Origin of the sequence: Corynebacterium sp. HMSC11D10, assembly GCF_001806995.1 — a bacterium.
Taxonomy (GTDB): domain Bacteria; phylum Actinomycetota; class Actinomycetes; order Mycobacteriales; family Mycobacteriaceae; genus Corynebacterium; species Corynebacterium coyleae.
The window spans coordinates 57672-102762 of sequence record NZ_KV787088.1; the positions used below are offsets into that span (position 1 = coordinate 57672).

Annotated in this window: 44 protein-coding genes (1 of these 44 running past the window's edge); 23 read left to right on the forward strand and 21 right to left on the reverse strand. The window is 63.9% G+C overall.

The features are described from left to right. Positions 1–83 carry the start of a UDP-galactopyranose mutase gene (gene glf / locus HMPREF3120_RS10740; RefSeq protein ID WP_070453312.1) on the reverse strand. 1108 nt of this gene lie to the left of the window's left edge, so 83 of the gene's 1191 nt are visible here — the first part of the coding sequence; its start codon is at positions 81–83; the stop codon falls past the left edge of the window. A gap of 150 nt (positions 84–233) precedes the next feature. On the opposite strand from glf, the gene HMPREF3120_RS10745 reads away from it, so the two are divergent. Beyond that, complete coding sequence (locus tag HMPREF3120_RS10745) at positions 234–2147, forward strand: N-acetylmuramoyl-L-alanine amidase (protein ID WP_246815479.1); 1914 nt, start codon at positions 234–236, stop codon at positions 2145–2147. A gap of 18 nt (positions 2148–2165) precedes the next feature. Here the strand turns inward: HMPREF3120_RS10745 and glpK are convergent, their stop codons facing one another. After that, positions 2166–3626: a glycerol kinase GlpK gene (glpK, locus tag HMPREF3120_RS10750; RefSeq protein ID WP_070453315.1), complete on the reverse strand. Its 1461-nt coding sequence runs from the start codon at positions 3624–3626 to the stop codon at positions 2166–2168. A 627-nt stretch (positions 3627–4253) separates the two neighbouring features. On the opposite strand from glpK, the gene HMPREF3120_RS12040 reads away from it, so the two are divergent. After that, on the forward strand, positions 4254–4862 hold the full coding sequence (locus tag HMPREF3120_RS12040) for a hypothetical protein (RefSeq protein ID WP_141739436.1): 609 nt from the start codon (positions 4254–4256) through the stop codon (positions 4860–4862). A gap of 74 nt (positions 4863–4936) precedes the next feature. After that, the gene (locus HMPREF3120_RS10760) at positions 4937–5398 is read left to right on the forward strand and encodes a hypothetical protein (protein WP_070453321.1); all 462 of its coding nucleotides are present in this window, start codon (positions 4937–4939) and stop codon (positions 5396–5398) included. On the opposite strand, the gene HMPREF3120_RS10765 is transcribed toward HMPREF3120_RS10760, so the two are convergent. Genes HMPREF3120_RS10765 through serS form a run of 3 tightly spaced genes read right to left on the reverse strand, consistent with a single transcriptional unit; the run spans position 5395 to position 8314 of the window. Next, entirely contained in the window at positions 5395–6234 is an 840-nt protein-coding gene (locus HMPREF3120_RS10765; protein ID WP_070453324.1) for a Cof-type HAD-IIB family hydrolase, read from the reverse strand. The two genes, HMPREF3120_RS10760 and HMPREF3120_RS10765, sit on opposite strands and share 4 nt — an antisense overlap. Next, positions 6231–7061, reverse strand: coding sequence for a lysophospholipid acyltransferase family protein (locus HMPREF3120_RS10770; RefSeq protein ID WP_070453326.1), 831 nt, complete (start codon positions 7059–7061; stop codon positions 6231–6233). The genes HMPREF3120_RS10765 and HMPREF3120_RS10770 overlap by 4 nt, the downstream gene beginning before the upstream one ends. Next, the gene (gene serS, locus HMPREF3120_RS10775; RefSeq protein ID WP_070422639.1) at positions 7061–8314 is read right to left on the reverse strand and encodes a serine--tRNA ligase; all 1254 of its coding nucleotides are present in this window, start codon (positions 8312–8314) and stop codon (positions 7061–7063) included. Before serS ends, HMPREF3120_RS10770 begins: the two co-directional genes overlap by 1 nt. Before the next feature lie 80 nt (positions 8315–8394). Here serS and HMPREF3120_RS10780 point away from each other — a divergent pair, with 80 nt between their 5' ends. The 3 genes from HMPREF3120_RS10780 to HMPREF3120_RS10790 are packed head-to-tail and all read left to right on the forward strand — an operon-like array spanning position 8395 to position 10553. Next, a complete protein-coding gene (locus HMPREF3120_RS10780; RefSeq protein ID WP_070453329.1) occupies positions 8395–9123 on the forward strand; it encodes a GntR family transcriptional regulator in 729 nt (242 codons plus the stop codon). 9 nt (positions 9124–9132) lie between these two features. Beyond that, positions 9133–10203 (forward strand): septum formation family protein, encoded by a 1071-nt coding sequence (locus HMPREF3120_RS10785; RefSeq protein WP_070453332.1) that lies wholly within the window; start codon positions 9133–9135, stop codon positions 10201–10203. A gap of 2 nt (positions 10204–10205) precedes the next feature. Then, positions 10206–10553 (forward strand): metallopeptidase family protein, encoded by a 348-nt coding sequence (locus HMPREF3120_RS10790; protein WP_070422663.1) that lies wholly within the window; start codon positions 10206–10208, stop codon positions 10551–10553. On the opposite strand, the gene pheA is transcribed toward HMPREF3120_RS10790, so the two are convergent. Then, positions 10550–11374: a prephenate dehydratase gene (pheA, locus tag HMPREF3120_RS10795; protein WP_070453335.1), complete on the reverse strand. Its 825-nt coding sequence runs from the start codon at positions 11372–11374 to the stop codon at positions 10550–10552. The genes HMPREF3120_RS10790 and pheA overlap by 4 nt on opposite strands. After that, positions 11375–12298 carry a DUF2891 family protein gene (locus HMPREF3120_RS10800; RefSeq protein WP_070453337.1) on the reverse strand — a complete coding sequence of 308 codons (924 nt, stop codon included), beginning with the start codon at positions 12296–12298 and terminating at the stop codon, positions 11375–11377. A 17-nt stretch (positions 12299–12315) separates the two neighbouring features. Here HMPREF3120_RS10800 and HMPREF3120_RS10805 point away from each other — a divergent pair, with 17 nt between their 5' ends. Together HMPREF3120_RS10805 and HMPREF3120_RS10810 are read left to right on the forward strand one after the other, a co-directional pair. Next, positions 12316–13023: a CPBP family intramembrane glutamic endopeptidase gene (locus HMPREF3120_RS10805; RefSeq protein ID WP_070453340.1), complete on the forward strand. Its 708-nt coding sequence runs from the start codon at positions 12316–12318 to the stop codon at positions 13021–13023. Between the two features lie 31 nt (positions 13024–13054). Continuing rightward, positions 13055–14383, forward strand: coding sequence for an LCP family protein (locus HMPREF3120_RS10810; RefSeq protein ID WP_083284894.1), 1329 nt, complete (start codon positions 13055–13057; stop codon positions 14381–14383). A gap of 331 nt (positions 14384–14714) precedes the next feature. Here the strand turns inward: HMPREF3120_RS10810 and HMPREF3120_RS10815 are convergent, their stop codons facing one another. Further along, positions 14715–16301: an alanine/glycine:cation symporter family protein gene (locus HMPREF3120_RS10815; RefSeq protein WP_070453343.1), complete on the reverse strand. Its 1587-nt coding sequence runs from the start codon at positions 16299–16301 to the stop codon at positions 14715–14717. A 187-nt stretch (positions 16302–16488) separates the two neighbouring features. Between HMPREF3120_RS10815 and HMPREF3120_RS10820 the strand changes: the two genes are divergently transcribed. Beyond that, positions 16489–17931 carry a YjiH family protein gene (locus HMPREF3120_RS10820; RefSeq protein ID WP_246815480.1) on the forward strand — a complete coding sequence of 481 codons (1443 nt, stop codon included), beginning with the start codon at positions 16489–16491 and terminating at the stop codon, positions 17929–17931. A gap of 11 nt (positions 17932–17942) precedes the next feature. Here the strand turns inward: HMPREF3120_RS10820 and hutG are convergent, their stop codons facing one another. Next, positions 17943–18896 carry a formimidoylglutamase gene (hutG, locus tag HMPREF3120_RS10825; RefSeq protein ID WP_070453346.1) on the reverse strand — a complete coding sequence of 318 codons (954 nt, stop codon included), beginning with the start codon at positions 18894–18896 and terminating at the stop codon, positions 17943–17945. A gap of 37 nt (positions 18897–18933) precedes the next feature. Here hutG and HMPREF3120_RS10830 point away from each other — a divergent pair, with 37 nt between their 5' ends. The 7 genes from HMPREF3120_RS10830 to hutI all read left to right on the forward strand — a co-directional run bounded on the left by HMPREF3120_RS10830 (position 18934) and on the right by hutI (position 28306). Then, positions 18934–19668: an IclR family transcriptional regulator gene (locus tag HMPREF3120_RS10830; RefSeq protein ID WP_070453349.1), complete on the forward strand. Its 735-nt coding sequence runs from the start codon at positions 18934–18936 to the stop codon at positions 19666–19668. Positions 19669–19700: 32 nt separating this feature from the next. After that, positions 19701–21248 (forward strand): histidine ammonia-lyase, encoded by a 1548-nt coding sequence (gene hutH, locus HMPREF3120_RS10835; protein ID WP_070453352.1) that lies wholly within the window; start codon positions 19701–19703, stop codon positions 21246–21248. A 178-nt stretch (positions 21249–21426) separates the two neighbouring features. Continuing rightward, a complete protein-coding gene (locus HMPREF3120_RS10840; protein WP_070453355.1) occupies positions 21427–22593 on the forward strand; it encodes an acyl-CoA dehydrogenase family protein in 1167 nt (388 codons plus the stop codon). Positions 22594–22613: 20 nt separating this feature from the next. Continuing rightward, entirely contained in the window at positions 22614–23750 is a 1137-nt protein-coding gene (locus HMPREF3120_RS10845) for a CaiB/BaiF CoA transferase family protein (protein WP_070453358.1), read from the forward strand. A 21-nt stretch (positions 23751–23771) separates the two neighbouring features. Then, positions 23772–25169, forward strand: a complete 1398-nt coding sequence (locus HMPREF3120_RS10850) for a YjiH family protein (protein WP_141739437.1) — start codon at positions 23772–23774, stop codon at positions 25167–25169. 158 nt (positions 25170–25327) lie between these two features. After that, positions 25328–27019: a urocanate hydratase gene (hutU, locus tag HMPREF3120_RS10855; protein WP_083284895.1), complete on the forward strand. Its 1692-nt coding sequence runs from the start codon at positions 25328–25330 to the stop codon at positions 27017–27019. 93 nt (positions 27020–27112) lie between these two features. Continuing rightward, entirely contained in the window at positions 27113–28306 is a 1194-nt protein-coding gene (gene hutI, locus HMPREF3120_RS10860) for an imidazolonepropionase (RefSeq protein ID WP_070453361.1), read from the forward strand. Here hutI and HMPREF3120_RS10865 read toward each other — a convergent pair whose 3' ends face one another. Both HMPREF3120_RS10865 and HMPREF3120_RS10870 read right to left on the reverse strand, forming a co-directional pair. Further along, the gene (locus HMPREF3120_RS10865) at positions 28307–29230 is read right to left on the reverse strand and encodes a DUF5926 family protein (RefSeq protein WP_070453414.1); all 924 of its coding nucleotides are present in this window, start codon (positions 29228–29230) and stop codon (positions 28307–28309) included. A gap of 43 nt (positions 29231–29273) precedes the next feature. Then, positions 29274–30029, reverse strand: coding sequence for a glycerophosphodiester phosphodiesterase family protein (locus tag HMPREF3120_RS10870; RefSeq protein WP_070453364.1), 756 nt, complete (start codon positions 30027–30029; stop codon positions 29274–29276). A gap of 64 nt (positions 30030–30093) precedes the next feature. Between HMPREF3120_RS10870 and HMPREF3120_RS10875 the strand changes: the two genes are divergently transcribed. Continuing rightward, complete coding sequence (locus HMPREF3120_RS10875) at positions 30094–32007, forward strand: alpha/beta-hydrolase family protein (RefSeq protein ID WP_246815481.1); 1914 nt, start codon at positions 30094–30096, stop codon at positions 32005–32007. Here the strand turns inward: HMPREF3120_RS10875 and msrA are convergent. Next, on the reverse strand, positions 32004–32645 hold the full coding sequence (msrA, locus tag HMPREF3120_RS10880; RefSeq protein WP_070453367.1) for a peptide-methionine (S)-S-oxide reductase MsrA: 642 nt from the start codon (positions 32643–32645) through the stop codon (positions 32004–32006). The genes HMPREF3120_RS10875 and msrA overlap by 4 nt on opposite strands. Positions 32646–32734: 89 nt before the next feature. On the opposite strand from msrA, the gene HMPREF3120_RS10885 reads away from it, so the two are divergent. Together HMPREF3120_RS10885 and HMPREF3120_RS10890 are read left to right on the forward strand one after the other, a co-directional pair. Continuing rightward, positions 32735–33337, forward strand: a complete 603-nt coding sequence (locus HMPREF3120_RS10885) for a superoxide dismutase (RefSeq protein ID WP_070453370.1) — start codon at positions 32735–32737, stop codon at positions 33335–33337. A 238-nt stretch (positions 33338–33575) separates the two neighbouring features. Beyond that, complete coding sequence (locus HMPREF3120_RS10890; RefSeq protein WP_083284897.1) at positions 33576–34709, forward strand: MFS transporter; 1134 nt, start codon at positions 33576–33578, stop codon at positions 34707–34709. 6 nt (positions 34710–34715) lie between these two features. Here HMPREF3120_RS10890 and HMPREF3120_RS10895 read toward each other — a convergent pair whose 3' ends face one another. Continuing rightward, positions 34716–36230, reverse strand: coding sequence for a TM0106 family RecB-like putative nuclease (locus HMPREF3120_RS10895; protein WP_246815482.1), 1515 nt, complete (start codon positions 36228–36230; stop codon positions 34716–34718). A 91-nt stretch (positions 36231–36321) separates the two neighbouring features. Here HMPREF3120_RS10895 and HMPREF3120_RS10900 point away from each other — a divergent pair, with 91 nt between their 5' ends. Continuing rightward, a complete protein-coding gene (locus tag HMPREF3120_RS10900) occupies positions 36322–36957 on the forward strand; it encodes a DUF6474 family protein (RefSeq protein ID WP_070453376.1) in 636 nt (211 codons plus the stop codon). On the opposite strand, the gene HMPREF3120_RS10905 is transcribed toward HMPREF3120_RS10900, so the two are convergent. Next, positions 36958–37596, reverse strand: coding sequence for a LuxR C-terminal-related transcriptional regulator (locus HMPREF3120_RS10905; protein ID WP_070422656.1), 639 nt, complete (start codon positions 37594–37596; stop codon positions 36958–36960). Positions 37597–37611: 15 nt separating this feature from the next. Next, positions 37612–38832, reverse strand: coding sequence for a sensor histidine kinase (locus HMPREF3120_RS10910; protein ID WP_070453379.1), 1221 nt, complete (start codon positions 38830–38832; stop codon positions 37612–37614). Between HMPREF3120_RS10910 and HMPREF3120_RS10915 the strand changes: the two genes are divergently transcribed. Both HMPREF3120_RS10915 and HMPREF3120_RS11865 read left to right on the forward strand, forming a co-directional pair. Next, positions 38831–39382 (forward strand): DUF2020 domain-containing protein, encoded by a 552-nt coding sequence (locus tag HMPREF3120_RS10915; protein ID WP_070453382.1) that lies wholly within the window; start codon positions 38831–38833, stop codon positions 39380–39382. The two genes, HMPREF3120_RS10910 and HMPREF3120_RS10915, sit on opposite strands and share 2 nt — an antisense overlap. Beyond that, a complete protein-coding gene (locus HMPREF3120_RS11865) occupies positions 39382–40329 on the forward strand; it encodes a TIGR00730 family Rossman fold protein (protein WP_083284899.1) in 948 nt (315 codons plus the stop codon). Before HMPREF3120_RS10915 ends, HMPREF3120_RS11865 begins: the two co-directional genes overlap by 1 nt. Positions 40330–40332: 3 nt before the next feature. Here the strand turns inward: HMPREF3120_RS11865 and HMPREF3120_RS12225 are convergent, their stop codons facing one another. From HMPREF3120_RS12225 to HMPREF3120_RS12230, 6 genes are all read right to left on the reverse strand, one after another. Beyond that, the gene (locus HMPREF3120_RS12225; RefSeq protein WP_168156436.1) at positions 40333–40485 is read right to left on the reverse strand and encodes a hypothetical protein; all 153 of its coding nucleotides are present in this window, start codon (positions 40483–40485) and stop codon (positions 40333–40335) included. A gap of 3 nt (positions 40486–40488) precedes the next feature. Further along, a complete protein-coding gene (locus HMPREF3120_RS10925) occupies positions 40489–41268 on the reverse strand; it encodes a class E sortase (RefSeq protein ID WP_070453385.1) in 780 nt (259 codons plus the stop codon). Positions 41269–41270: 2 nt separating this feature from the next. Next, complete coding sequence (locus HMPREF3120_RS10930; RefSeq protein ID WP_070422659.1) at positions 41271–41900, reverse strand: TetR/AcrR family transcriptional regulator; 630 nt, start codon at positions 41898–41900, stop codon at positions 41271–41273. Between the two features lie 115 nt (positions 41901–42015). Further along, entirely contained in the window at positions 42016–42285 is a 270-nt protein-coding gene (locus HMPREF3120_RS10935) for a GlsB/YeaQ/YmgE family stress response membrane protein (RefSeq protein ID WP_070422660.1), read from the reverse strand. An 84-nt stretch (positions 42286–42369) separates the two neighbouring features. After that, on the reverse strand, positions 42370–43275 hold the full coding sequence (locus HMPREF3120_RS10940) for a universal stress protein (protein ID WP_070422661.1): 906 nt from the start codon (positions 43273–43275) through the stop codon (positions 42370–42372). Positions 43276–43337: 62 nt separating this feature from the next. Further along, positions 43338–43484: a hypothetical protein gene (locus tag HMPREF3120_RS12230; RefSeq protein ID WP_167594476.1), complete on the reverse strand. Its 147-nt coding sequence runs from the start codon at positions 43482–43484 to the stop codon at positions 43338–43340. On the opposite strand from HMPREF3120_RS12230, the gene HMPREF3120_RS10945 reads away from it, so the two are divergent. Continuing rightward, on the forward strand, positions 43420–44469 hold the full coding sequence (locus HMPREF3120_RS10945) for a pseudouridine synthase (RefSeq protein ID WP_141739438.1): 1050 nt from the start codon (positions 43420–43422) through the stop codon (positions 44467–44469). The genes HMPREF3120_RS12230 and HMPREF3120_RS10945 overlap by 65 nt on opposite strands. The last annotated feature ends 622 nt before the right edge of the window (positions 44470–45091 follow it).

A 45091-nucleotide genomic window follows, 5' to 3' on the forward strand; every position in this document is an offset into this window, starting at 1 on the left:
CGTTTGCCCAGCTCGCTCGCCGCTTGCTCGGCCACGGTAAGGCCGAAGAACCCTGATCCAACAACAATGAGGTCGTATGCCATGCGGTCTATTTTCGCACAGTTGCTTATCGACGACACCACGCCGCGACACGCCACAAAAGCCTCAAGTCTTTCTTGAGACTTTAAATTGCACTACACTGCGTTCCAGTCACAATTGCCACTATTTTCACAAGAAGTGTCAGGAGTTTTACCGTGCAACAACGCCGTAGTCTTCAGGGCGGTGCGGTCCGACCACGCCGGGCCGTAGTCCTGCCTGCCGTGGTGTCCGTTCTCCTCGTGGTGGCTCTCGTCGCTACGCAAGTGTTCAGCGGCAACCGCATCCTCCACGTCCAATCCCTCGGCGCCGGCGCACCCGAGGTGTACACGGCGTCCGAGTCCTTCGCGTCGGGTGCGAACATCACTGTCGACGACGCCGCCATCCGCACCCAAGGCGGCGAAGAAGGCGAAGTACGCCGCGTGGTCAAGGAGTTCACCAACGACCGCGAGTTCTCTCTCGTCGGCTTGACCTGGACCGGCGACCGCGACATCGCCGCCTTCGTCCGCTCCCAGCAGGCCGACGGCACCTGGTCAGAATGGTTCGAAATGGACCCGATCGACCCGCCGAAGGGCAGCGACAAGTTCGGCACCGAACCGATCTTCGTGGGCAAAACCAAGCGCGTCCAGGTCTCCACCGGCGGCGTTGATCTTCTCGACGGCGGCCGCACCGACTCCGGCGCACCCACCACCGCCAAGGACCTCAACGCTGTCTTCCTCGACGGCGGCGAAGGCCAAACCCAAGGCGGCATCAACCCGGTCGCGGACTCCTACACCTGGGGCATGCCCAAGGTGATCACCCGCGCACAGTGGGGTGCAGGCTCCAGCCAGGCCCCGTACTACTCCGAACCAACCACCGCAGCGACCGTGCACCACACCGCAGGCTCCAACAACTACACCGAGGCCCAGGCACCCGGCATCGTCCGCGGCATCTGGAACTACCACGCCCGCACCCTGGGCTGGGGTGACATTGGCTACCACGCGCTCGTGGATAAGTACGGCAACATCTACGAAGGCCGCGCAGGCGGCATGGACCGCGGACCGCAAGGCGCACACGTCGGCGGATTCAACCAAAACACCTGGGGCGTATCCATGCTTGGCGATTACCAAAGCGCCCAGCCCACCACCGCAGCACTGCGCGCCATGGGCGAAATCATCGGCTGGAAGGCAGCCGTCGCCGACTTCAACCCAATGGGCTACAGCTACCACCAGGCAGAATTCAGCTTCAAGGGCTCCAAGTACTCGGCTGGCCAGGGTGCATCGTTTAGCAACATCAACGCTCACCGTGACTTCCACTACAGCACCTGCCCAGGCGACAACCTGTACTCCAAACTGCCCATGATCCGCGCCACCGCCGCAGCGAAGTACCGCACGCTCAAGGCCGGCAACCGCGCAGGCCTGGGCAACCGCGGCACCGAGTCGACCGCTGTCACCACCACGGCGCAGTCCCCGGCATTGCCAGGCGACACGGTGAACCCCACGGATCCGACCGGCAACACCGGCAATCAGGGCAGCACCGGCAACAACGCCACAGGCGTTCTCACCGGCCTGACCTCCGGCGACCCGATCGCCATCGCCACCGCGGCCGGCACCGTCATCGGCGCAATCCTGCTGTTCCTGGCTGCACGCGACATGCTCCCCGGCGTCAGCGAACGCCAGGGGGTGGAGGTCTTCCAGGGCCTCAACCTCGCACAGGTCTCGGAGTTGGCCCAAAAGATTGGCCCGGCCGTCGGCCCAGCGCTCAACGCCTTCGGTGCCACCGAGGCCGCCGCCGTCTGGACCGCGCTCGAGCCCACCCTGGGCAAACTCATCGCAGGCGTTGGCGGACCGACCGGCCCGGCGATCACCTTCTACTCCAACGGCATCGCCGCGCGTAATGACCAGGGCGAGATCATCGCGCTCGTCGGCAAGATTGCGGAGGCCTGGCTGCAGCAAGGCCTCGACGCAGGCCCACTCGGCATGCCGATCACCCGCGAGTACTACCCGACCAGCGACGTCGTCCGCGTCGACTTCGAAGGCGGCTCCATCACCTACAACCCGGTCACCAACGCGGTGGACATCTCCACCCGCTAGGCCCTCGCAGGCTCAGGCCTAGACAAGATCCAAACTGCGCTCCACCGCGTCTTCCCACGCGGTAACCAGCCGGTCCCGTTCGGGGCCGGCCATTTCGCTTTCCCAGGTGGTGGAGGTGCCGAGGGATAAGGGTTCGTCGATAAGCGAAATGCCCATCGCCGCCGCCGACGCCGCCCCCATCACCGTCGTCTCCGTATTCGCGGGTCGCTCCACCGTCACGCCCAGGATGTCGGCCTGCATCTGCATCAACAGGTTGTTCTCCGTCATGCCGCCATCGACCTTCAGCGTCGTCGGGTCGCCGCCCATCGCACACACCACCTCGCGCGCCTGCAGGCACGTCGCCTCCAGCGCAGCCCGAGCAATGTGCCGCTTATCGACGAACCGCGTCAACCCCACAATCACACCCCGCGCATCCGGACGCCACCGGGGTGCGAACAGACCGGAGAACGCGGGCACGATCACCACTCCCCCACTGTCTTCGACCTGCTCCGCGAGGGTTTCCGATTCTGCGGCGGTGCTCAGGATGCCGAGCTGGTCGCGCAGCCACTGAATCAACGACCCGCCCACGGCCACCGAGCCCTCCTGCGCGTACACCGGCGGCTGGCCCTGCACCTGGTAGGCGACGGTGGTCAGCAGGCCACGGTCGCTGAACTTCGGCTCGGCACCCGTGTTGAGCAGCATGAACAGGCCGGTGCCGTACGTCATCTTCGCGTCGTTCTCATGCAGGCCGCCTTGGCCGAACAGCGCGGCCTGCTGGTCGCCGAGCACGCCCGTGATCGGCACACCCGCCAGCGGACCCCGCGGACGGATCTTGCCAAAGTTTCCGACGGACGGCCGGATCTCGGGAAGGATTCGGGGTGGGATGCGGAGGTCGTCGCAAAGTTGCTTGTCCCAGTCGAGGGTCTCCAAATCCATGAGCAGCGTGCGCGACGCGTTGGTCACATCCGTCAGATGCAACGCCTTGTCCTTGTCCTTCGCCCCGCCCGTGAGGTTCCAGATCAGCCACGTATCCATCGTGCCCGCCAGGAGTTCGCCCTTTTCGGCGCGCTCGCGAGCGCCTTCGACATTGTCCAGAATCCACGCCCACTTCGGCGCCGCAGGATACGAATTGTGCAAAAGCCCGGTCTTACTCAGGTACTTCGTGGCGTCCCCGTTGTGGTTCGTGCGGGTGTCCTGCCACACGATCGCGTTGTAGATCGGCTTGCCGGTTGCTTTGTCCCAAATCACGGCAGTCTCGCGCTGGTTGGTCAGCCCGAGAGCGTAAATGTCCTGCTCAGCGATGTCCTTGTCAGCAAGTGCTTCGCTGAGCGCCCGGCGTGTGTTACGCCAGATCTCCATCGGGTCGTGCTCCACCCACCCCTTGCGCGGCATGATCTGCTCGTGCTCAAACTGCGCCTGGGTGATGACCTTCCCGTCCGTGCGCGTGATGCACACACGTGTCGACGTCGTACCCTGGTCAATCGCCGCAATCAAAGCCATGCGCGTGATTCTACGGTGGGCGGTGGTGCCCGTTGGGTTGTTGTGGCGCTTTCTGGCTCGTTTCCGGTGCTTTCCTGGCGCTTTCTGGCTCGTTTCCGGTGCTTATCGTCTAGTTTCCGCTGATCGTCTAGCTGCATTTTTGTCGAACCAGACGATCAGCTAATTACTGAAAACCGTGTTCATCATCACCTGGGGAAATACCTGGTCCTCCCCGAGGCCGTCTAGCTGGATTCGAGGTGGAGCTAGACGATGAGCCGAACTAGACGATCAGCGCGCCCCGGTTCCCTCAAAATGCACAATATATTGCGCAAAGACCCCCTTTACAGCGCAGCAGTCGGGTGCAATATTGCCTACATGGGGGATTTACAGAAGAAACGCGAAGCAGAACTCGAACTCATTCAAGACGTCGCAGCAAAGTCCAGATCTGCAGTAATCACAGGTCCAGCCGCGGCCAGGTGGCTAGGACTCTCGACATACAACTGGGTCACCACAGTCGACCTCGCACTACCAGGAGAAACGAGGCCGTGGAAGCGCGGCGATGCCCATCGCATTTACAGAAGTGGAATCCTCGCTGAACAGGAGTACCTCGTACACAAGGGGGTTCGCACGGCGACGGCGATCAGGGCGATGTTCGACTCGTTCAGGTACCACGGGCGCACTGAAGCGCTGGTGCAGATCGAGTCGGCGAGGTGGAAGCACCGCCACCTGACCACGGAATACCTGCTGGATAAAACGGAAACGCTGCCGAAAGCACGCGGAATCGCGGGGTTCCGGAAACTCATCGAACACGCGACAGATACGTCAGCGAGTGTGTTGGAGACGATTGTGCGCGACGCAATCCTGCGTGCGATCGCAGACGGAACGCTTACCGGGGTGGTCACGCTCGAGTTCCAGGTTGGCCTGCGGATCCGGGAACGTGACGGCCGCCCGATGATGGCCTGGGCGGACATACTGATCAACGGGTTTCTCGTTGTGGAGGCAGACGGTCTCGAGAAGACGAGCGGGGTGATGGGAGATGCAGCGAGCATGCTTCGCGACGAACGCGAGCGCGAAACCCAGCTTCAAAACCAGGGCGCAGTTGTCAGGCGGGTGAGGTGGGACCGTGCAACGTCCACTGAGTTCATCGCGTCGCTGCAGACTGTGATCGACAGCAGCCCCGGCGTGAGGGAGTTACCGAATCGGGTGGACGTGAACTATCGCGACTGGTTGGAGGAGTTAGAACAACGCGCGGCATAATCTGCTCGTGCTCAAACCGCGCACGCCACCGCCTATGTATGCTCTACGTCACACTCATAACCTAGGAGGACACTATGTGGTTTGACGGATATCTACGGCAATTCGGAAACCGGCTGGAGGACTTCCTTTCAGTAGCAGTCCCCGAAGCGCTCGCAGAATTGACGCCTTCCCAACGGGAGCAAGTTACCAATGGCGTAGACGAGTTTCCCTTTGAAATCGTGCTCGAAATTCTCAACGCTAAACACAGCCATGAAGACACCGTCTCCCGCATCCTGGCCATAACCGGAACATGGATGAATGCCGCATCAGGGAGCCAGTGGACTGTTGGTCCTCTCAGCAGCACTGCTTACTCTGAGCGAGTAGGTGTAGGTGTTAGGTGGGGCGAGCTCGCATTTTCACCGTTGTTAGGTATCTCGGAGAACCTTGTCGATACATTTCCCACCTGGCCGGGCGTACTCATGGAATTTGCTCGCATGCAAGAGGACGATCGCGACTATTTCCGCCAGAGAATGCAGGAAATCCTCGAAGAGACCTAGTACCAGCGCTCGAGGACGGCGGCCACGCCGTGTTCGTCGTTGGTGGCGGTGACGTGGTCGGCGGCGTCTTTGAGTTCGGGTTTGGCGTTAGCCATGGCCACGCCGGTGCCTGCCCACTGGAGCATCTCCAGGTCGTTGGGCATGTCGCCGAACGCGATTGTCTCGGCGGCGGTGAGGCCGTAGCGGTCGGCGAGGTATTGGGCGCCGGTGGCTTTGTTGGCGCCGGGTCGCGAGATTTCGATGAGGCCTTCGTCCATGGAGTAGGTGACGTGGGCGACGGTGTCGTCGATAAGCGGTGCGATGATGTCGTACATCTGCGCGGAGGTCATGTCGGGGCAGCGGACCAGCAGTTTCGCGGCGGGCACTTCGATGAGCGTTTGCTTATCGACGACACCAAACCGACTATCCCACGCATCCGGGTTGTACTCCGGCGTGATCAGGAAGCATTCGTCCTCCGGGTCGAGGGCCGACGAACCGACGCGTTCGACGCCGTAGCCGAGGTAAACGCCGGCAAGTGCGCGTTCGACGTCGTGGAGGATTTCGCCCATGGTGTCGGGAGCGAGTTCGTGGGTGTGGAGGACGCGGTCCTCGGTGGGGTCGTAAACCACGGCACCGTTGGCGCACACGCATACGGGTGCGACCGGGAGCTGCTCGAGCACCGGGATGAGCCAGCGGTGGGGACGGCCGGTGGCCAGGCCGAAGTGAGCGCCGCTGGAAATCGCACGGGACACCACGTTGCGCAGGCGCGGGGTGACGCGACCGGCGGAGGTGATGAAGGTGCCGTCAATGTCAGAGATGATCAGGCGGGGTGCGGTGTCCGGCAGCGAGGTGGTCATGGTTTCCGGCCCTTCTTCGCGGCTTTCTCGGCGCGTTCCTCGGCGTGGATCCGGTCGGCCTCCTCAATAGTGGGTGCGGTGCCGCCGAGGGCGGCGGGCAGCCAGGGCTCACCTGTGCCGGGGCCGGCGAGTGCGGTGTATTCGGTGCGGGATTCGTCGAGAAGCAATTGCATCTGGCGTTTGAGTTCCGCGGTGTCGGCCTCGGCGTCCCCGGTGAGTTCGACGGGTGCGCCGTAGCGGACGATGACCGGCACATTGCGGAAGTGTTTCGGCAGGTCCTTGGTCCAAATGCGTTGGGATCCCCAGATCACGCACGGGATGAGCGGCACACCGGCCTGATGGGCGATGCGTGCGGCGCCGGTTTTGAAACTGGCAAGTTCGAACGAGCGGGAGATGGTCGCTTCCGGGAAGATGCCCACCAGGTTGCCGCTGCGAAGTCGCTCCACGGCGGGCGCGATGGCAGTGCTGCCGTGGGCGCGGTTGACCGGCACGTGTTTCATTTTGCGCAGCAGGCTGCCAAGGACGGGGACGTCGAAGACTTCCTTTTTGGCCATGAAGCGCACGAGGCGCTCGCCGCGCAGGTAGGGGCCGGTGCCCATGAGGATGAAGTCGGCATAACCGGTGTGGTTACCGGCGATGAGCGCGCCGCCCTCGGTGGGTATGTGTTCCGCACCGATGACGGTGACGTCGATGTTCAACGCCCGCATCGCGCGCCGCAGCGTACCCACGAGGCCCTGGTAGAACCGCTCCACCGCCTCGATGCGGTGGGCAGGAGTTTCGGTAAAGCGGTGCGGGACGTTGAATCCGCGGTAGGCGCGCAGTTTCATTAGGGCGTGAGCACTTCCTTGCCAACCCACGGACGCAGCGCCTCAGGCACGCGCACGGAACCGTCGGCCTGCTGGTTGTTCTCCAGGATGGCGACGAGCCAGCGGGTGGTGGCCAGGGTGCCGTTGAGGGTTGCGGCGATCTGGGTCTTGCCGTCAGCGTCGCGGTAGCGCGTCTGCAGGCGGCGAGCCTGGAAGGTGGTGCAGTTCGAGGTAGACGTCAGTTCGCGGTAGGTGTTTTGCGACGGCACCCACGCCTCCGTATCAAACTTACGGGCTGCAGAGGAGCCCAGGTCGCCGGCGGCGACGTCGATGATGCGGTACGGCACCTCAACGGCGGCGAGCATGTCGCGCTCCAGGCCAAGGAGCTTCTGGTGCATCTCCTCTGCGTCTTCCGGCTTGCAGTAGGCAAACATTTCGAGTTTGTCGAACTGGTGGACGCGCAGAATGCCCTTCGTGTCCTTGCCGTAGGAGCCGGCCTCGCGGCGGAAGCAGGAGGACCAGCCGGCGTAGAGCAGCGGGCCGTCGGACAGGTCGATGATCTCGTCCTGGTGCAGGCCAGCGAGTGCGACCTCGGAGGTGCCGACGAGGTACATATCGTCGCGCTCCAGGTAGTAAATCTCCTCGTCGTGCGCGTCGAGGAAGCCCGTGCCCTGCATGATGTCGGGGCGTACCAGCACCGGCGGGATCATGAGCTTGAAGCCAGCTTCGCGGGCCTTCTGCGCGGCGAGCATGAGCATGCCCAGCTGCATCCAGGCGCCGTCGCCGGTGAGGTAGTAGAAGCGCGCGCCGCCAACCTTGGTGCCGCGCTTCATATCGATCAGCCCAAGTGGCTCAGCAAGGTCCAGGTGGTCCTTGACCTCAAAGTCGAACTCGGGGACCTCGCCGACGTGCTCGAGCACCACGAAGTCCTCTTCGCCGCCAGCCGGGGCGCCCTCGATGACGTTGGCGATGGAGTACTGCAGCTTCTCCAGCTTCTCCTGCGCTTCAGCCTCCGCAGCCTCGGCTTCCTTCACACGGGCCTTCAACTCGTTAGAGCCCTCCAGCAGCGCCGGGCGGTCCTCCGGGGCGGCCTGGCCAATCTTTTTACCGAACGCTTTCTGCTCGGCGCGCAGCTCATCCGCTGCTTGGATCGCAGAGCGTCGGGCTTCGTCGGCGGCCAGGAGCTCGTCGACAAGCGCTGGGTCCTCTCCGCGAGCTCGCTGGGACTCACGGACTGCCTCGGGGTTTTCGCGCACACGCTTCAGATCAATCACAGTTGCATACCTTACCTTGTCCGCCGACGCGCGTACGCCGATCCGCAATCCGGTCATAACCAGTGCGCTATGGTGGCCTTATGCCCACCCGGATCACAGACGGCCCCGTGCCCAAGCATGAGCAGCTGCGCGCGATTATCGACGAACTGATCTCCACCGAGCTCTCCCCCGGCGACCCCCTGCCTGGCGAGCGGGCATTAGAAGAGGCCTACGGCGTATCCCGCATCACGGTGCGCCGCGCGATCGGGGACCTCGTTGCTGCGGGCCGTTTGCGCAGGGTACGCGGCAAAGGCACGTTTGTGGCGCCTGCCCCGCTGGTGAGCCGTCTGCACCTGGCGAGTTTTTCGGACGAGATGCGAGCGCAGCGGGTGGAGGCGTCGTCGAGAATCTTGCTCTCTGAGCGCACGACTCCGCCGGACGCGGTGGCCACGTTCTTTGGCACCCCGCCCACGACTGAGCACATCCGCCTGCGGCGCCTAAGGCTTGGCGACGGCGAACCGTACGCCGTCGACGACGCCTGGTACAACTCCATCCTCGTGCCTGACCTGCTGGAAAACGACGTCTACCACTCCGTGTACACCCTGCTGGAAAACGAATACGGACTCGGCATCACAGAAGCGGAGCAGACCGTCACCGCCGTCACGGCAGGCCCCGACAACGCACCGCTTCTCGACGTCACCCCGGACACCGCCCTGCTCCACATCCTGCGCTACGCCCGAAGCGGCACCAGCAACGTGGAGTATTGCTCCTCGGTGTACCGCACGGACCGCTACCGGCTGACTACACGGGTCGCCCGCGAAGTGGAATAATGGTGCGCCATGGCTTCGAAACAGACCGCGCTGCGCGCCTTCCTCATCGCTACCCTGGCGGGCACGGTGGGCGCCGGCACCTACGGACTGACCGCCGATAGTTCCGGCTCCGCAGACCAGGCGGGCGGCTCGTCTACCTCGAGTTCTGTTGCGGAGGCGGCGTCGTTCACCACCGCCGACGCCGGCTCGTGTTTGACGTGGCAGGTTGCCGAAGACGGCACCCATACCAACTTTGAGCAGGCGGATTGCGCCGGCGAGCACCGCTTCGAGGTTGCCGCGCGCGAGGACCTGGCCACCTACCCCACCTCCGAGTTCGGGCCAGAAGCACCGCTGCCAAACCAGACCCGCCAGGCGCAACTGCGCGAGGAACTCTGTGGCGCGGCAACCCTGCGCTACCTGGACGGCAAGTACGACCCGAACGGGCGTTACTCCATCGCTCCGATCCTGCCGCCGGCCGACGCGTGGCAAAACGGGGACCGCACCATGCTGTGCGGCCTGCAGGAAACCGACAGCAACGGCGAGCCGGTGCTGACCTCCGGCCGAGTTGCGGATGCGGACCAGGCCCGCGTGTTCGAGGCCGGCGAGTGCGTGGCCATCGATGCCGCAAACTCCCTGTCCGTGGTGCCGTGCGGCGAGCCGCACCAGTTGGAGATCACCAGCCGCGTCAACCTGGCCAAGCACTTCGCGGATCACACCCCGTCCGTCGAAGAGCAGGACAAATTCCTCGGCGACGTGTGCACTCAGGCCGCGCAGGATTACCTGGGCAGCGAGGAGGCGCTCTACCAGATTGCGCTGCGCCCCTTCTGGACCTCGCAGACCCCGGCCGCCTGGGAGGGCGGTTCCCGCAGCGCCAATTGTGCGTTGATGTTCTCGCGCCCGGAGGGCCAGTTTGCCAACCTCACCGGTTCCGCGACGCAGGGCCGCGAGCATTTGCTTATCGACGACGCCCCGCCACCCGCACGCCCCGAACGCCGCCCGTTGCGCTCTGAGCAGCAGCCGAACCAATCGCCGGCCCCTGCGCCCGAGGCCCCTGCGCCCGAGGCCCCCGCCCCGGCTCCTGAGGCTCCGGTGCAGTTCTGATGATGGCCCCGGTCAGCGACGAACTGTTCGAGGAGATGATCAACGACGCGTTGGACACCATCCCGGACCGCTTCGCCGAGCACATGCAGAACATGGTGATTTTGGCCCGCGACTTCAACCCCGACGACCCCACACTGTTGGGCCTGTTCGAGGGCGTGCCGCTGACCGAGCAGCACTCCAACCACTCCGGGTTCCTGCCCGATGCGGTGTTCATCTACAAAAACGCACTCGAAGCCATCTGCACTGACGAGGAGCAGTTGCGCCACGAGGTGAAGGTCACCGTCCTGCACGAGGTCGGCCACTACTTCGGGCTAGAGGAGCACGAGCTGCACGCCCTCGGCTGGGGTTAGGCCTTCGGCCAGCTTCCGAGCATGCGTATCTGCGTCGCCTGCTCCCCCACGGCGGCAACCGCTTGGGCGATGGGGTCGTCGTCAATGTGGCCCACGAGGTCGACGAAGAAGTTGTAGGTGTTGGGCTCTTTGCGGGTCGGGCGCGACTCGATGCGCGACATGTCCACCCCGCGCACCGCGAATTCCTGCAGCGCGCCGACCAGGGTGCCTGGTTTGTTGGGGGTGCGGAAGACGATGGCGGTGCGGTCGTTGCCCGTTGCGGCCGGTACCTTGCCTTGCTTACCGACGAGTACAAACCGCGTCCGCGCCGTCTCCATATCCGCCACCCCACGGGCGTGAACGTCCAGGCCGAACAGGTCCGCAGCGCGCTCGGGCGCGGCCGCCACGTCCGCCTCGCCGTCCGCGACCATCTTCGCCGCGGCCGCGTTCGAGGACGCCGGGACGAACTCCACGCCCGGCGCGTGCTCACCAACCCAGCGTTTGACCTGGCTGTACGCCACCGGATGGGTGGCCAAGCGGCGGGCGCTGCCCAGTGTTTCGCCCGCGCGTGTCATGATGGCGAACGCGATGGACAGTTCCGTCTCGGCGTAGATCTGCACGCCGGGGGTGTCGACGAGCGCGTCGGCGGTGGTGGTCACCGCACCGTCGACGGAGTTCTCAATCGCGCACACCGCCCAATCGGTCTTGCTTTCCGCGACTGCTTTAAGCGCCGCCGCAGGCGAGTCAACCGGGACGAACTCGGCTTGGCCTGTGGAGTCGAAACGGCGCGCCGCCTCCTCGGTGAACGTGCCCTCGGGTCCGAGATACGCAATTCGTGTCATTTACTTCTCCTGTGCTTCCTCTTCGGCGAGTAGCGCGTAGGTGATCAGCCAGTGTGTGGCCATGAAGTTGGTGCCGGTGAGGTGGGGCACGGTGGCGTCGATAAGCATTTGCGTACCCTCTGACCTGCCGATAGCCCGCAGCAACCACGCCCGCGTCAGCATTAGCCCAAGCAGGTGAGCCTGCTGGCCGTCGTCGGGGTCCTTGACCTGGATCGGGGTGGTGTAGAACTCCAGCGCGCCCGGGGTGAAAAAGCCATCCAGCCAGGCGGGGAAATCCTCGCCGAGCACGCGCTGCATCAGGGCGGCCTGCGCCAGCCCGTTGGGGACGAAGTCGTGGCCGGACAATTCCCAGATGTGCGGGTAGGTGTGGTCGTTTTCGAACCAGGTGCGGGCGGTGTCGTCGCAAAGCAAGCGGAGCTTGTGGAGGCCGAGCGCGTCGGCGGCGTCGATGATCAGTAGCAGGGCGAGTGCGGAGTTGCTGTGCACGCCGTGGCGCACCGGCAACTGCTGCGTGCCCAGCCACGCGGTGATGTTCTCCTCCAGTTGGCGGGCCAGCGGCGCCATCGCGGCCTCCCACGGGGTGCCACGCGTGACCTTGCACAACTGCAGCGCCCACGCCCAGCCATACGGCCGCTCGTACAGCGGGTGCTCGCGCAGGTAGGCAGCCTCGGCGGCGATGTTGTCGGCGGTCAGGCGCTGGTTGAGCAGGTCGGTGAGCGAGGGGTCGTCGACTAGCTTGTGCAACTTCACCCCGCTGGCCAGCATGTGCACGCACGAATGCCAGTCGAAAGACCCCCAAAACGCCGGGTGCAGGCGGCGCGGGGTGACATCCGTGTCGGCCGGCCCGAGGCTCGCGTGGTGCATCGCCGCCGGATACTCCCGGCCGACGACCTCGACGACAGTGCGCGCCCACATTTCGTGCATGGCGCTAAAGTTACCGCATGCAACGGCGCCTGAAGATAGAGATCCTGCTGGTCCTCGCCGTCACATTCGGCACCGCGGGCCTGCGCGCAGCCCTGCGCCTGATCGACTCGCTGCTCAAAGCCCCGCTCAACCAACAAACCACCACAATTTACGACGCCACCTCCACCATCCCGTGGCTCGACCTCGCCCTCCAGGCATGCTCGGCGCTGACCCTGTTCGCGTGGGGTGGACTCGCATGGTTTCTTCTCGACGACCGAACGCACCCACCGCGCCTACCTCGCCTCCCCGACCTCGCCCGCGGCGCCGGATTCGCAGCCCTGATCGGCCTGCCCGGGCTCGCGTTTTACGTCGCCGCCGTACACCTCGGCCTGTCCAAAGTTGTCGTACCGACCACCGAAGCCGTGCAGGTCCCCACCTCCCTGCTGTGGTCGCTCGCCAACGGCTTCGGCGAAGAGGTCGTCGTGGTGATGTACCTGGTCACCCGCCTGCGCCAACTCGGCTGGAAGCCCTGGCAGTTCATCGCCGCCTCCGCCGTGCTGCGCGGGTCCTACCACCTGTATCAGGGCATCTCGGCAGGCCTGGGCAACATCGTCATGGGCGTGGTGTTCGCCTGGTACTTCCACAAAACCGGGCGCATCTGGCCGCTGATCATCGCCCACTTCCTCATCGACGCCGTGGCGTTTATCGCCTACCCGCTCCTCGACCTGTCGTGGCTCGGAATCTAACCACACGCGTCACACTGGTTACACTGTTTTTATGTCAACGACGCCCCACTCCAACGACCCCCGCGACAACGCGGGCGAGTTCGTCCTGGGCAAAGACGGAAAACCCATCGTCGACCGCTACGGCCGGCCCGTCCGCCGCCGGCCCTCGCAGTCTGCGCGGCCTGCGGATTCCCATACGGAGCGGCCCGCACGTTCCGCCGAGCGACCCCCGCGCCGCGACGAGTGGCGCCGGGAAGAACGCCGCGTCGAACCCGGCCACACCGTGTTCGAGCCACGCCCCGCCTACGAGCCACGCCGCGCACCCCAGTACCCTCCGCGCGAAGCTTCACGGCCGGTGCAGTACCGGCCCGGACAGCGCCCAGCGCAGGGCCAGTACAGGCCCGCGCAGCGTCAGGCACCCCGTGATGAACGGCCGATGCCGCTGCAGGTGTCCAAGAGGAGGGAAAGGTCGGCGGGGCGTCGTCGTCAAGCAAAACGCCCTGGATGCGGCAGCATCATCGCCCTCATCATCGTGATCGCGCTCGCGTCCGTCCTCCTTACCGACGCCCGCCTCAACCGCGTCGCCGCACTCCCCGACGAACAAATCGGCAATACAGCCGGCACCAACTGGCTCCTCGTCGGCTCCGACTCACGCACGGGCCTGAGCGAACGCGACGTCGAACGGCTCGGCACCGGAGGCGACATCGGCTCCACACGCACCGACACCATCATGCTGCTCCACCTGCCGCTGCGCGGCAAAGCAACCCTGATGTCTATCCCGCGCGACTCCTACCTGCCAGTTCCCGGATACGGCTACGACAAGATCAACGCCGCGTTCGCACTCGGCGGGCCCGAACTCTTAGTGCAGACCGTGGAGCAAAACACTGGGCTACACATCGACCGCTACGCCGAAATCGGCATGGGCGGCATCGCCGGAGTTGTCGACGCCGTCGGAGGCGTGGAGATCTGCGTCGCCGAACCTATCGACGACCCCCTCGCAAACCTATTCGTCGAGCCCGGCTGTCAAAAGATGGACGGCCCCACCGCCCTCGGCTACGTACGCACCCGCGCCACCGCCCAAGGTGACCTCGACCGCGTCGTCCGCCAACGCGAATTCCTCAGCGCGCTGACCTCTCGGGTCTTCTCACCTGCGGTGTTCCTCAACCCGTTCCGGGTCGGGCGCCTGCTGTGGGTCGCCCCAACGCTGCTCACCGTCGGCTCCGGCGACCACGTTTGGAACCTCGCCCGCATCGCCTTCGCTATGCGCGGCGGCCTAGACACCGAGACCGTGCCCATCGGAGGCTTCGCCGACACCGAAGTGGGCAATGTGGTGCTTTGGGACGACGAGGCAGCCGAAGCCCTGTTCGCCCGGCTGCGGTAGCGGCTGGTTGGCGGCCGGTTGGCGGGTGGGCCGGCTGCGCCTCCTTTCCCCCGCCCCCGCCCCTCCCGCACATGGTGAGAACACAACGGTGAAGACGCGTAAAAACTCGCAAGCTCTCCGTTGCGTTCTCACCATCTGTGGCGGTGGGGTCGGTGGGGGGCGTCGCAAAGCTAAACGGCGCCTCCTACACGGTGCATTTCGTCGAAAATCAGCGAAATGAGCTGTGTTGGATGTACCGTTTGGGACCGGCACCCAACCGAACCACCCCGCCACGCACGAAAAAGCCGGCCGCCGGGCGCAAACCCGGAGACCGGCTTAGAGCAGTAAGCGCTTACTGCTCGTCTGGTCGCACGACCGTCGAGCCAGAGCCAGCACCACCAGAGGTGACTACCTTGCCCTCAACGCCGGGCCACTTGCCAGCGGCGATGAGCTCGTTCTTGCGCTCAACCCAGAAGTCGGCGTTCTTGATGCCGAGGGCCTCGGGGTCGAAGTGCGGGTCGATACCGGCCTTCTTCTGGCGGCGGTAGTCCCACAGGCACTTGAGGGCCGGGACCTGCAGGAAGAGGATGGCGACGATGTTGAGCCATGCGGTTGCGCCCACGCCGATGTCGCCGAGTGCCCACGCGTTGCCCGGGGTAGTGGTTGCGCCGATGAACACGGCAGCGATGATCAGGACGCGTAGGCCCCAGATGATGGCCTTGCGGGCGCCTTCGTTCTTTACCCAGCGGTTGAGGTAGACGGAGTTGGTTTCTGCCATGTAGTAGTACGCCAGCACGGTGGTGAAGGCGAAGAACATGATGGCCAGCGCGATGAAGGATGGGCCGAGGCCGGCGGAGAAGGAGTTCAGGCCTTCTTGGACGAAGCCGGGGCCGACGGGCACGCCGTCGGGAAGCGAGCCGTCGTAGACTACGGCGCCGTCTTCGGACTGGCCTTCGAACACCTTGTACATGTCGGTGGAGATGATGATGAAGGCGGTTGCGGAGCAGACGAAGAGGGTGTCGATGTAGACGGCGAATGCCTGGACGAAGCCCTGCTTGGCCGGGTGGGAGACTTCGGCGGCGGCTGCGGACTGCGGGCCGGTGCCTTGGCCTGCTTCGTTGGAGTAGATGCCGCGTTTGACGCCCCACATGATGGCTGCGCCGAGCATGCCGGAGAATGCTGCTTCCTTGTCAAAGGCGGAGCGGAAGATGATGCCGAAGACTTCGGGGATGTCGGAGGCGTTGGCGAAGAGGACGACGATGGCGATGATGATGTAGATGGCGGCCATGAACGGGACGACCATGGATGCGAAGTTCGCGATGCGCTTCACGCCGCCGATGATGATGAAGGCGAGGAGGATCGCCATGACGGCTGCGGAGATCTTGACGTCGATGCCCCATGCGTTGTCCACGGCTGCGGCTACGCCGTTGGCCTGGATGCCGGGGAGGAAGTAGGAGGTTGCCAGCAGCATGCAGATTGCGAAGATGATGGCGTAGACCAGCATGAATGGTGCGGCGGTGGTGTGCTTGTAGGCCTTTTCGATGTAGTAGGCCGGGCCACCACGGTATTCGCCGGTGTCGCGGTCGGTTTCTTTGTAGATCTGGGCGAGGCAGCACTCGATGAACGAGGTTGCGGAGCCGAGTAGGGCGACGAGCCACATCCAGAAGACGGCACCCGGGCCACCGAAGGCGATGGCGGTGGCGACGCCGGCGATGTTGCCGACGCCGACGCGGCCGGCCAGGGAGATCATCAGGGATTGGAACGAGGAGATGCCTTCTTCGGACTTTTCGCCGGATTTGAGTTGGCGGATCATGTCGGGCAGGCAGCGGATCTGCAGGAACAGGGTGACGAGTGTGAAGTATGCGCCTGCGCCGAGGCACAGGAATACCAACCAGTTGGACCAAATGAGGCCATTGAGGGTGTCGATGAACCCTTCCATGGCGCCCTCCTTTTGTTTGTGTGCTGGGGTTTTCTTGAACGTCGTTTCAAGTAACTAGAGAATCTAGACCATCACTTTGTGCTGTGTGTCACTTTTTGTGTAAAAATTATTCTTCGGCACCAAAAATATTCGGCCCCAATTGTTGGGCAGACGTTGCGGACGCCGCTGCAGTATTGAAAGGATGTTTATGGAACCCGCTGGTAAGCGCACGAATCGTATGCGTAGGTATTCGCCTGCTTGGCCAGTAAAGGACTTGCCCGCAAGTTCGCATGTGCTTGTCGACGACTCCACCCAACCGGCTGATACCAATCCCGACGCCACCCCCGATGCGGATGTGAAAGCGAAGGCGGTGTGGCGTTTCTTTGTGTACAGCGCCATCGGTATCTTCGCGTTTTTCGTGCCGTTTTCTATCAACGGCTCGAAGTCGACGATCCTGCTGGATCACATCGTCACGTGGATCACCACGACCCTCGGCGAGGGCACCCGTTTCCTGGCGTTGGCGGCGATCGTCGCTGGCACGATCTACCAGTTCGTCACTGGACGCTGGAAAGAGGACTACGCACGCATGGCGTTTGCGGCACTGTCTGTGCTGGCGATTGTGTTGTGCGCGATGCTGACGTTCGGGTTCGGCCCGGCGTGGCTGTTCAACCCGGATATCGGCCCGTTTATCTTGGACAAGCTGGTGATCTCGGTCGGGCTGCTGATCCCGGTGGGTGCGATTTTCTTGGGCTTGCTGGTGGGCTTTGGCCTGATGGAGTTCATTGGTGTGATGGTTCAGCCGATCATGCGCCCGGTGTTCCACACTCCGGGTAAGTCTGCGGTGGATGCGGTGGCGTCGTTCCTTGGTTCTTATTCGCTGGGTCTGCTGATTACGAACCGTATGTATAAGAACGGCAGCTACAACGGCCGTGAGGCCTCGATTGTGGCGGCTGGGTTTTCTACGGTGTCGGCGACGTTTATGGTGATCGTGGCTAAGACGCTCGACATGATGGAGTACTGGACTGCGTACTTCTTCATCACTTTCATCATCACGTTTATCGTGACGGCGATTACGGTGCGCATCCCTCCCATTTCGCGCATTCCGGAGGATTACTATCCGGGGGCGACGCCGCACCCGGAGGAGGAGATTACGGGCAACCGTTTTAAGGCGGCGTGGCGCGAGGCGAAGATTGAGCTCAACCGTGCGGATTCGTTGGGCAAGGTGTTGTGGTCGAACTTCCGCGACGGTTTGATCATGGCGGTGCAGGTCACGCCGGGCATCATGTCGGTTGGTGTGATTGGCCTGGTGCTGGCGACGTACACCCCGGTGTTTAAGGCGGTGGGCGTGATTTTCTACCCGGTGGTGTGGCTGCTGCGTTTGCCGGATCCGTGGGCGACCTCGGGCGCGCTGGCGACGGGTCTTGCGGAGATGTTCTTGCCGGCCACGTTGACTGCGGGTTCGGATGACATGGTGCTGAAGTTCACCATCGCTGTGGTGTGCGTGAGCCAGATTTTCTTCTTCTCGGCGATGGTGCCGGCGGTGTTGGCGACGGACATTCCGCTGAGCATCGTGAAGATGGTCATCATTTGGTTCATCCGCGTGGTGCTCACCGTGATCATTACGGTGCCCGTCGCCCACCTGCTGTTTTAAGGGGCTTTTGCTTAGCGACGACGCCTTGCCGCCGCCGTTACCGCATCGTCGATAAGCCGTGCTGCGGCTTTGGCGGTGCGGTTATCTACGTCGAAGTCGGGGTTGAGTTCGACGACGTCCAGCAGCGCGACCCGGCCGGTGGCGGCGACGGCGGAGACCATTGCGCGCAGTTTCGCGTAGTCCACGCCGAAGCCTGCGGGGGCGGACACGCCCGGCGCAACGGCGGCGGGCAGTACGTCGAGGTCGATGGAGAGGTGGATCGGCAGATCCCCGTCGACGGCGGCGAGGGCGCGGTAGACGGCTTCGCGCATCGACATTTCGGCCAGTTCGGTGTCCAGCACCGTGGTCACGCCGAGTTCTTCGGCGGTGTCGAAGAGCACCTTGGTGTTGTTGGGCTGGGAGATGCCGAAGACGGAGTAGTCGAAGTCGCTGCCTGCCAGGTCTGCGATCTGGCGGAAGGGGGTGCCGGAGGTGGGTCGGCTGGCGGTGCGCAGGTCGAAGTGGGCGTCGAAGTTGATGATCTGCATCGGGCCGATGGCCTCGTAGGCGCCGCGGTGGGTGGCAAACGATGTTTCGTGTCCGCCGCCGAGCACGACGGTCATGCCGTCTGCGCCTTGCGCGGTGACAAGGTCATACACCTTGTCTGAAAGGGTTCGTTGCGCGGTTTCGAGGTCGTCGTTTTGGGTGGTGACGGTGCCGGCGTCGATAAGCGTGCGCTCGTCGTGAATAGCGAGCGAGCCGAGTGCCGCGCGCAACGCCTCGGGGCCCTGGGCGGCGCCTTGACGGCCGCCGTTGCGCTCAACGCCTTCGTCGGAGGCAAAGCCGATGAGGTGCACGGCACCTTCTTGTGGTTCGGCACTGGTAGAGACCTCGCTGTGCCAGCGGGCGTGCTCGGCGCCGGGGCCGTCGTTGCGGCCGGTCCAGTCGGGTGCGGGTGCGAAAAGTGGTGCTGTGACTGTATTCATGCCACACGAGCCTAGCGTCGGGGCATACTGAGAGGCGATGAATAAGCCCCAGGTTCCCGCTGCGCACAATGTGCTGCGCATCCTGTCGCTGCTGTCCACTACAGATGCGCCGATTTCTGCGACCCGTATCCAACGCGAGTTGGAGCTGCCCCGCTCGACGACGTACCACTTACTGCGCGAGTTGGAGGATTCCGGCTTTGTGGTGCACCTGAAAAACCCGGGCACGTACGGGTTGGGGTTGGCGGCGTATCGCATGTCGCAGGCCTATACGACGCAGCAGCCGTTGGTGCGCCTGGCCGCGAAGCCTCTCGCCCGTATTGCTGCGCTTGCTGGGGGTTCGGCTCACCTGACGCGCCTGGCTGGGTCGGAGATTGTGTACCTGCACGAGGTGCGTGCGCCGGGGGCGGTGTCGTTGGTGACGGAGGTTGGTGTGCGTTTGCCGGCGTTGGCTACGGCGTCGGGTCGCATCATGCTTGCGTATTTGCCGGACGCGGAGTTGCGCGCGGTGTTCACGTCCTCCGGCGAGCGCCGTAGGTACAGCGAGGTCAAAGCGCAGCTTATCGACGTCCGCGAGCACGGCTGGGAAAGCGAATGCGAGGAAGTCTCGCGCGGGCAGGAGTCGGTCGCGGTGGCGGTGCTGGACCACTTGGGACGTCCGGCGGCGGCGCTTGCGGCGACGTTTCCTGTGGGTAGTGCCGATAAGCAGGCACTTTTGGGGGCTTTGGAGGATGCCTCGGCACGCTTGGGCACGCAGTTTTTTGGTAATCGTTGAGGACCACAACGGTGTGATCTAGCATCATCTGCATGACAACTATTACCCCCGTCACAGTAGGCATCGGCGCGCTGTCCGTTGAGGACGTCGTCGCCGTCGCGCGCTACGGCGCAAACGTTGAGATCGATCCGGCGGCGCTCGAGGAAATCGCCGCTACCCGTGAGCGCATCGAGGAGCTCGCTGCGGACCCGACCCCGGTCTACGGCGTCTCCACTGGCTTTGGCGCCCTGGCCACGAAGCACATCCCGGAAGATATGCGCGCGCAGCTGCAGGTATCGCTGGTGCGCTCCCACGCCGCGGGCTCCGGCCCGGAGGTGGAAAAAGAAGTCATTCGCGCGCTGATGCTGCTGCGCCTGTCCACGCTGTGCACGGGCCGCACGGGTGTGCGCCCGGTGGTGGCGGAGACCTACGCCGCCGCGCTGAACGCTGGGATCACGCCGGTGGTGCGCGAGTTCGGTTCGCTGGGCTGCTCCGGCGACCTGGCGCCGCTGGCCCACTGCGCCCTGGCCCTGCTGGGCGAGGGCGAGGTCCGCGTCAAGGGTGGCGAAATCGTTCCGGCCGCTGACGCCCTTGCCCAGGCCGGCATCGAGCCGTTGGTTCTGCGCGAAAAGGAAGGCTTGGCGCTGATCAACGGCACCGATGGCATGCTCGGCATGCTGTGCCTGGCCATCGCGGACCTGCGCGAGGCGGCCAAGGTTTCGGACATCGCAACCGCGATGAGCGTGGAGGGTCTCAACGGCACGCTGTCTGTTTTCGACGACGACCTGCAGCAGCTGCGCCCACACCCGGGCCAGGCGGATGCCGCGTACAACATCCGCACCATTGCGGCAGATTCGCCGATTCTGACAGCTGCGCTCGAGGGCTTCAAGGCTAACGACGTGCAGGATGCGTACTCGATCCGTTGCACCCCGCAGGTCGCCGGCGGTTTCCGCGACACACTGACGTACGTGACCACGGTGGCGGACCGCGAGCTCGCCGCCGCGAACGACAACCCGGTGGTGGCCAAGGACGGCCGTGTCGCCTCGAACGGCAACTTCCACGGCGCACCGGTGGCGTACGTGTTGGACTTTTTGGCGATTGTGGTGGCGGATTTGGCGTCGATTAGCGAGCGCCGCACGGACCGCTTCCTCGACCCGGCGCGCAACCGCGGCCTCAACGCGTTCCTCGCGGGCGACCCGGGTGTGGACTCCGGCCACATGATCGCCCAATACACGCAGGCAGGCATTGTCAGCGAGCTCAAGCGCAACGCGGTGCCGGCGTCTGCGGATTCGATCCCGTCGTCCGCGATGCAGGAGGACCACGTTTCCATGGGCTGGTCGGCGGGCCGCAAGCTGCGCCGCAGCATCGATGGTCTGCATCGCGTGCTTGCGGTGGAGATCCTCACCGCCGCGCGTGCGCTGGACATGCGCGAGGGTGAGCCGTCCGTCGGCACCGGTGCTGCTCTGTCCACGCTGCGCAAGCATGTGGAGGGCCCGGGCACCGATCGTTTCCTGGCCCCGGAGATTGAGCATTCCGTGCATTTGGTCAAGGGCGGCGATTACGTCACGGCCGTTGAGGCGGTTGTGGGTACGCTGCGCTAAAACGCGCGAGGAAAACGGGCAGCGCCGCGGTGTCGGCGCTGCCTGTTTTTCCATTTCGCAACACCATTGGTCTGTAATCCCAGACAACTCGAAGGGTGGACCCCTTCCTTACCACGGGAAACTCCATACACTGTCGCCTACATCATTAACCCCCGCAGATTGTGATTGGAGTCTCACCATGGCTGGCCGGTACCCGAATGGCGATTTCTACGACTTTGAAAGCGAACTGTCCACGGAGGAAAAGGACATCCTCTACAACGTCCGCGATTGGGCAAAGGAGAAGGTGCTCCCGATCGCGGTGGACTACTGGAACCGTTCGGAGTTCCCGCACGAGCTGCTGCCGTCGATAGGCGAGCTCAACATCATCAGCCTCGTGCGCGGCCAGGGTCGCTCCCGCCTGCTGGCCGGCCTCGTCGCGGCGGAGATTCACCGCGCCGACGGTTCCGTGGGCACGTTTTTCTCCGGCCAGGACGGCCTGTTCACCGGCAGCATCGAGCTGCTCGGCTCCGAGGAGCAGAAGGAGCGCTGGCTGCCGGACCTCTACGCCGTGCGCAAGACTGGCGTGCTTGCGATCACGGAGCCGGAGGCCGGCTCCGACGTCGCCCAGGGCATGCGCACCACCGCCACCAAGGTCGACGGCGGCTGGATCCTCAACGGCGCGAAGCGCTGGATCGGCAACGCCACCTTCTCCGACTACGTCGCCGTCTACGCCCGCGACCCGGAGGACGAGCAGGTCAAGGGCTTCATCGTGGACACCACGTCCGAGGGCTACACGGCCACGCTGATGGAAAACCGCATTGCCATCCGCGCGGTGCAAAACGCCGACATCACCCTGGACAACGTGTTTGTTCCGGACAGCGACAAGCTCGAGGGGGCGAACTCGTTCAAGGACATCAACAAGGTGTTCAAGAGTGCACGTTCCACGGTGGGTTGGCAGGCCGTCGGTACGCAGATGGGCGCGCTCGACGTGGCACTCGGCTACGCGGATGAGCGCATCCAGTTTGGCAAGAAGATCTCCTCGTTCCAGCTCAACCAGAACAAGCTGGCCACCATGCAGGGCAACCTCGTTGCCTCCGAGTCGATGATGGCCCAGTTGGCCCGCATGGAAGATCGCGGTTCTGCGAACAACGAGCAGTCCGCACTGGCTAAGGCATTCACCTCGAAGCTCATGCGTGAGACGGTCGCGCTCGGCCGCGAGATCCTCGGCGGCAACGGTCTGATCTCGGATTACCGCATGGCAAAGATCTTCAACGACGCCGAGGCCATCTACTCCTACGAGGGCTCCTACGACATCAACCAGCTCATCGTCGGTCGCTCCATCACGGGCGAATCGGCCTTCGTCTAGTCCACGCAGGAGGAAACACTATGAATGCACCGCTTTCCGGAATCCGCGTCCTTGACCTCTCCCGCGTGCTCGCGGGACCGTTCTGCTCCATGATCCTGGCGGACCTCGGTGCTGAGGTGATCAAGGTGGAGTCGCCGTGGGGTGACGATTCGCGTCAGTTCGGCCCGTTCGTCGACGGCACGTCCGCCTACTATCGCCTGTTCAACCGCTCGAAGATGGGCATCACGCTGGACTTCAAAAACGACGACGATAAGGAAGTGCTGCGTGATCTTGTCCGTCGCGCTGATGTGGTCGTCGAAAATTTCCGCCCTGGTGTGCTTGAGAAGCTCGGCCTTGCGCCGAAGGATCTGCTGGAGATCAACCCGCGCCTCGTGGTCACGAGCATCTCCGGCTTCGGCCAGACGGGCTCGCTTGCCAAGGAACCGGCGTACGACCTGGTTGCGCAGGCGATGAGTGGCCTGATGTCGATTACGGGTTGGCCGAACAGCAAGCCGACGCGCGTGGGCATCTCGCTGGGTGATCTCATCCCGGGCCTCTACGCCGCGATCGGCACGGTTTCGGCGCTCTACCAGCGCGAATCCAGCGGTACCGGCCAGCATTTGGATCTCGCGATGTACGACTCGCTCATCTCCGTCATGGAGTCCGTGGGCATGCGCGCGCTTTACGACGACACCCCACCCACCCGCATCGGCAACGACCACGGCCTATCAGCGCCGTTTTCCACCTACGCCACGAAGGACGGCGACGTGGTCATCGCGATCACCACGAACCGCCTGTTTGAGCGCCTTTCCAACGCGCTTGGCATGCCGGAGTTGGCAACCGACCATCGCTTTGCAGAGCCGGTGGCCCGCTCCGACAACCGGGTTGCGCTGCGCGAACTGATCGAAGAAGCGCTGAGCACGAAGACACGCTCGGAGACCATCGCCCTGTTTGAAGAACATGGCGTGCCCACCGCCCGCGTGTACGACCTGGACGAGGCGCTGCGTAGCCCGTTCGCCCAGGAGCGTGGCGTGGTGGTTGAAGAAACGGATGGGTTCCGCACCCTCGCCTCCCCACTCAAACTCGCCGGCATGGAAAAGCCGACGCCGGCGCCGGAGTTGGGGCAAGACAACGAACGTATCCAGTCCTGGTTGAGCGAAGATCCGCGCACCACCTGAGTTCCGTAAAGGAGCAGCACCATGGATAAAACGCAGACCCCAAGTCGTGGTGGCAGCACCCGTTGGATTCCGGGCGACAATATTGCCGCCGTCCCGTCCCTTCCACCCGAGCACGAGGTGGACAGCCTGGAGCCGAAGAACAAGTGGAGGTTTTTCCTCTACAGCGCGATCGGTTCCTTTGCGTTCTTCGTCCCGTTTACTGTCGGAGAGAAGAACACGATTCTGCTGGATCACATTGTGAGCTGGCTGCAAGCGGCGCTTGGTCCGGCGTTGCCGTACATCACCTTGGTGATGATCACCGCCGGCGCCGTCTACCAATTCGCCACCGGCAAGTGGCGCGAGGATAAAGCGCGTGCCGTGTTCGCGTTCCTGTCCGCGCTGGCGGTGGTGTTGTGCGCGATGCTCGTGTTCAACTTCGGCCCCGCATTTCTTTTCGACGAACGCCTCGGCCCCTTCATCCTGAACAAACTCGTCATCCCCGTCGGCCTGCTTATCCCAGTGGGTGCCGTATTTTTGGGTTTGCTGGTTGGCTTCGGCCTGATGGAATTCATCGGTGTGATGGTGCAGCGGTTCATGCGGCCGGTGTATCGCACCCCGGGTAAGTCGGCCGTTGACGCAGTGGCGTCGTTTTTGGGGTCATACTCGCTGGGCCTTTTGATTACCAACCGCGTCTACCGCACCGGCGGCTATACGGCGCGCGAAGCGTCGATCATCGCGGCTGGGTTCTCCACCGCATCGGCGACGTTCATGGTGGTTGTGGCGCGAACGCTGGACCTGATGCACATCTGGGGCGTGTACTTCGCGGTCACGCTCCTTGTGTGCTTCCTAGTCACTATCGTCGTCGTCCGCATCCCTCCGTTGAGCACGATCCCGGACGATTACTACCCGGGCGCTACCCCGCAGCCGGAGGAGCGCGTGGAGGGCAACCTGTTCGCCGCCGCGTGGAAGGAAGCGAAGGCGTTTTTGGCGCAGGCGGAGTCGCTGCCGAAGACCATTTGGCGCAACTTCAAGGACGGCGTGATCATGACCATCCAGGTCATCCCGGGCATCATGGCTGTTGGCATCATCGGCTTGGCGCTGGCGTTCTACACCCCGGCATTCAAGATTCTTGGCGCACTGTTCTACCCGCTCGCGTGGGTGTTCCAGTTGCCGGATCCGTGGCTCGCGTCCGAGGCGTTTGCCATCGGCCTCTCCGAGCTGTTCCTGCCGGCAACGCTGGCGGCTGGCAACGAGTCTGACGTACTGCGCTTCACCGTTGGTGTGGTCTCCATCAGCCAGGTGTTCTTCTTCTCCTCGATGATCCCGGCGGTGCTGGCCACGGACATCCCGTTGAAGATCAGCCACATGGTGATCATCTGGTTCCAGCGCGTGGTGCTGTCCATCATCCTGACGGTGCCGATTGCGTACCTGATCTTCTAACCCCCACTGCCCGGTCTGTCTCGTATCCGAGACAAACCGGGCAAAAACTGTATTCCAGCAACCACATTGCTCCCTTATCCTCAATGTAACGCGGGTTACATTCCTGTCGGATTGTGGTCCTGCATCACGAAACCTAAAGAGCCGTAGAAAGGATTCCCATGGCGAAGAACTGGTCCGAAGGTGCACGCGAGGTCCGCTCCCCGCGAGGCACTGAGATCACTGCAAAGTCCTGGCAGACCGAGGCCCCGCTGCGCATGCTGCAGAACAACCTTGATCCGGAGGTTGCGGAGCGCCCCGATGATCTCGTCGTCTACGGCGGCACCGGTCGTGCGGCACGTAGTTGGGAGGCCTTTGACGCGATCGTCGATACGCTGAAGGACCTCGAGTCCGACGAGACGCTGCTGGTCCAGTCTGGCAAGCCGGTCGGTGTATGGAAGACCAACGAGTGGGCGCCGCGTGTGCTTATCGCCAACTCCAACCTGGTTGGCGACTGGGCGGACTGGGAGCATTTCCGCGAGCTCGAGGACGAGGGCCTGATGATGTACGGCCAGATGACGGCCGGTTCCTGGATCTACATCGCAACCCAGGGCATCCTGCAGGGCACCTACGAAACCTTCGCGGCTGTGGCGAAGAAGCGTTTCAACGGCACGCTCGCCGGCACCCTGACCCTAACCGGCGGCTGCGGCGGCATGGGTGGCGCACAGCCGCTGTCCGTCACCCTCAACGGTGGTGCCTGCCTCATCGTCGATGTTGACGAGGGCCGCCTGAAGCGTCGCCAGGGCAAGCGCTACCTCGACGAGGTCACCACCGACCTCAAGGAAGCAATCAAGCTGGTCACCGACGCGAAGAACGAGAAGCGCGCCCTGTCCGTGGGCCTCGTCGGCAACGCGTCCGAGGTCTTCCCGGAGATGCTGCGCCGCCACCGCGCTGGCGAGTTCACCGTGGACATCGTCACCGACCAGACCTCCGCACACGACCCGCTGTCCTACCTGCCAAGCGAGATCCCGTTCGCCGACTGGCACACCGAGGCAGACGCCGACCCGACCACCTTTACCAAGAAGGCCCGCGAGGCCATGGCCGCACAGGTCCAGGCAATGGTCGAGTTCCAGGACGAGGGCGCCGAGGTGTTCGACTACGGCAACTCCATCCGCGACGAGGCCCGCAAGGCCGGCTACTCCCGCGCGTTTGAGTTCCCGGGCTTCGTCCCGGCCTACATCCGCCCGCTGTTCTGCGAGGGCCTTGGCCCGTTCCGCTGGGTTGCACTTTCCGGCGACCCGGAGGACATCAAGGTCACCGACCAGGCCATCAAGGAGGCTTTCCCGGACAACGAGCACCTGCACCGCTGGCTCGATGCGGCTGAGGAGTACGTGGAGTTCGAGGGCCTGCCGGCACGTATTTGCTGGCTGGGCTACGGCGAGCGTGCCAAGGCCGGCGTGATCTTCAACAACCTGGTCAAGGAAGGCAAGGTCAAGGCACCGATCGTCATCGGCCGCGACCACCTGGACTCCGGCTCCGTGGCCTCCCCGTACCGCGAGACCGAGTCCATGCTCGACGGCACCGACGCTGTGGCTGACTGGCCGCTGCTCAACGCCATGACCGCTGTGTCCGGCGGCGCGACCTGGGTATCCATCCACCACGGTGGCGGCGTGGGCATGGGTCGTTCCATCCACACCGGCCAGGTCACGGTGGCTGACGGCACCGAGCTCGCCGAGGCGAAGCTCAAGGCTGTGCTCACCAACGATCCGGGTATGGGCGTCATCCGCCACGTGGATGCCGGTTACTCCCGCGCCAACGAGGTCGCGCAGGAGCGCGGCGTGCGCATCCCGATGAAGTTCCAGGCACGCGACTAATCACGCGCCGTAGAGCGCTGACGTTTCCCTCACGGGCGCGTCAGCGCTTTTCGTTACCCTGGGCCCCACGAAGCCCTCCGAAGAAAGGCACCCATGAGCACCTTTATTACTGGCATTTCCGAGCTCCGCACGGTCTCCGAGCTGGGCACCATTAAGAACGCAGCATTGCTTATCGACGACGGCGTGATCGCCTGGGTCGGCCCCGCCGACGAAGCCCCCGCGGAAGCAGCAAACGCCGCGGAGACCGTCGATGTTGGCGGGCGCGCAGTCCTGCCCGGCTGGGTAGATTCCCACTCCCACATGGTTTTCGACGGCAACCGCGCCGAAGAGTTCGAGGCCCGCATGGCCGGCGAGTCCTACGCCGCCGGCGGCATCGCCGTGACCATGGAAGCCACCCGCTCCGCAGGTGAGGAGCGCCTGGATAAGTTGGTGGCGGAGCGCGTCGCCGCAGGCCATGCGGGCGGCACCACCACGTTTGAAACCAAGACCGGCTACGGTCTGAACGTCGAGTCCGAGGCAGAGGCTGCTCGTGTGGCCGCCCGCCACGTGGACGAGGTGACGTTCCTCGGCGCCCACCTGGTCCCGCCCGGAGCGGACGCCGACGAATACATCGACGAGGTCGTCGGCCCGATGCTGGATGCGGTGAAGGACCACGTGCAGTGGATCGACGTGTTCTGCGAGCGCGGTGCGTTCAACGAAGAACAGTCCCGTCGCGTCCTCGAAGCCGGCAAGAAGGTGGGCCTGGGTGTGCGCGTGCACGGCAACCAGCTCGGAGAGGGCCCGGGCGTGAAGCTTGCGGTGGAGATGGGCGCGGCCAGCGTGGACCACGTCAACTACCTCTCTGATGAGGACTTCGAGCTGCTGGCCGGTTCGGATATCGTGGCCACGCTGCTGCCTGCCTGCGACCTGTCCACACGCGAGGATCTCGCACCGGGCCGCAAACTTATCGACGCCGGCGCCACCGTCGCCATCGCATCCAACCTCAACCCGGGTACGTCGTTTACGTCCTCGATGAACTTCTGCGTGACCACCGCGGTCCTGCAGCAGTACCTCACGCTCGACGAGGCGATCGAGGCCGCCACCACCGGCGGCGCGAAGGCGCTGCGTCGCCACAACGTCGGCGATGGCAAGGACCCGCAGGGCCGCCCGGCCAAGGGCACGCTGGTGCCCGGCGCGGCAGCTGACCTGCACATCCTGGATGCGGAAAACGCCATCAACCTGGCCTACCGCCCAGGTATGCCGATGACGTGGCAGACCTGGGTGGCAGGCAAGAAGGTCTACGGCTAGCTAGATAGTCACCTGACGGGACTTAATGTTGTCCAGTTGTTTGCGCTCGTCTGCAGATAATGCAGCGTCGTTGGCGTACTCGGCGGTGATCTTCTTATCCAGTTCCGCCAGCGCCGCCTCGTAGGAGTCGGCCGCCACGGACGGGTCGAGGTCGAACACCGGAACAACCAGGCCGTGGGTGCGGAATGCGCCGGCGAACTTGGTGTCCTCGCCCAGGTTCAGCTCGCCACGTGCCGCGATGCGTGCCAGTGCGGACAGCATCTGCGCCTCGTTATCTTCGGTGCGCACCCAGCGGATGTGTGCCTTGCCGCCGCCCGGGTTAACCCACCAGATTGCGCCCGGCAGGTTCTCGCCGATCTTCTCAGACGGCAGGACGGCGTCGTTGGCCTGGCGCAGCGCCTGCTGGATCTGCGGCGGGACCGAAGCCCCCTCCGGGAACCACCAGGAGAAGTCCTGGTAGGTGGTGATGTCCAGGGTGGCGTCGTCGCTAAGAAGCTCCGACAGCTCCGGCTGCGAACCGTCGGCGACGGTGGACTGCAGCGTCTCGCCCGGCTTCGCATTCACAACCCAGTTCAGGGCGTACGCGAGGTCGCGGCCCGGGTTCTGGGAGTGGGAGGTGACCTGAAGCGCGACGAAACGCTCGCCGCCCTGGTCCTCCTCGCGCACGAGCGCAGCACCCGCGCCCGGCAGGACGGTCACGATGTTGACCGGGGTGCCCTTCACATCAACCGTGGTCACGGCAGAGGGGACGAACTCCTGCAGCGCAACCAGGTCGGCTTCTGCTGCAAGGCCGCCGTACGGACGGGGGTCCTTCTGGAACTTCTCGCGCTCAGCGGCGCGGGCTGCGAGTTTTGCCTCGCGGCGCGACATACCCTCAGGCAGGTCTGCGCGGTTCTTCTTTTTCTTCGGTTTGCGTTGCACCATGCGCGCAATCGTACCGGCGTGCACGACACCGGCGGGCAACAAGCTAGTCAGACACAACAGCGGTGTGGTTGCCAAAGATCTCCAGGGCAAGATCGGGAAGGTCCGTTGCCATCACATCCACGCCCTTGTCAGCGCACCACTGCATACCGCGAGGCGTGTTTACGGTCCAGGTGTACGTCTTCAAACCGCGGTATCCCAGCAGCTCAGTGCGCAGCTGCAGGTGCTGCAGCGCAGGGCCCACACCGTAGGGGCGGGAGAACATGCGGTTCTTTTTGTTCCACTTCATCTCGCGCAGGCGGAACAGGTAGAAGGTTTCCAGTTCGGGCGCCATGTCGGTGAAGTAGCGCACCGCGCGGTGGGAGAAGGACGCGAGGTGGATGTTCGGTGAGTCGTCGAGACGCGCGTACCTGAGCATGCGGAAGGTCTGCTCGTCCACCTCAGGCCCGTGCGGGGTGGGGTGTTTGGTCTCTATGTAGATGTGTTTGTCGGGGTAGTCCTGCATGAGTTCGAGCAGTTCTTCCAGCAGCATGATCCGCTGCGGGTCCTCTTTGGTGCCCACGTTCAGTTCACGCAGGTCGTTGTAGTCGTTGAAGTCGATGCGCCCCCGCACGCCCGCGGTGCGGATCAGCGTGGGGTCGTGGAAGACGACAACTCGCCCGTCACGGGTGAGCCGTACATCGCATTCGATGCCGTGGATGGGAAGTTCGAGCGCCTTTTCAAACGCGCGTTGTGTGAGTTCTGGGTAGGATCCGGAAAATCCCCGGTGGGCGACGATTTTTGGTGTGGTGTTGTGGCTCACGGCCCACAGGCTACTCGCCCTTGTGCCCGCCCGCGAGTGTAAGAAGTTTGGGACAATAGCAAGCGTGCTTATCGACGACACCCGCAACGCCATCCGCAACATCACCGCAAAACTGCCCAACGCGGTATGGCGTGCGCGCCAACGGTTCTCGTTCAGCCGCGACGGTTGGCTGGCGGTACCGATCGGCGCGGTGCAGGTATTGGGGGATCTCTCCCCTGCGATCCGCCTGTTGGGCCCGCACCGTCTGCCGCCGGCGTTTCGCTCTGGCCTGGTCGGCGCGGAGGTGGCCACGTGGGGTGCGGTGTCTCCGTCGTTGCTGCCACACAACTGGTGGGCGACCGCGGCGAACGTGGCGGTACTCCAGGGCATCGGCCACGGGGTTGCGACGGGCCTTGCGCGCGCGTTCGGGCCGACGACCCCACCAACCGGGACTGGACGTTTGCCCCGCCCAGCGCGTGTTGCGATGACCGCGACCACGGTTGCGGTGTTCGCCACCTCGATCCGCCGGCGCATACGGCTGAAGCGCCTGGTGCAAAGCGACGACACGTTCCGGGCTTCTGACCTGGCGGGTGGCGTGATGCTGGGCACGCTCGGATACGGCACGGTGTTGCTGGTCGGCGACGGCATCCAGTCCTTCATCGATGCACTCAACGAGCTGCTGGGCAAGAAGTTGCCGCCGGTGGCGTCGTGGCCGATCGCCATCGTGGGCGGCGGTGTGCTGCTGGTGTTAGTGAGCGACCGGGTGGTGCTGCGTCGGTTCCTCTCCAATGCGAGCCGGCGTGCCTTTGAGCTGGACCGTGAGTACATGCGTGGCGCGGTGCAGCCGCATCGCCCACAGCGCTCGGGTTCGCCGGAGTCTTCGGTGGATTGGAACCTCATGGGCCGCCAGGGCCGCGCGGTGGTTTCCGGCGGCCCGCGCAAAGAGGACATTGAGCGTGTCCTTGATCGGGAGGCACGGGAGCCGATCCGTGTCTTCGTCGGCCTGGATCTGGAGCGTGAGCAGGACGAGCCGGACTTTGAGCAGATGGCGCGCCTGGCCATTAAGGAGATGCATCGCACCGGCGCGTTTGAGCGCTCCCACATTGCGGTGATGTCGGCAGCCGGCACGGGCTGGATCAACGACTTCCACACGTCAGGGTTCGAGTTTGTCACCGGCGGCGATAGTGCGATCGTCGCTATGCAGTACTCGTATCTGCCCTCGGCGTATTCGTACCTTGCGGACCGCACGAACCCGGTGCGCTCCTCGCGCATGTTGATCGAGTACATCCTGCGCGAACTGGAAAACATCCCAGAATCCTCCCGCCCGAAACTCTTCGTCGGCGGCGAATCGCTCGGCGCCTACGGGGTTTCCGACGCGTTCGAGTCCATCGACGAACTCTTCGAGCTCACCTCTGGCGCCGTGTTCACCGGCACGCCCGGCTTCGCCCGCAACCACAGCGAGCTAACTAAGCAGCGCCAAAAAGGTTCTCCGGAGCGCCTTCCGCTTATCGACGACGGCCTCCACGTCCGCTTCACCGCCCACCCCGACCACCTCAACCACGACTTCCAAGGCGACGCCTACGCGCAGAAGTGGGAGGCCCCGCGCGTCGTGTTCGCCCAGCACGCCTCTGACCCGGTGGTGTGGTGGGACCACAGCCTGGCGTGGCGCCGGCCGGACTGGCTGAAGGAGCCGGGCTCGCGCGGGGTTCCGGCACCGAAGGCGCAGCACTTGGATGCGCTGCACACGATGCGGTGGATGCCGTTGGTCACCTACTGGCAGATTGCCATCGACCAGTTGTCCTCCAAGGACTACCCGTCACCCCACGGGCACAACTACCACGAGGAAACCGTGGCGTATTGGAACGGCGTCATCCACGGCGAGGATGCAGGGGTGGCGCTTTCCAAGGACGAGATCGAGCGCGTGGCCGCCTGGATCCACAACGACGCCACCAAACTGCGCCGCCCCGTCGGAGGGTTTCCCTCCAAGCACGGCTACTAGATACCGCAGGCCACCCCGGTGGAGTGGTGCGGGCAGTAGCCGTTGGGCACCTTGTGCAGGTACTGCTGGTGCTCCTCCTCAGCGAGGTAATACGGCGCGCCGGCGCGCACTTCGGTGGTGATGTCGCCGTAGCCAGCGCTGTTCAGGTCCGCCTCGTACTGGCGGATCCACTCACGGATCTGCTCGGCCTCTTCCTCGGTGTCGGTGTAGAAGGCGGAGCGGTACTGGGTGCCCACGTCGTTGCCCTGACGGTAACCCTGGGTGGGGTCGTGCGCCTCGAGTGCAGTCTTAACGATCTCCTTCAGCGAGATCACCTCCGGGTCGTAGACCACCTCCACCAACTCCACGTGGTTGGTCTGGCCGGAGCAGACCTCGCGGTAGGTGGGGTTCGGGGTAATGCCGCCGCCGTAGCCGACCGAGGTCGATTCAACACCGTCGAGCTGCCAGAACATCTTCTCCGCACCCCAGAAGCAGCCAATCCCGATGAGGATGCGCTTCTGCCCCTCACGCCACGGGCCGGTAATCGGGGTGGTCAGCACGGCGTGCGGGCGGGGGTTGGCAAGGACGGGTTCGGGGCGGCCGGGGAGGGCCGTGGTGTCGTCGACAAGCTTTGGCTCAGGTGCGAAAAGAAATCCCATATCTGCTGTAACGAGTTTGGGCACAACACTGTTCCCAAATTTTCTCTACGATGGTTGCCGTACACGAAATCAAACGAAAGGAAACCATCATGGCTGTTTACGAGCTTCCTGATCTCCCGTACGCATACGACGCACTTGAGCCGCACATCTCCGCAGAGATTATGCAGCTGCACCATGACAAGCACCACGCTAACTACGTCAACGGCGCAAACACTGCACTCGAGGCTCTTGAGGCAGAGCGCAACGGCGACGCAAACGGCGACAAGATTCGCGCACTGACCAAGAACCTTGCGTTCAACCTCGGTGGCCACACGAACCACTCCATCTTCTGGAAGAACATGGCCCCGAACGCTGGTGGCAACCCGACCGGCGCAATCGCCGAGGCTATCGACCGCGACTTCGGCTCCTTCGAGGGCTTTAAGAAGCAGTTCGCTGCCGTGGCTAACGGCCTGCAGGGCTCCGGCTGGGCAGTGCTTGGTTACGACCACATCGCTGGCCGTCTGATCATCCAGCAGATGACCGACCAGCAGGGCAACATCTCCGTGGACTTCACCCCGGTCCTGATGCTCGATATGTGGGAGCACGCTTTCTACCTGCAGTACAAGAACGTCAAGGCTGACTACGTCGAGGCTTGGTGGAACGTTGTCAACTGGGACGACGTCAACGAGCGCTACGCAAAGGCTTCTGCATAAACCTGCAGCGACCTAGCTAATACAAGCGCCCGCCACTTCCTTTCGGAGGTGGCGGGCGCTTGTTGTTTTCCCTGTGATACGTCGAGTCCGCATGAACTCAAGAAGCAGTCTAAGTTAGGGTCGCCTTAACTGCAAGTATTTTCGCAAAGTTTTTGTTGCGTAATTCCCCCGCGAGAAGTTTCGTAACATAGGCAGGGTGAGAAAAGGCAGTCCTGAATACCGCAAAGCCACGCTGGCAATGCTGGCGTTCGGCCTCGCCATCTTCAACACCCTCTACGCAACCCAGGCCCTGCTGCCCACGCTCACCACCGAGTTGGACATCACCCCCTCCACCGCCGCACTGACGGTCTCCGCCGCCACCGGCGCCCTTGCGCTGTGCGTAGTGCCAGCGTCGATCCTGTCGGAAAAGTACGGGCGCGGACGCGTCCTGGTCATCTCCGCACTGGCCGCCACCGGCATCGGATTGCTCCTGCCCATCGCCCAAAACGCCGAGCAACTCATCGCCATGCGCGCCCTCCAGGGCGCGATGATCGCCGGCACCCCGGCGGTGGCCATGACGTGGTTGTCCGAAGAACTCGACCACCGGGACTTACCCGGCGCGATGGGGCTCTACATCGCCGGCAACAGCATCGGCGGGCTCACCGGACGTCTCATCCCGGCAGGCCTTTTGGAGGTCACCTCCTGGCGGTGGGCGCTGCTCGGCAGCGGGTTGGTTGCCTTCCTCCTGGCAGTGGTGGCGGTGTGGCTGCTTCCGGAGCAGCGCAATTTCGTACCGAAGCTCTCCATCCGCCCAAGCGCGGAACTGCGCGCCATGGCCCGCCACCTTCGCAACCCCCGCCTGCTGGTGCTCTACGCCACCGCCTTCGTGGCCATGGGCGTGTTCGTCTCCATGTACAACTTCTTCGGCTTCCGCGCGGTGCTGGACTTCGGTCTGCCCGCCGCCCTGTCCGGCCTGGTGTACGTGGTGTACCTCTCCGGCACCTGGTCGAGCGCGCGTGCCGGAGTGCTGCTGAAGCGCCACGGGCACGGGGTGGTGGTGCTGGCATCGTCGATACTCATGCTCCTCGGTGCGCTTGCCGCAGCCAGCGGATCGCTGTGGGTCACGCTGCTTGGCCTGTTGGTGTTCACCGCCAGCTTCTTCGCGCTGCACTCCACGGCGTCCGGTTGGGTTGGGCTCATCGCTGAGCGCGACCGTGCGGAGGCCTCCAGCATGTACGTGTTCTGCTACTACATGGGCTCGTCGATCCTGGGCGCCGCCACCGGGCGCGCGTACGAGGCGTTGCCGTGGGCAGGCTTCGTCGGGGTGCTCGCTGGGCTACTTGCTGCCCTCGTGGCCACGGGTGCGGCGCTGTGGAAGGCGGAGCCCCGCTAAACCCCGCTAAACCTCGCCCAATCGTGGCACGCCCGGCGCGCCGGCGTCGAGGAAGTCGCGCACGGCACGGGTGGCCAGGCAGTCGTCTTCGTTGTAGCGGATGAGCATGTCGCGCGCGTCGATATCGCCAAGCCTGCCCGCGCGGCGCAGTGCCACGGAGCGTTCCCCATCCACGTCGTCGTCTTCCCACGCGAAGCCGACCACAGGCCCGAGTACTTTCAGGCCGAGCCCATCCGTGCCGACGAGCGAACGTCGCACCAGGGCGAACACGTCGACCCAATCCTCAGACGCGATGAACTCCGCAACCTCCGCCTCATCCACCGAGGCAAACCTGCGTGCCGACGACCGCAGCCAGTGGTTCTCCCCACCCGCCGCATAACAGTAAGCGCGGAAGGTCTGGCCGGCCTCGCGCGCGTCGCGACGCCGCTGCATCAGCCACGACCAGAACGCGTTGAAGTTCGCCTCCTCGGCCGCACCACCAACGTCTTCCCAGGTGACAAACGCGCGGTACTCCTCGCCGTCGTACGCGCCCCACAAGTAGGCGCCCTGGTCGAGGTAGGCCTCCATGTCGATGTCGATCTCCACGTCGGCGCGCGGCACCGGCGCTAACTTCTCACGCCGCAGCACCGGGATACCGGCGCGCCAGGCGCGGGCGATGGCTGCGGGTTCGGCGGGGCCGTCGTCGATAAGCGACTGCACCGTGGTGATCCCTTCCTCGCGCCACACGTCCCCGCGGCCGCCCGGCAGGAGCAGCGAAATGTCATCGAGTTCCTCCAGGCGCGGCTTGCACAGCGGCCAGAATCGGCAGGATGCGCACTGCTTCATCCGCTTCGGCTCGTCTGGGATCTCCACGGCGAGCGCCTCACGCAACTGCGGGACGTAGCGGGCGGGGTCGACGACGTACACGCGCGCCCGATCCTGCCCAACCGCTCCGCCGCGACCATCCGCAAGCGTGCCCAGCAGGACATGCGCCATGGCCAGGCGGTACCCGTCCACCGTGTGGTGGCGGCCCTTCGCCTTCACCGTCATCGCGCGCCCCAACCCGAGCCTGGCGGTGGGCACCATCAACATCTCGTTCGTCGGATGCTCCCGCGCTACCCGGTGGTTCGAGATGATCACCGGCGCGTACCCGCGGTCGGTGCGCACGAGGATGTCAACCTCCGCGAGTGCAGGCGCCCCATCGATCTCGCCTTCGAGCGCCGCGTTAGTGATCAGGTGTGCGCGCCGCTTCAGCGCCAACCGCGTATCGACGACCCGCGCATCCACCCCCGCACCCGGATCGATATCAATGCGCGTAAACGCCTTTCCACGGCCATCCCCAACCGCCCGCTTCACCGGCAACGCATCGAACACAGCAGCACGACCCGCATCAATCTGCGGTTGGCGCAGCAGCGCATCCGGCAGCTCAGGCGTATCCGGGTGCGCGCGTCGCTGACGCAGCCGGTAGCGGCACCCGACAAGATCGGACGCGCGCACCGGCTGCGCTGGTTGGGCAGTTCCGCCCACGGTGGGAGGTTTCACAATGCCTGCCACGATACCCGGGCGGTGTTGTCGGACCGGCAGGTACAGTTGTTTGGAGTTAACGCAAACGAAAACGCAAGGAGTACCGACCATGGGTGTCCTGGGCATCATCCGCAAAGCACGCCGCAACGTCAAGGCCGAAATTAAGGCCGCTGAGGTGCACGCACGCCAACTGGCCAAGGATCAGGCGAAGGCCGACAAGCGCACCGCCGAACTGCTGGACAAGGCAGAAAAGCGTCTGCTGAAGGAAGAGAAGAAGGGCCTCAAGCGCAAGCGTAAGCACGAAAAGGACCTGGCCAAGGCGCACCTGAAGCGCATCGAAGAAGCCGGCATTACCAAGAAGAAGGCCAAGCAGTGGACCGGCGCCGCCCGCGTCATTGTCCCCGTCGCGCTGCCGCTGATCTACAAGGCGCTGACCTCCCTGCAGCAGAACCAGGTGAACGCCAACGCAGCAGGCCTCGGCCTGTCCGCAGGTGATCTGGCGCGCCACTCCGGCCGCGGCGCCGAGCTCAAGGCCCGCATCGAGGCGATCCGCGCAAGCGTGTCCGGCTCCGGCGAGTTGACCGAGAGCTTCAAGCGTGACGCGAGCGTGCGTCTCGACGAGCTCGAGCAGGCCGTCCGCAACGCCGAACACGCCAACCCGGAGCAGCGCCGTCTCGCCCACAACTCCATCGACGAGGACCTCAACGTCCTCGCCGGCGATGTCCAGGAGCGCCTCTCCCGCTAGTTAGAGCACTCCCTGCTCGCGCGCCGACGCCACGGCAGAGGTGCGCGAGCGCACACCCAACTTGTCGTAAATGTGGACAAGGTGGGACTTCACGGTGGCCTCAGACAGCATGAGTTCGTGGCCGATCTCGCGGTTCGACGAACCAGCAGCCACCAGCTGCAGCACCTCCAGCTCGCGCGGGGTGAGCGAGGAACGTGGCGTACGCTCGCGCGTTTCCAAACGGTCGCGCACCACCGGCGACATCGTGGCATCACCGCGGGCAGTCGAGCGCACCGCCGCGACCAGCTCTTCTGGCGGGGCGTCCTTCAGCAGGTAGCCCACCGCACCGGCCTCAATCGCACCGAGGATGTCCGCATCCGTGTCGTAGTTGGTCACCACCAGCACCTTCGGCGGGTTGGACATCCGGGAACGGATCTCCGCCGTCGCCTGCGCACCCGTGGTCACACGCTGGCCTTCCGCACCGGCGCCGAAGCGCAGGTCCATCAACACCACGTCGATGCCGCCGGCTTGCGCTGCGGCGATCGCGCCTTCCGCGGTGGCAACTTCTGCCACGACCTCGATGTCGTCCGCTTCTTCGAGCACGGCACGCAGGCCAAGGCGAACGATCTCGTGGTCGTCTGCCAGCAGGACTCTAATCACCGGGGACCTCCTCGTTTACGTCTTTTGGTTGATATTAACCGGCACGGCGACAGAAAGGGCCGTAGGCCCGCCCGGCGCGGACTCAATGTCCAACTTCCCACCCAGTTCAGCTGCACGTGAACGCATCGCGTCCAGTCCCAAATGCCCCAACCCGCTGGGTTTGAGTTCCTGACCGTCCACGTCAAAGCCACGTCCGTTGTCCACCACGTCCAGGCGCACCTCGTCCGGCGCATACGTCAGCGTGATGCGCGCGCGGCTCGCTTCGGCGTGGTTGACCACGTTGGATACCGCGCCTTGGGCGATGCGCAGCAGGCCGGCCTCCACGCGCATGGGCAGCTGGATAGCCTCGCCGTCTGTCTCCACCTCAATGTCCAACTCGCCTGCCGCGGCAAAGTCACCCGCGACCCGCTCGAGCGCTTCACGTAACGACGACTCCGTCAACGGCGCCGGCGCCAACGCCGCAATCATCGCGCGCGTTTCTGCCAGGTTGTTCGACGCCGCCCGGCGCGCCGTTTCCATCTTGCGCAGCGGCTGCGTCGCATCCACGCCGAGCCCCTGGATGTCGCGCTCGGCGGAGTGCAGCAGCATCTGGATCGAGGACAGGTTCTGCGCCACCGTGTCGTGAATCTCGTGGGCGAGGCGCTCGCGTTCCTGTGCCACACCGGCGGCGCGCTCAGTTTCGGCGAGACGGCCCCGGGTGGTCAGGAGTTCGTCGATAAGTTGCTGGCGTTCTTGGCTGACCTTATTGATGGTGAAAAACGCCCAATCAATCGCCATCACCACCACCGCCGACAGCGCCGGCCCCATCACCCCGCCGAGCGTGAGCCCCGCCGGGATCTGCACCGCGATGCTAATCGCCAGCCCCACCGCCACCCAGACGTAGCCGAGCCAGCCGCGCATCGCCCGCAGATAGACGAAGAACAGCACGAACACCCAGTACACCGCCACCGGCGACACCGTCGTATCCGCCACCCACAGCGCAGTCGCGCTAAACGCCCACACGATGCGACCCCATTTGCCCCATCGGTACATCTCCACCATGCCGTAGAACAGCAGAAACGCGAACCCGGCGGTGAGCAAAATGTGCAGCAGCGCCTCGTTCAGAGGCATCCGCGCCAGCGCGCCCAGCGACACCACCATCAGGCACACAGCCAAAATGGTGATGCCGGAATCAAGCGCGCTGTTTTCGGTACGTTTTCCGGGGTGCTGCTCCAGCAGCACTAATCTGGAGCTCATGCGTTCGAGATTACCCATCGTGCTGCTCGTGCTCGCCCTCGCCGGTTGCGGGGAGCAATCGCTTAACGACGACACCCCCACCCCCGAACCCGCACCCGCCCCCGATTCCGGCCTGCCGGTCGAAGCGCTGCCGGACACCTCGCGCGACGGGTGGCAGGAATGCCCCTACCTGGACACCGAGTGGGTAGCGCGCACCAACGGCCAGCGCGTCACCGGGGTGGGCACCGACACCCGCTTCGACACCCCAGCCTGCCAGTTCTGGTCCTACCCCGAAGAACCCCAACTGACCGTGATCGTGCGCCACATGGACTCCCCCGAACAGGCCATGGCGGTGGTGGACTGGGCCACCCCAGTGGACCTCACCCAACCCGCCGACCACCCCGCAGGCTGGGACGGTGGCCGCCATGGCGGCGGAGACGTCCCCAACCGCATCGGCGCCGCATACTCCGTGGCCAAAGGCAACGTGGCCGTGACGGTGTTTACCAACCAAGACGAGTCGGTCAAAGCCGAAGCGGTCGCCACCGAAGCAATCACTAACCTAGGGCTGTAATGAACACCATCAACGTCGCCGCCATCGTATTCACCGACAACGCCGGGCGCGTCCTGTGCGTACGCAAACACTCCAGCCCGCGCTTCCAACTCCCCGGAGGCAAGCCGGAAGGCGGCGAGACCCGCCTGCAAACCGCAATGCGCGAAACCCGCGAAGAAATCGGCATCGACGTCGACCCCGAACGCTTAAGCTACCTGGGCACGTTTACCGCCGAGGCCTCCAACGAGCCCGGCCACAGCGTGACCTCCACTGTGTTCCTCCACCCCGGCCTGCCCGCCGATCCGGCCCCCGCCGCCGAGATCGCCGAAGCCACCTGGATCGACCCCACCGACCACGCCGACTTTGAAATCGCGCCCCTGCTGCGCACCCAAATCTTTCCCGCGCTAACCCCCGCGAACATCAACGCCATCGCCGTGTTCGCTGGCGCCCGCGAGGGCACCGACCCGAACAACGCCACGCTCGCCCGCAGTTTCGGCGAGGCACTGGCCCGCCACGACATCACTCTGGTCTACGGCGGATCCAAGCTCGGGTTGATGGGTGAGGTGGCGAGGGGGTCGTCGAAAAGCATTGGCGTCCTCACACACCACCTGGCGCAATACGAGATCCAGTACGACGGGCTCGAGCGCCTCGAAATGGTGGACACCCTCGCCGAGCGCAAAGCACGCATGAGCGAACTTTCCGACGCCATCGTGGCTCTGCCCGGCGGCGCCGGCACCCTCGACGAACTTTTCGACGAATGGACCAACCAACAACTCGGCCTCCACCGCAAACCCATCGGGCTGCTCGGCCGCGACTTCTGGTCCCCCTTCATCGCCATGGTGGACCACATGGTCGCCCACGGCTTTGTGCGCGCCACCGACCGGGCACACCTCATCGTCGCCGACGACCCCGACGAACTCATCGCAGCACTGCGCGCCTGGCACCCACCGGTACCGCGCTGGCTCTAAGGGCTACACCGCGACGTCGTTATACGGCATCTGCGCCGACACCCATGGGTAAATAACCTCCATGAGCAGGAGGAACAGCAACACCATAATGACGGCGGTGAGCAGCCACTTCACCACCGGCGGGCCGGGCAGTTTACGCCACAACGCTGCATACATGGGCTAATCCACCTCCGTCATCGCCGGCGGGAGCGCGCCCGCCTGGTCCTTCGGCGTCACTTCCGTGCGCACCGCGTGAATGATCATGCGCTCGGCGTTAGAGAACTGTGGGTGACACGTGGTCAATGTAATCAAGCCCTCCATGCCGGGCTCCACCTTCGTAGACTTCGACCCCGGCATCGGGTTGACCACCTCAATGTTGCCCGGCAGCGTGATCTCCCGGCCAAGCACGTGCTGGTAATCGCCCGACGCGATGCGCTCATTCATCTGCTCCGGCAAGCATCCGGCGCCCTCCGCGTGACGAGCCGCCGGATCCGGCGACAACGGCATCACCCGATACGTCACCCACTCCTTCTGCGTCTCCACAACGATCGCGTCACAGGCCTTCAGCGCGCCAAGGTCGTTAAACGGCGCACCCTTGCCCACACGGTGACCGGCAACCGCGAAGTTGCCATCTTGGCCCGGGAACTGCGTATCCGGGTAGTGCCCCGGACCCGTGAGCAACTGCGCCTCCTGCACGCCCTCGACGATGGCGAACTGGTAGTCCTGCCCAAACGCCGGGATATACATCTTCGCAAGCGCGTCCCCCAACTCAGCCTGCTTTGCCTGACGAGGGTTCACCCACTGCTCCTCAAGCCTCGTCTGCACATCGTCCTGCATCTTCGCCGACGCCAAATTGGTCCAATAGGACTCATAAAACGCGAACAGCAAAAGCAGCACGCCAACCGTCAGCAGGACCTCGCCAATCACCTGCGAGACACTGACACGATTCTTCCCAGCCATAACTAAATGGAGTAATCCGGTGGCGGCGCGCCCAACTTGGACTTGGCCAGAGCCTTAGCAGTGTGCAGGGGTGCGCTATCACGCAAAATGCGCGCCCCCGCCAGACCGCCTTCCAGGAAGATCAGCAGCTCATCCGTCAACGAGGACGAATCGTAGCCATTCTTCTCATTGAGCAACTCCGTGATCGTGGAATGCATCCACAGGCGGTGATTCCTGCAGGTCTCCACAATCCGCTCCTCGGATTCCGTCTCCGGGCGCGGGTACTCGGCCGCAGCGTTGAGGAACGGCGAGCCACGGAACTCCTTCTGGGGCTCCTCCTCGATCGCCATATCGAACAAGGCGAGGATCTTCGAATCCGCATCCGGCGCCTTCGCCGCACGCTCACCCCAACGTGAACGGTACTGCTCGTCGAGCTCCTCCAGGTACGCAACAACCAAGTTGTCCTTCGACCCCAGCAGCGAGTACAACGACGCCTTCGCCACATCCGCCTCACGCAAAATGCGGTCAATGCCGATGACGCGGATGCCTTCTTCTGTAAACAGCTTCGTCGCGGCATCCAGCAGACGCTGCCGAGGACTCGGACGATCGCGGCGGCGCGCAGGCGCCTTCTTCTTACTCGTGGCGGCGGCCAATAGGAACTCCTTTCGCGCGCCTAAAACAGGACCATCTCAATATAGACAAAACGGTTCGTCTATTCCAGCGAAAAGCCCCCGGAGCAGCTCACTCCGGGGGCTCAAAGCAGATTGCTTATCGACGACTACCTGTCACCTTATTCACAATCCACAGCAGAATCACCGCACCGATCAGGCAGGTCAGGAAACTAAAGAAGCGTCCCCCGCCTTCCACATCAAAGCCGAGCAGGCCAAGCAGCCAGCCGCCGATGAAACCACCGATAACACCGACCAGAATGTTCAGGCCGATGCCCATCTGTGCGTCACGGTTCTGCATCTTGGATGCGATCCAGCCAGCAAGGCCGCCGATAATAATCCAGCCGATAAAACCAAGTGTTGGAGTCATGTTGAAATCCGTCCTTATAAATAGATTTTGTCAGTTACCCCTACCATTGTCCCTCGTTTTTCGGACTTTTGGGTAACGAATCTATTACTCCTCCGGACGGACCACCATCATCGGGCACGGCGCCGACTGCAGCAGCGCACGCGAAGTGGACCCAAGCAGCATGCCCTTGAAGCCGCCGCGACCGTGCGAACCGGTCACCAGCAACTGGGCGTTCTCTGCCGCGTTGGTCAGTGCGCGCACCGGACGGTCACGTGCAATAACCTTCTTCACCTGGACATCCGGGTACTTCTCGATCAGTTCGGCCAACAACTCGTCGAGAAGCTGCTGCTTATCCTGCTTCACAGCTTCCCAGTGATCCTCAGCCACCGCGTACCCAGCACCAGGGCCCTGGATGTGCGTATCCACCCAAGTGTGCACCGCAACCAGCTCCGCACCACGCGCCGCCGCCTCCTCGAAGGCAACTTCTGTTGCGCGCTGCGAAACCTCAGAGCCATCCACACCGACCACAACCGGACCGTACTTGTTCTCCTCGGTCACCGCGCTATCCTCGCGCACCACCACAACCGGGCAGTTCGCGTGCGACACCACAGCACCAGAAACGGAGCCCAGCACCATGCCAGACAGGCCGCCCAGACCACGGGAGCCCATCACGATCATCGTGGACTCATTCGACATACGCAGCAGCATGTCAATCGGAGAACCCTCAGCCACCGCGTGGCCAATGTGCAGGTCCGGCGCCACTTCAAGTGCGATATCGCGGGCACGATCCACGGACTGCATCGTCTCGCGCTGGAGTTCGTCGAAAATCTCCGCCGGCGGAACCATGCCCTCCGCGTACAGGAACTGCGGCATGGTGTAGCTCGCAGCCAAACGCAGCGGAATACCACGCTTCATCGCCGTATTCGCCGCCCAACGCACCGCATTATCTGAAGCGGGGCTGCCATCGACAGCAACAACAACGATGTCTTCGCGGGTCTCTTCCTGGGTCATTATCTCAGCCTTTCTGAGCTAGACAGCTGGTTATACCCACATTCTAGTCGCGCAAGCGCTAGTTAGCGGGGAATCTCCACCGGGGTTGCTGCCGGCGCATTCGCCGGATACAGCAAGTTGTAAATCAGGGTCAACGCGTCCGCGATCGCCTTACCAATGCCCTGCGAAAAGAAGCCCATCAATGGCTCAACCAATGCTCCAAGATCCATGCGGGCTAATCTACTACACACTATGGCGAGAAAGAAGGGTCCACCAGCAATGCCGCTGCCACCCCGCGGCGGCCTCGGCGCATCCCGCGCCCGCGTCCCCGAAGGCGACGGCATCCGCGCCATCGACTTCATCTGGCACCTCGTCTCCACTCAGCGCCACCGCCACCCCGAAGACAACTTTTCCGCAGTACAACAGCGTTTCGACGACTCCCTCGTCGTTCACCGCGACACCACCCCAATCACTCCCGAGGACTGGCTCGAACCCGGCACCGACGTCTTCTTCTACCGACGTCCCGCCCCCGAAAGACCCGTCCCCTACGACATCGTTCCAGTCTTCGAAGACGACAACATCCTCGTCGTGGACAAGCCACCATTCCTGGCGACGATGCCGCGTGCCTCCCACATCACCGAAACCGCCACCGTGCGTCTCCGTCGCGCCACCGGGAACGAAGAACTCACCCCCGCTCACAGATTGGACCGCGGCACCTCTGGTTTGTTGCTGTTGACCAAACGCCGCGAAGTCCGTGGCGCCTACCAGGAACTTTTTGCCCGCCGGGAGGTGGACAAGATGTACGAGGCGATCGCACCGTATGTTGCACTGTCCGTACCTGCAGACTGGTCCCACCACCTGGTCAAGGTTGCTGGCGAAGCCGCTGGTTCTGTACTCGTGGGTGAGGAGCCGAACTCCCACACCGAGGTAGCTTCCGTTACTCGGCTGCCTGCCGAGCAGGAGCAGGGGTTGCAGTCACTCTATGGCGTCACCGTTCCTCTGGCACGCTACGTCCTCCACCCAACAACCGGCCGCACCCACCAACTGCGGCTGCAAATGATGACCGAAGCCGCCCCCATCCTTGGCGGCACCATCTACCCAGTCCTACTCCCCGCCGACGCCGAAGACTTCTCCCGTCCCATGCGGTTACGTTGCATCGGCTTAGGGTTCGTAGATCCATTGACCGGCGAAGATCGCTCCTTCGCACTGAATTAGAGGCGGGAAGGCCTGACAGCTCCTTCGTTGGCCAGTCCGGCTGTCACAATCTGTCGCAACCATTTCCGACTTACCGGAACCCCGAATGCAAAACTGCACATCATACCTTTCGCTGACCTGGGCGGAGTGTAAAACCCTGCAGCCGATGAGGCATCATTTTGCATCGATAGCTGTTCGCGCCAGACATGAAGTATCTACGGGCGGGTGGAAACCGCTTGGCTCCGCATTGCGGACTAGTGGGGGTGTACCCATTAACTATGCAGCGGCATAGTCATGCCCGATCCCCTCCTTACTCTGCATTGCGGACAAGTGGGTGGACACCAACTATGCAGTGGCATAGTGAGCCTCGTTCCGATTCTCACTTCGCGTTGCGGACAAGTTGGTGGACACCAACGATTCTGTTGCCTCAGCCAGGTCACGGGCGGTTGGGAACCCAGCCGTTGACTATGCAGTGACATAGTGACGCCGGTTTTGTCGTTGATTCCGCATTGCAGACATTCCGACTCCGCATTGCGGACTAGTTGGTGGTCACCAACGAAATGTAGAGGGATGGGAATGTGAAAAAACACCCGTAGATGAAACTGGGTGGTTTCGTCTACGGGTGTTTGTGTGTGAAGTTGTT

What these genes read in the sequence shown, in the direction of transcription:
- glpK (WP_070453315.1), bottom strand. Translation starts at nt 3,626, where the DNA reads ATGGCTTTGATTGCGGCGATTGACCAGGGTACGACGTCGACACGTGTG.
- HMPREF3120_RS12040 (WP_141739436.1), top strand. Translation starts at nt 4,254, where the DNA reads ATGTTCGACTCGTTCAGGTACCACGGGCGCACTGAAGCGCTGGTGCAG.
- HMPREF3120_RS10760 (WP_070453321.1), top strand. Translation starts at nt 4,937, where the DNA reads ATGTGGTTTGACGGATATCTACGGCAATTCGGAAACCGGCTGGAGGAC.
- HMPREF3120_RS10765 (WP_070453324.1), bottom strand. Translation starts at nt 6,234, where the DNA reads ATGACCACCTCGCTGCCGGACACCGCACCCCGCCTGATCATCTCTGAC.
- HMPREF3120_RS10770 (WP_070453326.1), bottom strand. Translation starts at nt 7,061, where the DNA reads ATGAAACTGCGCGCCTACCGCGGATTCAACGTCCCGCACCGCTTTACC.
- HMPREF3120_RS10780 (WP_070453329.1), top strand. Translation starts at nt 8,395, where the DNA reads ATGCCCACCCGGATCACAGACGGCCCCGTGCCCAAGCATGAGCAGCTG.
- HMPREF3120_RS10785 (WP_070453332.1), top strand. Translation starts at nt 9,133, where the DNA reads ATGGCTTCGAAACAGACCGCGCTGCGCGCCTTCCTCATCGCTACCCTG.
- HMPREF3120_RS10790 (WP_070422663.1), top strand. Translation starts at nt 10,206, where the DNA reads ATGGCCCCGGTCAGCGACGAACTGTTCGAGGAGATGATCAACGACGCG.
- pheA (WP_070453335.1), bottom strand. Translation starts at nt 11,374, where the DNA reads ATGACACGAATTGCGTATCTCGGACCCGAGGGCACGTTCACCGAGGAG.
- HMPREF3120_RS10800 (WP_070453337.1), bottom strand. Translation starts at nt 12,298, where the DNA reads ATGCACGAAATGTGGGCGCGCACTGTCGTCGAGGTCGTCGGCCGGGAG.
- HMPREF3120_RS10805 (WP_070453340.1), top strand. Translation starts at nt 12,316, where the DNA reads ATGCAACGGCGCCTGAAGATAGAGATCCTGCTGGTCCTCGCCGTCACA.
- HMPREF3120_RS10810 (WP_083284894.1), top strand. Translation starts at nt 13,055, where the DNA reads ATGTCAACGACGCCCCACTCCAACGACCCCCGCGACAACGCGGGCGAG.
- HMPREF3120_RS10815 (WP_070453343.1), bottom strand. Translation starts at nt 16,301, where the DNA reads ATGGAAGGGTTCATCGACACCCTCAATGGCCTCATTTGGTCCAACTGG.
- HMPREF3120_RS10820 (WP_246815480.1), top strand. Translation starts at nt 16,489, where the DNA reads ATGGAACCCGCTGGTAAGCGCACGAATCGTATGCGTAGGTATTCGCCT.
- hutG (WP_070453346.1), bottom strand. Translation starts at nt 18,896, where the DNA reads ATGAATACAGTCACAGCACCACTTTTCGCACCCGCACCCGACTGGACC.
- HMPREF3120_RS10830 (WP_070453349.1), top strand. Translation starts at nt 18,934, where the DNA reads ATGAATAAGCCCCAGGTTCCCGCTGCGCACAATGTGCTGCGCATCCTG.
- hutH (WP_070453352.1), top strand. Translation starts at nt 19,701, where the DNA reads ATGACAACTATTACCCCCGTCACAGTAGGCATCGGCGCGCTGTCCGTT.
- HMPREF3120_RS10840 (WP_070453355.1), top strand. Translation starts at nt 21,427, where the DNA reads ATGGCTGGCCGGTACCCGAATGGCGATTTCTACGACTTTGAAAGCGAA.
- HMPREF3120_RS10845 (WP_070453358.1), top strand. Translation starts at nt 22,614, where the DNA reads ATGAATGCACCGCTTTCCGGAATCCGCGTCCTTGACCTCTCCCGCGTG.
- HMPREF3120_RS10850 (WP_141739437.1), top strand. Translation starts at nt 23,772, where the DNA reads ATGGATAAAACGCAGACCCCAAGTCGTGGTGGCAGCACCCGTTGGATT.
- hutU (WP_083284895.1), top strand. Translation starts at nt 25,328, where the DNA reads ATGGCGAAGAACTGGTCCGAAGGTGCACGCGAGGTCCGCTCCCCGCGA.
- hutI (WP_070453361.1), top strand. Translation starts at nt 27,113, where the DNA reads ATGAGCACCTTTATTACTGGCATTTCCGAGCTCCGCACGGTCTCCGAG.
- HMPREF3120_RS10865 (WP_070453414.1), bottom strand. Translation starts at nt 29,230, where the DNA reads ATGGTGCAACGCAAACCGAAGAAAAAGAAGAACCGCGCAGACCTGCCT.
- msrA (WP_070453367.1), bottom strand. Translation starts at nt 32,645, where the DNA reads ATGGGATTTCTTTTCGCACCTGAGCCAAAGCTTGTCGACGACACCACG.
- HMPREF3120_RS10885 (WP_070453370.1), top strand. Translation starts at nt 32,735, where the DNA reads ATGGCTGTTTACGAGCTTCCTGATCTCCCGTACGCATACGACGCACTT.
- HMPREF3120_RS10890 (WP_083284897.1), top strand. Translation starts at nt 33,576, where the DNA reads ATGCTGGCGTTCGGCCTCGCCATCTTCAACACCCTCTACGCAACCCAG.
- HMPREF3120_RS10900 (WP_070453376.1), top strand. Translation starts at nt 36,322, where the DNA reads ATGGGTGTCCTGGGCATCATCCGCAAAGCACGCCGCAACGTCAAGGCC.
- HMPREF3120_RS10915 (WP_070453382.1), top strand. Translation starts at nt 38,831, where the DNA reads ATGCGTTCGAGATTACCCATCGTGCTGCTCGTGCTCGCCCTCGCCGGT.
- HMPREF3120_RS10910 (WP_070453379.1), bottom strand. Translation starts at nt 38,832, where the DNA reads ATGAGCTCCAGATTAGTGCTGCTGGAGCAGCACCCCGGAAAACGTACC.
- HMPREF3120_RS11865 (WP_083284899.1), top strand. Translation starts at nt 39,382, where the DNA reads ATGAACACCATCAACGTCGCCGCCATCGTATTCACCGACAACGCCGGG.
- HMPREF3120_RS12225 (WP_168156436.1), bottom strand. Translation starts at nt 40,485, where the DNA reads ATGTATGCAGCGTTGTGGCGTAAACTGCCCGGCCCGCCGGTGGTGAAG.
- HMPREF3120_RS10925 (WP_070453385.1), bottom strand. Translation starts at nt 41,268, where the DNA reads ATGGCTGGGAAGAATCGTGTCAGTGTCTCGCAGGTGATTGGCGAGGTC.
- HMPREF3120_RS10935 (WP_070422660.1), bottom strand. Translation starts at nt 42,285, where the DNA reads ATGACTCCAACACTTGGTTTTATCGGCTGGATTATTATCGGCGGCCTT.
- HMPREF3120_RS10940 (WP_070422661.1), bottom strand. Translation starts at nt 43,275, where the DNA reads ATGACCCAGGAAGAGACCCGCGAAGACATCGTTGTTGTTGCTGTCGAT.
- HMPREF3120_RS12230 (WP_167594476.1), bottom strand. Translation starts at nt 43,484, where the DNA reads ATGGATCTTGGAGCATTGGTTGAGCCATTGATGGGCTTCTTTTCGCAG.